General features: G+C 69.8%; 55 protein-coding genes and 1 riboswitch (2 of these 56 cut by a window edge). Of the genes, 24 read left to right on the forward strand and 31 right to left on the reverse strand.

The features are described from left to right. The 4 genes from GKS42_RS20170 to GKS42_RS20185 all read right to left on the reverse strand — a co-directional run. Positions 1-484: the 5' portion of a class I SAM-dependent methyltransferase gene (locus GKS42_RS20170; protein WP_154795453.1), read on the reverse strand. The gene continues 788 nt to the left of window position 1, outside the view; only the first 484 of its 1,272 coding nucleotides appear in the window; the start codon lies at positions 482-484; its stop codon lies off the left edge, out of view. Positions 485-499: 15 nt separating this feature from the next. Further along, complete coding sequence (locus tag GKS42_RS20175) at positions 500-1,558, reverse strand: class I SAM-dependent methyltransferase (protein ID WP_168217913.1); 1,059 nt, start codon at positions 1,556-1,558, stop codon at positions 500-502. Between the two features lie 266 nt (positions 1,559-1,824). Continuing rightward, positions 1,825-3,489 (reverse strand): O-antigen ligase family protein, encoded by a 1,665-nt coding sequence (locus GKS42_RS20180; protein WP_154795455.1) that lies wholly within the window; start codon positions 3,487-3,489, stop codon positions 1,825-1,827. Positions 3,490-3,501: 12 nt separating this feature from the next. Beyond that, positions 3,502-4,290, reverse strand: a complete 789-nt coding sequence (locus tag GKS42_RS20185) for a hypothetical protein (RefSeq protein ID WP_154795456.1) — start codon at positions 4,288-4,290, stop codon at positions 3,502-3,504. A gap of 257 nt (positions 4,291-4,547) precedes the next feature. Between GKS42_RS20185 and GKS42_RS20190 the strand changes: the two genes are divergently transcribed. From GKS42_RS20190 to GKS42_RS20200, 3 genes are read left to right on the forward strand one after another with little or no spacing between them, the layout of a single operon-like run. Continuing rightward, positions 4,548-5,834 carry a polysaccharide pyruvyl transferase family protein gene (locus GKS42_RS20190; protein ID WP_168217914.1) on the forward strand — a complete coding sequence of 429 codons (1,287 nt, stop codon included), beginning with the start codon at positions 4,548-4,550 and terminating at the stop codon, positions 5,832-5,834. Next, on the forward strand, positions 5,831-7,084 hold the full coding sequence (locus GKS42_RS20195; protein ID WP_154795458.1) for a Coenzyme F420 hydrogenase/dehydrogenase, beta subunit C-terminal domain: 1,254 nt from the start codon (positions 5,831-5,833) through the stop codon (positions 7,082-7,084). Before GKS42_RS20190 ends, GKS42_RS20195 begins: the two co-directional genes overlap by 4 nt. Positions 7,085-7,101: 17 nt before the next feature. Next, positions 7,102-7,923, forward strand: coding sequence for a glycosyltransferase (locus tag GKS42_RS20200; protein WP_210769225.1), 822 nt, complete (start codon positions 7,102-7,104; stop codon positions 7,921-7,923). An 84-nt stretch (positions 7,924-8,007) separates the two neighbouring features. Here GKS42_RS20200 and GKS42_RS26280 read toward each other — a convergent pair whose 3' ends face one another. Beyond that, the gene (locus GKS42_RS26280) at positions 8,008-9,366 is read right to left on the reverse strand and encodes a right-handed parallel beta-helix repeat-containing protein (protein WP_210769226.1); all 1,359 of its coding nucleotides are present in this window, start codon (positions 9,364-9,366) and stop codon (positions 8,008-8,010) included. 530 nt (positions 9,367-9,896) lie between these two features. Between GKS42_RS26280 and GKS42_RS20210 the strand changes: the two genes are divergently transcribed. Next, positions 9,897-10,778 (forward strand): glycosyltransferase family 2 protein, encoded by an 882-nt coding sequence (locus GKS42_RS20210; protein WP_168217915.1) that lies wholly within the window; start codon positions 9,897-9,899, stop codon positions 10,776-10,778. A 25-nt stretch (positions 10,779-10,803) separates the two neighbouring features. On the opposite strand, the gene GKS42_RS20215 is transcribed toward GKS42_RS20210, so the two are convergent. The 5 genes from GKS42_RS20215 to GKS42_RS20235 all read right to left on the reverse strand — a co-directional run bounded on the left by GKS42_RS20215 (position 10,804) and on the right by GKS42_RS20235 (position 18,397). Further along, entirely contained in the window at positions 10,804-12,264 is a 1,461-nt protein-coding gene (locus GKS42_RS20215; protein ID WP_168217916.1) for a lipopolysaccharide biosynthesis protein, read from the reverse strand. Between the two features lie 91 nt (positions 12,265-12,355). After that, positions 12,356-14,983, reverse strand: a complete 2,628-nt coding sequence (locus GKS42_RS20220; RefSeq protein ID WP_154795461.1) for a beta-xylosidase family glycoside hydrolase — start codon at positions 14,981-14,983, stop codon at positions 12,356-12,358. Then, positions 14,980-15,921, reverse strand: a complete 942-nt coding sequence (locus GKS42_RS20225; RefSeq protein WP_154795462.1) for a glycosyltransferase family 2 protein — start codon at positions 15,919-15,921, stop codon at positions 14,980-14,982. The genes GKS42_RS20220 and GKS42_RS20225 overlap by 4 nt, the downstream gene beginning before the upstream one ends. After that, entirely contained in the window at positions 15,918-17,093 is a 1,176-nt protein-coding gene (locus GKS42_RS20230) for a class I SAM-dependent methyltransferase (protein ID WP_154795463.1), read from the reverse strand. The genes GKS42_RS20225 and GKS42_RS20230 overlap by 4 nt, the downstream gene beginning before the upstream one ends. Further along, positions 17,090-18,397, reverse strand: coding sequence for a glycosyltransferase family 4 protein (locus GKS42_RS20235; protein WP_168217917.1), 1,308 nt, complete (start codon positions 18,395-18,397; stop codon positions 17,090-17,092). Before GKS42_RS20235 ends, GKS42_RS20230 begins: the two co-directional genes overlap by 4 nt. Before the next feature lie 258 nt (positions 18,398-18,655). On the opposite strand from GKS42_RS20235, the gene GKS42_RS20240 reads away from it, so the two are divergent. The 6 genes from GKS42_RS20240 (at position 18,656) to GKS42_RS20265 (ending at position 22,923) form a co-directional block, all read left to right on the forward strand. Continuing rightward, positions 18,656-19,483, forward strand: coding sequence for a glycosyltransferase family 2 protein (locus tag GKS42_RS20240; protein ID WP_210769227.1), 828 nt, complete (start codon positions 18,656-18,658; stop codon positions 19,481-19,483). Positions 19,484-19,781: 298 nt separating this feature from the next. Beyond that, positions 19,782-20,045, forward strand: a complete 264-nt coding sequence (locus tag GKS42_RS20245) for a PqqD family protein (protein ID WP_154795465.1) — start codon at positions 19,782-19,784, stop codon at positions 20,043-20,045. Positions 20,046-20,116: 71 nt separating this feature from the next. Further along, positions 20,117-20,245, forward strand: a complete 129-nt coding sequence (locus tag GKS42_RS20250; protein ID WP_154795466.1) for a lasso RiPP family leader peptide-containing protein — start codon at positions 20,117-20,119, stop codon at positions 20,243-20,245. A 106-nt stretch (positions 20,246-20,351) separates the two neighbouring features. After that, a complete protein-coding gene (locus GKS42_RS20255) occupies positions 20,352-21,518 on the forward strand; it encodes an asparagine synthase C-terminal domain-containing protein (protein WP_154795467.1) in 1,167 nt (388 codons plus the stop codon). 2 nt (positions 21,519-21,520) lie between these two features. Beyond that, the gene (locus tag GKS42_RS20260) at positions 21,521-21,961 is read left to right on the forward strand and encodes a lasso peptide biosynthesis B2 protein (protein ID WP_232848125.1); all 441 of its coding nucleotides are present in this window, start codon (positions 21,521-21,523) and stop codon (positions 21,959-21,961) included. Beyond that, entirely contained in the window at positions 21,958-22,923 is a 966-nt protein-coding gene (locus GKS42_RS20265) for a phosphoenolpyruvate carboxykinase (ATP) (protein WP_154795469.1), read from the forward strand. Before GKS42_RS20260 ends, GKS42_RS20265 begins: the two co-directional genes overlap by 4 nt. Here the strand turns inward: GKS42_RS20265 and GKS42_RS20270 are convergent. From GKS42_RS20270 to GKS42_RS20315, 10 genes are all read right to left on the reverse strand, one after another. Next, positions 22,887-24,011, reverse strand: coding sequence for a nucleotidyltransferase family protein (locus tag GKS42_RS20270; RefSeq protein WP_168217919.1), 1,125 nt, complete (start codon positions 24,009-24,011; stop codon positions 22,887-22,889). The genes GKS42_RS20265 and GKS42_RS20270 overlap by 37 nt on opposite strands. Positions 24,012-24,295: 284 nt before the next feature. Further along, the gene (locus GKS42_RS20275; protein WP_154795471.1) at positions 24,296-25,291 is read right to left on the reverse strand and encodes a dihydroxyacetone kinase subunit DhaK; all 996 of its coding nucleotides are present in this window, start codon (positions 25,289-25,291) and stop codon (positions 24,296-24,298) included. Then, the gene (gene dhaL, locus GKS42_RS20280) at positions 25,288-25,947 is read right to left on the reverse strand and encodes a dihydroxyacetone kinase subunit DhaL (RefSeq protein ID WP_154795472.1); all 660 of its coding nucleotides are present in this window, start codon (positions 25,945-25,947) and stop codon (positions 25,288-25,290) included. Before dhaL ends, GKS42_RS20275 begins: the two co-directional genes overlap by 4 nt. A gap of 37 nt (positions 25,948-25,984) precedes the next feature. After that, positions 25,985-26,758 carry an HAD-IA family hydrolase gene (locus GKS42_RS20285; protein WP_154795473.1) on the reverse strand — a complete coding sequence of 258 codons (774 nt, stop codon included), beginning with the start codon at positions 26,756-26,758 and terminating at the stop codon, positions 25,985-25,987. Then, complete coding sequence (locus tag GKS42_RS20290) at positions 26,755-27,615, reverse strand: class II fructose-bisphosphate aldolase (protein WP_154795474.1); 861 nt, start codon at positions 27,613-27,615, stop codon at positions 26,755-26,757. The genes GKS42_RS20285 and GKS42_RS20290 overlap by 4 nt, the downstream gene beginning before the upstream one ends. Before the next feature lie 16 nt (positions 27,616-27,631). Further along, positions 27,632-28,609 (reverse strand): sugar-binding transcriptional regulator, encoded by a 978-nt coding sequence (locus GKS42_RS20295; RefSeq protein WP_154795475.1) that lies wholly within the window; start codon positions 28,607-28,609, stop codon positions 27,632-27,634. Between the two features lie 110 nt (positions 28,610-28,719). After that, the gene (locus GKS42_RS20300; RefSeq protein WP_154795476.1) at positions 28,720-30,768 is read right to left on the reverse strand and encodes a patatin-like phospholipase family protein; all 2,049 of its coding nucleotides are present in this window, start codon (positions 30,766-30,768) and stop codon (positions 28,720-28,722) included. A gap of 23 nt (positions 30,769-30,791) precedes the next feature. Next, positions 30,792-31,646, reverse strand: a complete 855-nt coding sequence (locus GKS42_RS20305; RefSeq protein ID WP_154795477.1) for an HNH endonuclease family protein — start codon at positions 31,644-31,646, stop codon at positions 30,792-30,794. Further along, positions 31,643-33,727, reverse strand: a complete 2,085-nt coding sequence (locus GKS42_RS20310; RefSeq protein WP_154795478.1) for an AAA family ATPase — start codon at positions 33,725-33,727, stop codon at positions 31,643-31,645. The genes GKS42_RS20305 and GKS42_RS20310 overlap by 4 nt, the downstream gene beginning before the upstream one ends. Positions 33,728-33,841: 114 nt before the next feature. Continuing rightward, positions 33,842-34,081 carry a hypothetical protein gene (locus GKS42_RS20315; RefSeq protein ID WP_154795479.1) on the reverse strand — a complete coding sequence of 80 codons (240 nt, stop codon included), beginning with the start codon at positions 34,079-34,081 and terminating at the stop codon, positions 33,842-33,844. 224 nt (positions 34,082-34,305) lie between these two features. Here GKS42_RS20315 and lhgO point away from each other — a divergent pair, with 224 nt between their 5' ends. The 3 genes from lhgO to GKS42_RS20330 all read left to right on the forward strand — a co-directional run bounded on the left by lhgO (position 34,306) and on the right by GKS42_RS20330 (position 36,481). Further along, positions 34,306-35,550 (forward strand): L-2-hydroxyglutarate oxidase, encoded by a 1,245-nt coding sequence (gene lhgO, locus GKS42_RS20320; protein WP_232847768.1) that lies wholly within the window; start codon positions 34,306-34,308, stop codon positions 35,548-35,550. A gap of 4 nt (positions 35,551-35,554) precedes the next feature. Beyond that, complete coding sequence (locus GKS42_RS20325) at positions 35,555-35,995, forward strand: VOC family protein (RefSeq protein ID WP_232847769.1); 441 nt, start codon at positions 35,555-35,557, stop codon at positions 35,993-35,995. Between the two features lie 108 nt (positions 35,996-36,103). Continuing rightward, on the forward strand, positions 36,104-36,481 hold the full coding sequence (locus GKS42_RS20330) for a VOC family protein (RefSeq protein ID WP_154795480.1): 378 nt from the start codon (positions 36,104-36,106) through the stop codon (positions 36,479-36,481). Here GKS42_RS20330 and GKS42_RS20335 read toward each other — a convergent pair. The 5 genes from GKS42_RS20335 to GKS42_RS20355 are packed head-to-tail and all read right to left on the reverse strand — an operon-like array spanning position 36,403 to position 42,440. After that, positions 36,403-37,869: an ABC transporter ATP-binding protein gene (locus tag GKS42_RS20335; RefSeq protein WP_168217920.1), complete on the reverse strand. Its 1,467-nt coding sequence runs from the start codon at positions 37,867-37,869 to the stop codon at positions 36,403-36,405. The genes GKS42_RS20330 and GKS42_RS20335 overlap by 79 nt on opposite strands. After that, positions 37,866-38,666 carry an ABC transporter permease gene (locus GKS42_RS20340; RefSeq protein WP_154795482.1) on the reverse strand — a complete coding sequence of 267 codons (801 nt, stop codon included), beginning with the start codon at positions 38,664-38,666 and terminating at the stop codon, positions 37,866-37,868. Before GKS42_RS20340 ends, GKS42_RS20335 begins: the two co-directional genes overlap by 4 nt. Beyond that, a complete protein-coding gene (locus tag GKS42_RS20345; RefSeq protein ID WP_210769228.1) occupies positions 38,663-39,607 on the reverse strand; it encodes an ABC transporter permease in 945 nt (314 codons plus the stop codon). The genes GKS42_RS20340 and GKS42_RS20345 overlap by 4 nt, the downstream gene beginning before the upstream one ends. Then, positions 39,604-41,172, reverse strand: coding sequence for an ABC transporter substrate-binding protein (locus GKS42_RS20350; RefSeq protein WP_154795483.1), 1,569 nt, complete (start codon positions 41,170-41,172; stop codon positions 39,604-39,606). Before GKS42_RS20350 ends, GKS42_RS20345 begins: the two co-directional genes overlap by 4 nt. After that, positions 41,169-42,440, reverse strand: a complete 1,272-nt coding sequence (locus GKS42_RS20355) for an MFS transporter (RefSeq protein ID WP_154795484.1) — start codon at positions 42,438-42,440, stop codon at positions 41,169-41,171. The genes GKS42_RS20350 and GKS42_RS20355 overlap by 4 nt, the downstream gene beginning before the upstream one ends. A gap of 111 nt (positions 42,441-42,551) precedes the next feature. Here GKS42_RS20355 and GKS42_RS20360 point away from each other — a divergent pair, with 111 nt between their 5' ends. Continuing rightward, entirely contained in the window at positions 42,552-43,451 is a 900-nt protein-coding gene (locus GKS42_RS20360) for a LysR family transcriptional regulator (protein WP_154795485.1), read from the forward strand. Here the strand turns inward: GKS42_RS20360 and ribH are convergent. From ribH to ribD, 4 genes are read right to left on the reverse strand one after another with little or no spacing between them, the layout of a single operon-like run. Beyond that, on the reverse strand, positions 43,424-43,897 hold the full coding sequence (ribH, locus tag GKS42_RS20365; protein WP_154795486.1) for a 6,7-dimethyl-8-ribityllumazine synthase: 474 nt from the start codon (positions 43,895-43,897) through the stop codon (positions 43,424-43,426). The two genes, GKS42_RS20360 and ribH, sit on opposite strands and share 28 nt — an antisense overlap. Continuing rightward, positions 43,894-45,165, reverse strand: a complete 1,272-nt coding sequence (locus GKS42_RS20370; protein WP_154795487.1) for a bifunctional 3,4-dihydroxy-2-butanone-4-phosphate synthase/GTP cyclohydrolase II — start codon at positions 45,163-45,165, stop codon at positions 43,894-43,896. Before GKS42_RS20370 ends, ribH begins: the two co-directional genes overlap by 4 nt. Further along, positions 45,162-45,770, reverse strand: a complete 609-nt coding sequence (locus GKS42_RS20375; protein ID WP_154795488.1) for a riboflavin synthase — start codon at positions 45,768-45,770, stop codon at positions 45,162-45,164. Before GKS42_RS20375 ends, GKS42_RS20370 begins: the two co-directional genes overlap by 4 nt. A gap of 20 nt (positions 45,771-45,790) precedes the next feature. Further along, the gene (ribD, locus tag GKS42_RS20380; RefSeq protein WP_232847770.1) at positions 45,791-46,885 is read right to left on the reverse strand and encodes a bifunctional diaminohydroxyphosphoribosylaminopyrimidine deaminase/5-amino-6-(5-phosphoribosylamino)uracil reductase RibD; all 1,095 of its coding nucleotides are present in this window, start codon (positions 46,883-46,885) and stop codon (positions 45,791-45,793) included. A gap of 68 nt (positions 46,886-46,953) precedes the next feature. Continuing rightward, positions 46,954-47,084, reverse strand: a riboswitch (FMN riboswitch). Positions 47,085-47,318: 234 nt separating this feature from the next. On the opposite strand from ribD, the gene GKS42_RS20385 reads away from it, so the two are divergent. From GKS42_RS20385 to GKS42_RS20405, 5 genes are all read left to right on the forward strand, one after another. Further along, positions 47,319-47,999 (forward strand): class E sortase, encoded by a 681-nt coding sequence (locus tag GKS42_RS20385; protein ID WP_168217921.1) that lies wholly within the window; start codon positions 47,319-47,321, stop codon positions 47,997-47,999. Between the two features lie 130 nt (positions 48,000-48,129). Then, positions 48,130-48,819 (forward strand): ferritin-like domain-containing protein, encoded by a 690-nt coding sequence (locus GKS42_RS20390; protein ID WP_154795490.1) that lies wholly within the window; start codon positions 48,130-48,132, stop codon positions 48,817-48,819. A 10-nt stretch (positions 48,820-48,829) separates the two neighbouring features. Continuing rightward, entirely contained in the window at positions 48,830-49,441 is a 612-nt protein-coding gene (locus tag GKS42_RS20395; RefSeq protein ID WP_154795491.1) for a ferritin-like domain-containing protein, read from the forward strand. A gap of 130 nt (positions 49,442-49,571) precedes the next feature. Next, on the forward strand, positions 49,572-50,234 hold the full coding sequence (gene sigK, locus GKS42_RS20400) for an ECF RNA polymerase sigma factor SigK (RefSeq protein WP_232847771.1): 663 nt from the start codon (positions 49,572-49,574) through the stop codon (positions 50,232-50,234). After that, on the forward strand, positions 50,231-50,950 hold the full coding sequence (locus GKS42_RS20405; protein ID WP_168217922.1) for an anti-sigma factor: 720 nt from the start codon (positions 50,231-50,233) through the stop codon (positions 50,948-50,950). Before sigK ends, GKS42_RS20405 begins: the two co-directional genes overlap by 4 nt. Before the next feature lie 37 nt (positions 50,951-50,987). Here GKS42_RS20405 and GKS42_RS20410 read toward each other — a convergent pair whose 3' ends face one another. Beyond that, positions 50,988-51,596 (reverse strand): TetR/AcrR family transcriptional regulator, encoded by a 609-nt coding sequence (locus GKS42_RS20410; protein WP_232847772.1) that lies wholly within the window; start codon positions 51,594-51,596, stop codon positions 50,988-50,990. A gap of 66 nt (positions 51,597-51,662) precedes the next feature. Here GKS42_RS20410 and GKS42_RS20415 point away from each other — a divergent pair, with 66 nt between their 5' ends. The 3 genes from GKS42_RS20415 (at position 51,663) to GKS42_RS20425 (ending at position 55,252) form a co-directional block, all read left to right on the forward strand. Next, positions 51,663-53,057, forward strand: coding sequence for an MFS transporter (locus GKS42_RS20415; RefSeq protein ID WP_154795493.1), 1,395 nt, complete (start codon positions 51,663-51,665; stop codon positions 53,055-53,057). A 78-nt stretch (positions 53,058-53,135) separates the two neighbouring features. Beyond that, positions 53,136-54,095, forward strand: a complete 960-nt coding sequence (locus tag GKS42_RS20420) for an arsenic resistance protein (RefSeq protein WP_154796869.1) — start codon at positions 53,136-53,138, stop codon at positions 54,093-54,095. 308 nt (positions 54,096-54,403) lie between these two features. Beyond that, positions 54,404-55,252: a phosphotransferase family protein gene (locus tag GKS42_RS20425; RefSeq protein ID WP_168217923.1), complete on the forward strand. Its 849-nt coding sequence runs from the start codon at positions 54,404-54,406 to the stop codon at positions 55,250-55,252. Positions 55,253-55,337: 85 nt separating this feature from the next. Here GKS42_RS20425 and GKS42_RS20430 read toward each other — a convergent pair whose 3' ends face one another. Continuing rightward, positions 55,338-55,829, reverse strand: a complete 492-nt coding sequence (locus tag GKS42_RS20430) for a DoxX family protein (RefSeq protein WP_210769229.1) — start codon at positions 55,827-55,829, stop codon at positions 55,338-55,340. A gap of 294 nt (positions 55,830-56,123) precedes the next feature. Here GKS42_RS20430 and GKS42_RS20435 point away from each other — a divergent pair, with 294 nt between their 5' ends. Further along, on the forward strand, positions 56,124-56,549 hold the full coding sequence (locus GKS42_RS20435; protein WP_154795495.1) for a DUF1801 domain-containing protein: 426 nt from the start codon (positions 56,124-56,126) through the stop codon (positions 56,547-56,549). A 40-nt stretch (positions 56,550-56,589) separates the two neighbouring features. Next, positions 56,590-56,717, forward strand: the 5' portion of a protein-coding gene (locus GKS42_RS20440) for a TetR/AcrR family transcriptional regulator (protein ID WP_154795496.1). 457 nt of this gene lie beyond the right edge of the window; 128 of the gene's 585 nt are visible here — the first part of the coding sequence; its start codon is at positions 56,590-56,592; its stop codon lies off the right edge, out of view.

Below are 56,717 nucleotides of genomic sequence, written 5' to 3' on the forward strand. Positions count from 1 at the left end.
GCCGCTGCGCCAGTCGCTCGTCGAAGAACTCCACCAGGGTCGGCACGTTGCGCTCGTCGACGGCGACCTTCGCCACGTTCGCCGCCGGCTCGATCCCGAGGACCGGAACGTCGGCCTGCACGAAGTACTGGAGGAGATAGCCGTCGTTGCTGGCGAGCTCGACGACCAGGCTGTTCGCGCCGAGGTTCCGCTCGGCGATCATCTTCTCGACGTAGGTGCGTGCGTGCTCCAGCCAGGCGTCCGAGTAGGACGAGAAGTACGCGTACTCGGTGAAGATCTCTTCGCGGGTCACGTACTCCTGCAACTGCACCAGGAAGCACTGGTCACACACCCAGGTATGCAACGGGTAGAACGGCTCCATCGCGTTGACCTGGTCCGCCGGCACGAAACTCTCGCACAGCGGGGACATGCCCAGGTCGGCGAACGTGCGGGTCAGGGTGGTCCCGCAGAAGCGGCACGGGCCGCCGGTCAGCTCTTCGGACATCAGTGGTTCTCCGGATCAGACGGTCTGGACGTTGGCGTCGACACCGAGGTCTGCGAGCATCTGCCCGATCTCGGTGGCGTAGTACGGGTTCATCACCAGGACGGTTCCTGGCGGGTCGGTCACGAGGGCGTCGGGCGGCACCACGGCCTGCCCGGTCCCGGCGAGGAAGGTGCCCTGCTTGCGGGGGTTGACGTCGACCACGCGGTCAACGTCGGTGGTCACGCCGAGCACGTTGAAGAAGCCGACGGCCTTAGCTCCGGCGCCCCAGGCGACCACGCGCTCGTCGGCGGCGGCGAGACGATCCAACAGGTCCGCCCACTCCGTCACCCGTGCCCGCGCGCGCTCGCCGAAGGCCTGGATGTCCGCCAGGACGTCCAGGGTGGGAGCCGTCGGCCTCGGCGCCCGCGGTACCTGCGTCGGCCGGGCCTCCACGGCGAGGAACTGTCCGTCGTAGGACTCGCGCATGTCAAGGATCTCGAAGCCCGCCGCCTCCACCGCCGTGCGCAAGGAGGACGCGAGGAAATAGGAGACGTGCTCGTAGATGAGGTCGCCGACGGATAGTCGGCGTAGCGCCAGGAGCCCGTTCGGGACCTCGAGGTACAGCACGGTGTCCGAACGGTCGCCGATGCCCTCGCGCAGGGAGCGCAGCATCCCGGCCGGGTCGTCGACGTGCTCCAGGACGTGCCGGCAGACCACCAGGTCGGCCTTCGCGTCCACATGCTCGCGGGAGAAGTACTCGTTCACCACCTGCACCCGGGCCGGGAGCGGCTCGGCGTGCTCCGCGTCATAACTCGGGTCGAAGCCGGTTCCGCGGTTCTCCCCGAGCGCGCAGACAAGCCCGAGGAAGTGCCCGCTCCCACTGCCGATCTCCACGACGTCCGAGTCGCGGATGTCGTAGGTGTCGATGAGCCGCTTGGCCAGGTCCTGCTCGTAGGCCTGGAACACGGCGGAGAAGTGCAGAGCGTTGTCGTAGCTGTGTCCGTAGGCGTTCAGGCCGGCGTCGAAGCCGGTGTTGTAGACGAACCCGCACGCCGGGCAGTAGCCGAGGTCCAGGTCTCCGCGCGGACAATCCACTGCCTCTTCGCGGGTCGGCCAGAGGATCCCGACGTGTGTCGGAACGCCCATCTGCGCATAGAACGGGCGGAGGTCCGCCGTGTCGCACACCGGGCAGCGCAAACCCGGGTTCCCCGTTGCTTTCACCCTTGAGACCCTAGTGAACGAGCGGGGCGGCCGGAGGGAAAACGGCCGGGCCCGATGGGTGAACCGCACAACTCACCCGGTGACAGATCCGTCTCACCCCGGGGTGAGGGCGCTTCGGGGCACGCCAGAACCGACACCATTCACCGGGCATGACGGGCGCGGCTCACGGCGGCACGTCCGCGACTCTCCACGACCACGCGAGCACTCGGCTCATCCACACCGCCGACCGGAGTCTCGCCTGGCTCCGCAACCTGAGCCGGTCTGCTGAACCGGCCATAGTTTCGAGGGCGCGCAGCGATCCATAGGGCCACGAACCGTTCTCGGAAGTTGGCCCCGATCGGCGTTCCGACGAACTTGTCCGCTGGATCGGCAAGTTGGATCTCATTGGTCGGCGAAGCGTCGTCCAGGCGCCACAAGGCGCCGATCGCACCGATGATGATGCAGATGACCCCGACGAACGTCGCGAATGAGAAGGAGTCGAACGTCGCGCTCGCCATCAGTGCCGCCGGCATCGCAACCGCGAGCGATTGGCCGAGATGCCTCGTCTCCTGGTTGCTGCCGCGTAGCCGGAGACTTCGGCCCATGAAGTATGGGACCAGGAAGAAGAGCGCCAACCCCACCACCCCGATCACACCCCCGGCGAGCAGGGTTACGTAGACCTGATTGTCGAGGAGGATGTACTCCTCCGGAGTCACCATGCCGGCCCCCCGTCCGAACCAGGGCCGCAGTGACCAGAGGTCCAAGACGTATCCGGTACGAGCGATTCGGTCAGTGACGCTCGAATCGTTCTCGGCATTCGTGAAGAGCGCACGGATCGTGCCGAGGACGCCCCGGTTCACCAAGTGGAATACGGCGAGCGACAAGATCCCGATGACAAGCGCGTTGTATCGCTGCCGCCACGGCCAGACCACTGCGAGCAGACCGAGGGTCACGGCAACGGTCAGGATCGCCGAGCGCGAGATCGAGAGCGGGATCCCGAACGCGACGACACCGACGGCCACCCACCGCCAGGCGCGCGTCCGACCCGGCGGCGAGAACAGGGCGTAATGCAACGCGATCGGCAGCACGAGGGCAAGGACCACCCCGAACTCGATGTAATGGTTTGCTGTGGAGGCGACCCTCGGGAAGTTGCCGTCGCCCCGTTCGCCGACGCCGATCAACTCGGAGTTCGCGCGAAGCCCCGGAATGTTGATGTATTGGGTGACATCGATGATCTGCGCGAACTGGAGCATCCCGATGATCGACATGATCGCAGCGAGCAGGATCACCAGCCGGAGCAGTCGGTCAAGATCCCGCCGGGTGCGGATCCCGTCAGCGACGACCAGGGTGACCCCGACGATCGAGACGGTGAAGATGAGCCAACGATCGGCGGAACTCGCCTCCGCTGCAGACGGCAGCCGATCGAAGCCAATGACGTTCCCCAGCAGTTGGAGACCGACGAAGAGGGCCATCAGCCATCGGATCGGCTGCCGCCCCGCCGGTAGGTGGTGCGGCCTGATCGCCGAAAGCGCCCAAAGGAACGCCAGCATGACTCCGATCGCCACCGACGGCCGGCCGACCGCTCCCAACCCCCCGATGACCAGCCGGGCCGGGATCAGAAACTGCAGGCAGAGGAACAGCGCCAGCAGGCCCAGGTTCGTCAAGGTCCAGCGATGGACGAGCGCGGGGATCCAGTGATCGCGGACCCGACGGTACCCGTCCGGGACCCGAAGCAATGTCGGTCGCCACTCGCGAAGCGCATTCTGCGAGACGGTGGTGGGCGCACCCTCCTCGGCACCGATGCGGTCAGGCAGGACCGCGGGCATCCCGACCAACCCTCACTTGCTGGTTCCAGCGTCGGCGACCGCGGTGGCCGGCTCGGCCGAAGCATCCCCGAACAGATCGTCGACGCCCGGTGGCGCCGGGTCGTCCTCGTCAGGACTCGCGTCTTCCTCGGTCCCAGCACTCTCGCCTTCCGTCTCGTCCCTGGACCCTTCTGTGATGTCCTTGGACTCCGCGGCGCGTAGCCGACGTCCTGCCCTCCACTTCTTGATGAGCCCGACGATGTCGTCGAAGAGGACCGCCAGGAGTAGGGAGAGCGCAGCGCCAAGGACACCGACGACCGCCATGTTCCGAGTCTTGCCGTCATGGACCACCGCCGTGACCGCAGGAGCCTGGAGTACTTCGATCCGGTACTGTGCCGACTCCGGCATTCCGGCCGCAGTCTGGCGTTCGGCGAGCCCTTCACTTGCGATCTGGAAGACCAGTTCTCCAGTAGCGACGGCTTCCTCCGGGGTGTCTCCGCGGACTCCGAAGCTCATGACGGCGCTACGGCTCGCGGGTGAGACCGTGTACGAAGAGACGAGCCCTTCCGCGGCGACTCGCGCGCGGGTCTCGGGGCCATTCAGGACGATCCCGAGGATGGAGTTCGCGTCCGCCACACTCCCGTACGGGTTCCCGTAGTCCGCGGAGTCAGGGCCCGGGATGACGATAGCGGCGGCCTCGACTTCGTACTCGGGCTTCACTCCTTGCCCGACGAGGTAGGCCGCGCCGCCGGTCAGCGCCAATAGGGGCAACAGGATGTACCAGCGCCGAAGCGCCGCAACTGTGATCGACCAGACGTCCAAGGCCCCAACTCCCTCCGCGGCTCGCCCAGTTGCGAGCCACGAGATGCATGCTACGAGCGCTGCACGCGGGCTGCAGGTACATGAACAGTCCATCACACGGTGTGCGACAGATCACCCCAATACTCGCGAACCATGCACATCCCACCGCCGCGGGCGGAGGTCAAACAGGCTTGCCCGACGCATGGGCCGAACCCACAGCACGAAGTCGCCGGCCGAACCGGCCACGAAGGCAGCGGACTCCGCCGCATACTGAAACCATGAGCTCCCTGCACCTCGTGCTCGCGGGTGCGCCGCTCGGCAATGGGAACCGTGGTGTTGAAGCCCTCGGTCGTTCCGTTGCCGACGCGGTCGATCGCGAAACTGAAGGAACCGTGCTGAGTGTCCTCGACGACGGCTGGGGGGTTCGGACAGACACAAGTTCGCGATACGCACGATCGGTGGTTGAGCACGTCGGTGTGCGTCATTCGCGGCGCTGGCACCGGCCGGAGAGCTGGGCGCAGATCCACGTTGCCCAACGGCTCGCGCCAGCCCTCAACGGTGTCGCGACTCGGATGGCTCGCGCAGACGCGGTCTTCGACCTCAGTGGCGGCGACAGCTTCACCGACCTGTACGGCCAGAAACGGTTCGATGCCGTTGCCGCGCCCAAGCATGCGGCGATCCGCTCACGTCGGCCCCTGATTCTGCTTCCGCAGACGTACGGGCCGTTCACCAATCAGAAGGCCCGTGCCGAGGCGTCGAAGCTTGTTCGGTCGTCTGCCGTCGCCTACGCCCGGGATCCCCGTAGCTACGAGCTCCTGATGACGCTCGCCGGTCCGGCCGCCGACCCCGAGCGCATCCGATCCGGAGTCGACGTCGCGTTCGGCCTTGAGCCGCGCGCCCCCGGCGAAGACGTCATCGCACTCCTGCACGGCCTCTCTGACGCGCCCCTCGCAGGGGTCAACATCAGCGGACTACTCCTTGGCGATGCGGCACGAGAGATGTTCGGTCTGCGCGGCGACTACATCCAGACGATGACGGATCTGGTTCGTGGACTCCTACGTTCGGGGACGCACGTCGTCCTCGTTCCACATGTTCACGTGCCGGGCGGCGGCGGGGAAAGCGACATCGGCGCCATTCGCGTCGTTCAGGACCAGCTCTCCGAGAGCGAACGAAGCCACACCTCGGTCATGCCCTCCACGATGGATGCAGCCGAACTCAAGTGGGTGATTCGCCAGCTCGACTGGTTCGTCGGGAGCCGCATGCACGCCACGATCGCCGCCTTGTCGTCGGCAGTCCCGACCTTCGGCTACGCCTACAGCGACAAGACCAGGGGCGTGTTCGAGACCTGTGGCGTGGGAGACCAGGTCGGTGACGCGAGGGACCTAGCCGGACCGGAGGCCGTGACCAGGATGCTTGACTCCTTCGAGCACCGTGCCGACCTCAAGGTGCGCCTCGAGATGACCGCCCCGCCGGTTGTCGAGCGCGCGCAGGCACAACTGCGGGAGGTGCTCCTCGAGATCGAGGCTTGGCAGGCGCAGGATGCGAAGGTCGGTTCCATCGGATGAGTCGCGAGCCACTGACAACCATCGATTCCATCGTCGATGCCCACCTCTGTACAGGCTGTGGCGTCTGCGCGTTCCTGCGACCGGATGCCCTTCGCATGGCCGACGTTCCCGAGGCGGGTAGGCGCCCTCTCCCCATCGTCGGCATCACCGGCGGCGCCGTTGCCGGACCGGCGGTCGATGTCTGCCCAGGGCGGAGATTGGAACACAGAGCTGGCGAACTCGACGGAGCTCCCTTCGGTGGCGAATGGGGGCCCGTGCTCGGCCTCTACGAGTGTTGGTCGACCGACCCGGACGTTCGTCATCGGGGCTCGTCCGGGGGCGTCGTCGTGACCTTGGCCGCGCATTCGGTGACCTCCGGAGTAACCGTGGGTGCACTCCAGGTGCAGGCTTCCTCAGAGGATCCTCTGACCAACGAGGTTGTCCTGAACAAGACCTACTCAGACATCGTGGGAGCGGCGGGCTCGCGGTACTCGCCGGCCAGCCCAGGCCAACGCCTGGACCTGGTCGAGGCTGCCGACGGCCGATGCGTCGTCGTTGGAAAGCCGTGTGACATCGCAGGAATCCGCGCCGCCGCGGAGGTCCGGCCGTCACTGGAGCGGAATCTTGGCCTCACCATCGCCATCTTCTGCGCCGGCACTCCCTCGACCGAGGGAGTGAAGGAGACCATCCGAGGAATGGCAGTGGATCCCGAGGAGGTCACCAGCCTCAACTTCCGCGGCGAGGGGTGGCCGGGACGATTCCGGGTCCGCACGCGCAGCGGCCAGGAGGCCTCACTCAGTTACGACGAGTCATGGGGAGGCACTCTCCACAAGCACAGGCAATGGCGATGCATGATCTGTCCCGATCACACCGGCGAGTTCGCGGATCTCTCTGTGGGCGACCCGTGGTACCGCAAGCCCACGAACGGAGACCTCGGCCGCTCGCTGGTCGTCGTTCGAACCGAACGTGGCCGTCAGGCCCTCGAGGCGGCCATCTCGGATGGAGCGCTCGCGGGCGGTCCCCTTCCACTTCAGCGTCTCCGTGACTCGCAGCCAAATCTGGAGAACAGTCGCGGTGCGGTGTGGGCGCGCGTCCGAACCCTGTGGGTAGCCGGAATCGCTGTCCCTCGCTACCGCCGTATGCCGGCCGCGCGACTGTGGTGGAAACTGTCGATTCGCCAGAAGGCCAGTTCGATCGGTGGCACGTTGCGACGCATCGGGGTCCGACGGTTACGCGAGCCGGAGTTCACCAGAGAAGAGCTTTCACGATGACCCGCGCGGATATCATCATGATCACCTACAAGAGCGCCGGCTACCTTCATCTCAGTCTCCCCCACCTCCTCGATACGCTGGATGAGACTGATCGTGTCTGGCTGTGGCACAACGGGGACGACGAGGCCACCATCGAGGCACTCCGCCCCTTCCGATCCGACCCACGGGTGCACAGATACCACCACAGCCGCGAGAACGTGAAACTTCGCGAACCGACCAACTGGTTGTGGGCAGAATCCGATGGGGAGTTCGTGTCCAAAGTGGACGATGATTGCCGGGTGTCACCGGGCTGGGTCGATACCCTCAGTGCCGCGCACGCAGCGAACCCAGATTTCGGCGTCATCGGCAGTTGGCGCCACCCTGACGAGGACTTTCGGCCTGACCAAGCGAAGCGCAAGATACGCGAATTCAACGGCGGCCACAAACTCATGCAGAACCTCTGGGTGCAGGGAAGCGGCTACCTTATGCACCGCCGAGTCGTCGAGAGGAACGGCGGAATTCGACCCGATGAGTCATTCTCTGCGTACTGCATTCGCGCCGCCCGCGCCGGCGCGATCAATGGGTTCTATTTCCCGTTCATTGCCGAGGACCACATGGACGACCCTCGCTCACCCCACTCGCTGATCCGCTCCGACCAGGATCTACTCGATCGAATGCCTCTCTCCGCTCGGGATAATGGCGTCCGCACAGTCGCCGATTGGACGTTGCAACTCGAGCAGAGCGCATTCATTCTGCAGTCGTGCTCGCTCGATCCGCGCCAGTACTCGGGATGGCGCCTGCGCGCAATTGGGATTCGACGGCGGATCGAGAAGGCGTTGAAGCGTCCCGCCCGCTGGTAAGCGGAAGAGCGACAGAGAGGTGGCCGTGCGCCCATCATTAAGGGCGCACGGCCACCTCGCATCACGCAGGTCGTTCAGGCCGAACTAGAGAGCGGGTGCTCCGGTGTCCGCGAAGACGTTGGTACGCTCCCACGTCGTGTTCTGAATCGCCGTCGCAACACCATATCGGAAGTCGCGTCCGAAATGGTTACCAGAATACAGCCCACTATCCACCTCGCCGCGCCCACCACCATTGATGGTGTAGTTTCCGCCATTCATGTAGTTGTTGACGACGCGGAGGTTCGAGATCTGGTCACTACCCACGAGAGATCCGATCTGGATCGCTGCGTTCATAGGGTCTCGAGTGGCGGCGACGTAAGCGTTCAGGGTGTTGCCGCTGACCGTCACGTTGTCTCCGCGGCGAATCTGGATCACGTCGTGGTGCCCACCCGGCTGACGCTGCAGGTCGTGGATGTACGAGGACTCGATCGTGACGTTGTTGGCCTCGATCCGGATGCCGTCCTCGGCTGAGTGGATGTTGGCGTAACGCACCGTGCCACTGCCGCCATTGAAGAAGATCCCGATGCCCGTACTTCCGAGGTTGTCGATCTCGACGTGCTCGATCACGGTACCCGTCACACCGCTCGTGACCCGGATCGGGTAACCGTTCCCGCCACCCTGGATCAGGGTGTTCCGCACGGTGACGTCGTTGGCAGAGATCGTGATCGTGCCGCGGACGTGGAGAGCGTCGATGACGGTGCCCGGCGTGGTCACGGTGATGCTTCCGGAACTTGTAAGTGAGACACCGCTCGGCACGCCGGTGTTCGAGGCGTTCGGGAAGCCGGTGAACTCGGGCTGGGTCGGCTCCGGCGTCGGCGTCGGCGCCGGCGTCGGAGTCGGGGTCGGGGTCGGCGTGGGCTCAGGGGTCGGTACCGGAGTCGGCTCCGGTGTGGGCTCCGGCTCGGGCGTCGGCTCGGGCTCCGGCGTAGGCGTCGGAGTCGGCGTGGGGTTCTTCGTGTCGTCGTCGGCGACGCTCTCGAACGGCTGGCCATCGACCAAGCTGTCGATCACGGTCGCGGGACTCGTGGCCGTGGACAGGAAGTTGTTGCGGCATCCGTTGAGCTCGACGCGCTCGGCAGTGTAGTTGCCGAACACGACACCGTTGGTCTTGGAGTTCAGGCAGTTCACCGTCGTGTCGACGATCTCGGTACCGTTCGCCCCGGGGAAGATGCGGATGCTGTGGTAACCGCCGTAGGCAACGACCGTGTTGATGATCGTCACGTCGTCAGCTCGGACGTTGATGGCGCCGGTCACGTACATCGAGTCGACGACGGTGCCCGGTTCGGTAATGGTCAGAGTGCCGGTCTGCTCCAGACCCGCCGTGGCGGCTGGGCGGGCGACCGCTGGGGCACCCGTGGTGGCATTGGTGGGGGCCGCAGCGCTGGCGGACGCGACGCTACCCACAAGAAGGATGGTTGCTGCCGCGACCGCGGCGTGGAGGCCTCGGTGACGAATTCGGACTTGACTGACCACTTGTCAGGATCTCCCTCGGTGTGTTCAGACCGGCGCCTCTCGGGCCCCGGCCTCGGAATTACCTACGCACCGCGAACCTCAACAGATCATCGCATCCCGGGGGTTCCCGGTGCCAAGGTATCCGTCGACCTCGCTCAGCGTCTGGGTCCCCCGACCCCGAGTGCCCGGGCCAGATACGACCACGACAAGCCACTCGACAACCCACACCATGATCCGGGGAAGTGCCCCGAGCCACGGTCGGTGATAACGAAAACATAACAGCGGTGGCTGGGCAGGGCGCAACTCGACCGAATCACTGCCGGTAGTCACGGCAACCCAAGCGCACGAACCGTCGTCAAATTGCCCCAACCACACGTGAGACGTTTCACCGTTTGCGTCCTTGACGGGCGGTCCAACCGACTGACAGAGCCGGGCTCGCCTGTGACAATCTGGAGGGTCGACCAGGACGAGGAGTCAGCCGCGTGTCCACCAGAGATCTGCCGCTCGTGTCGGTGATCGTGCCGGTCCGCGACGATGACCGGCTGCCGGCCTGCCTGGCTCGCCTGTCACGGCAGACGTACCCGGCCGACCGCACCGAGATCATCGTCGCCGACAACGGCAGCCGCGTGCCGGTGCGAGCAGACGGCGACATCCGGGTGATCCGCGTCCCGACGCCTGGTTCCTACAGCGCCCGGAATGCTGCCGTGGCTCGGAGCGAGGGAAGCATCCTGGCGTTCACGGACTCCGACTGCCTCCCGGCCGACACCTGGCTCGAGGAGTCCGTCGCGGGCATCACCGCCGGCGCCGGCGTTGTCGCGGGGCGGGTCGAGGTGTACGCGAAGGACCCGAGTCGCCCGACCCCGATCGAGGCCTATGAACTCGTGCATGCCTTCCCTCAGGAGCGGTACGTCGCCCGAGGGGGTGCCTGCGTTACTGCCAACATGACGACGACCCGGGCGACGTTCGATGCGGTGGGCGGATTCAGGTCCGAACTCCTGTCCGGTGCCGATATCGAGTGGTCGCAGCGCGCCAACGCCGCCGGACACCTGACGGTGTACCGTCCATCCGCGGTGGTGCACCATCCCGCGCGCCGTACGTTCGCCGCGATGAAGGCCAAGCTCCGACGGGTCATCGCCGGCCGCCATGAGCGCAATGTGCTCGAGGGCAACCCGGGTCTCCCCACGTGGCCGGCACCTCGTTCCGCCATTCCGCCACTTGGCGCACTCCGTCGCGCTCGCGAGTCGGATGCTCTGGTCACGCGCCAGGCACGGGCCGCGTTCGTGGTCGGTGAGTTCTACCATCGTTACGCGAGCCTGTGGGTCGCGGTCGGCTTCGCGCTGCGGGCACGCCGGTCGGCCCCCTGAGCTCGGTTGCCCGACAGCGAGCGACTCAGACCAGATCGGTCGGGGCCTCGGCCCGCGTCCCAGGCTTCTTCGCCGACTTGCGGCGACGCACGAGCTTGAGCAACTCTGTGACCTCCCGGCGCGCCCGCGGCCACAGAAGGAGGACTGCCGCCCAGACCGCAAGACCGGCGCCGACCAGTACCACGAGCTTCGGAAGGGAGGACAGATCATGAGCGAGATACCGCGCACCCTCCGCCGCTGCGAGCACCACGACCGACACCAGGACCGGTCGAACCATCGCCAGGAGCGGGTCTGCCACCCGGACCGCAGTACCGCGCGTCGCGAAGACGAACGCCGGCACGAACATGACGACCTGTCCTATCGCGTACGCGGCCGCAACACCCTCGATGCCCCATCGCACACCGAGGAGGAACGACGCGATCGTGATCAGGCTGGTCACCACAGACCACCGGGCGTACATCGTGGTGTGGCCGGTACTGATGTACAGCCAACCTGATGTCCCCGAGACAAGTTGCGCGAAACTTGCGATCGCGAGGATTTGGAAGACCTGGGCGGCCGCGGTCCATTGCGCACCCAGGAAGACATCGATCAGTTCGTAGGCACCCACGGCCAGGAGCACCACGAACGGCATTCCGAAATGTGCCAGACCACTCACCGTCTTCAGGTAGGTCGAGCGATAGCGCTGGGGATCCTCCTGAAGCGATGACAGGGTCGGAACCATGACCCCGCTGATCGGCGTCTTGAGTTGCCGCAGGGGCAAAGTCAGCAACGAGTAGGCCTTCGAATAGAGGCCGAGGGCACCAGCATCCATGAACCGGCCGATGATGACGTTGTCAGCCTGTCTCGAGAACGTCGAGAAGAGGTTCGCGATGGTGACGTTCGTCCCGAACTTGATCAGGCCGACAGAGTCGCGGAATCCCTTAGGCCGGCTCGGTCGCCATGGGACCGACAACCACAACACCACCGTGCCGAACAGGACCAGGGACACGTTCTGGATCACCAGCGCCCACACACCAAGGCCCGCGAATGCCGCGACGATCGCCGCGACGCACGAGAGGAAGCCCGCGAAGGTGTTCCTCATCGCGATGGTCCGGAACTGCAGTCGCCGATTCAGCAATGCCTCGTGCTGTACCGACACCCCTGAGAACAAGTACCCGGCGCCAAGTACGAGGCAGAGGTACACCAGTTGGGGCTCGCCGTAGAACGCGGCCAGTCCGAACCCGCTGACCGCGACCACGACCCCGAGCAGGAGCCCGACGGCCGCGTTGATCCAGAAGAGGGAGTTGACCTGCGACCAGGTGAGGCTGTCACTCTGGACCACGGCGTGACTGAAGCCCAGATTGCGGAACTGATTCACGATCACGGTCAGCGTGAGCGCCATCGCCATCAGCCCGAACTCCCCGGGCGAAAGGAGCCGTGCGAGGACCATCGTCGTGCCGAGCTGGATCGCGTAACTGGCCCAGACACCGACCAGGGACCAACTCATCCCCCGCACGACCGTGCGTCCCACACCGCCCACGGGCAGACCCCGTTCGAGGCCTTCGTCGGTACCGGACTTAACCTCAACCAACGGAGGCCTATCTCGGTTCGATGACGACATCGCCGAACGTCGCATCCACGTGGTGGGCGATGAGTGCGAATGAGCCTGAGCTCGGCCCGGCACCGGTGTAGGTCACGGTCCATCCCTCAGCCTCCGAGCCGCCGGCGGGATAGATCGTCAGCGTGTAGGTGCTGGTGGTGCTGGTCACGGTGTCCACGGTGGCGTGCATGACGTACTGCGCCCCGACGGTCAGGGGCATGTCGACCTGGCCGCGACGAACATATCCGTTGCCCCAGAGTTCGAGCTTCGGCACATCGTAGAATCGGTACCACGCGTATGCGCCCACCGCTTTGAAGTCCCAATCGGGTTGCGCGGTGCTGGAGGGCAGATGGCCCTGCCACCGCAGCGCCAGTCCGATCATCGCCGCGCCGCTCAGGGGGCTACCGGCACCGGGGCCAATGCTGTTGACCGTGAAGGGAACCGTCACCTCATAGTCGGTCCACGACTGCTCGCCGAAAGCGACCAAGCGGTCGTACCCGGTGGCACCGGGAGCGGTCCGGAGCCCATTCACGTCTGCGACCCAATCGCCGTCGACCACCGTCGCCTGATCGGTCAACGGCGCATTCGACCAGTCGACCGTGTACGGCAGCGTCTGCGTCGGTGCCGCCACGCGGGTGATCGTGACGGTGGTCCGAGTGACGTCCCCGGACCCGTCGGTGGCCGTCAGCACCATGGAGTTGTCACCGACGGCCAGCCCCGCCAACGTCACCTCGGCGTTGAAATCACCCGGGTACTGCAGACGCCGGCTGTCGGGTCCGATCGTCAGCGGCTTCGCCGACGAGCCGTTGAGTGAGTACGTGAGGCTCGTGACCCCGTCCGGGTCGGAGACCGTCCCGAGGACCGGCACTGCCGGTTGGGTGACGCCGTTCGCGCCGAAGGTCTGATGGGTCCCGTACCAGACATCGATCGTCGGTCCGTTGTTGGCCGTGGTCACGAAGGACGTCTCGCCGCTCGTCCGCGCATTTCCGGCGAGGTCGGTCGCGATGACTCGGGCGCGGTAGGACGCTTGCGACTGAAGGCCCGTGACGGACACCGAGTGGATCAGCGCCGGAGCGGAGCTCGTGGCCGAGGTCCAGGTGTTCGTCCCGGTTCGAGCCACCTGAACAACGCCCGTGGTCAACTCATCGGTGTCCCAGGCGACCCGGACGGAACTCGACCCCGGGGTCACACCGGTCACCGTCACGTTCGGGGGCGTGGCGTCAGGCGGCGCACCGCCATCTTCCGGGTCGACCGGAGACGCGGTATTGAAGGCGTAGTCGACCAGGGCCGTGAATGCCGGGTTCGGTCCCTCGACGCCGGCATAGGGACCCGCAGCGGTCACTGCCAACTGCTGGTTGGACGTACCGATCGTCGACCAGCTCGTGCCGTTCGACGAGGTGCGGAATCGCCACGAGTCGCCGGTCCGGGTTACCTCGAGGTAGGCCTCGGTTGTCACCGTGATCTTCTTGCTGAACACCTTGACGGTCTGTGAGTTGGTCGTCGACCCCATGTACGCGTAGATCGAAGCGCCGTCGCTGTAGACGCTGAACCGCAACCATCGCGAGGCGGACTCCTGGACGAGCACCCCCTGGTCCTGGAATCGCGCCGACGGGATCGAGTCGAAGTTCACGACGAGACTGAAGTCCTCGTCGGTTACTGCTTGCAGGACGCGAGTGGACTCGTTCGTGTTCCACGCACCACGGGTCTGGCCGGCGGGCAGCGAGATCGCCAGCCGCGCATCCTGTGTCCCTGTACCGGTGACTCCCACCTGGGCGCCGCCGATCGGGTCGACGACCTGCCACCGCGGATCCAGGGCTGCCGATGAGAAGTCGTCCGAGACGAAGGACCCCCCGGAACCTGGGGTGGGCTCAGGAGTCGGTTCCGGAGTCGGATCGGGTGTCGGAGTCGGGTCCGGAGTGGGCGTCGAGCCGTCCGAAGTCGACGAGAAGTAGTCGACCAGAGCCGTCCATGCCAATGCGGTGCCGGTGGCGGACGAGGCGGTGGAGCCGACGTACGGCCCGACGCTGCTGACCGACAGCGCCGCCGTTGCGGTCGCGACCGTCGACCACGAGGTTCCGTTCGATGACCACTCGAAGGTCCACGACGAGCCCGCACCGGTCGCACGTAGCCAGATCGACGCGCCGCTCGGGCGGATGACCGGGTTCGCAACCGTGGCCGTCTGTCCACCCGTGGTGTTCCCCACGTAGGCGAGCACCTTGCTGCCGTTGCTGTAGACGCTGAAGCGCAACCACCGCCCGTCATCCTGCTGGATCAGGAGTCCTTGGTCCTGATAGCGCTGAGACGGGATCGAGTCGAACTTGGCCTCGACCGTCACGTTGCTACCGCCCACGGGGGTCATCAAGCGCGCGGCCGAGTTGTCGTCGGAGGCGTCGCTGCTGGGCCCGGCGGGCAGGGCGAGACGCAACTGGCCGTTACTGACCGACGCGGTTGCCGTCCCTTGCGGATGCTGCAGCGTCCATCCGGAACCGAGCGTCGTGGAGTTGAAGTCGTCGCGGAGCACGGCGGCCGAGGCCGCAGACGGCGCCACCGCGAGCCCGGACACGGCTAGTGCCAGCGCGGTCAGGGCCAGCAGCACGGTCCTGGCGTTTACCCTGTTCGTCCTCATTGTGCCACCTCGGTTCTGGTCTGGTCCGTGGCCACGGACGCATAGAAGCCGCGCACCGCGCCGCCGCGGAGCCGCCTGCGGGCCCGCCACAACGTGACGCCGACGTGCCGCTTCGTCCACGCAGTACTGAACGCGGCCGCGGTGCGAACGCGTGGTGCGATCGCCCAGTCACGGGTGAGGGCCCACCGGTTGATGTCCAGGAATACCCTCATCATCGGCGGCAGGACGCCAGCCGATCGCTTCGGGTCGAAGAACGCCGCCACGGCGCGGCGGTCGTGGGCGCCGAGGCTCGCGCTCTCGCCGACCACCCGTCGGTAGAAGAGCCGCTCGGGTACCTCCACGATCTTCCCGGCCATGGCCATCTGGGCGAGGAAGGTCACGTCCGACGACCGGTTGGCGGTGATTAGCATGGTCTGTGCCCGCATGACGTCGGTGCGGGCCACGCCGAAGCAGGGATTGCAGAGCCATCGCTTGGCCGCGAACTGCCTCATCCGTTCCCAGGGGGCGGACTGGGTGAGGTCGAGCCCGTCCGCATGATCGCGGATCCGCGAACCACTGTCGTCGATCAACGTGGTCGGGGCGTACGCCAGGACAGCATCCGGGTGCTCGTCGAGAGCAGCGACGCAGGCCGAGAGGAACGTCGGGGCGATCAGGTCATCGGCCGCAGCCCACTTGAAGTAATCGCCTCGGGCTGCGGTCACCAGTCGGTTGTAGTTCCAAGCTGCCCCCCGGTTCACCTCGCTGAGTTCCAGGATGATCCGCGAGTCCCGTGCCGCGAACTCGTGGAGGATCGCTCGGGTGCGGTCGGTCGAGGCGTTGTCACCCACGATCAATTCGAAGTCGGTGAAGTCCTGCGCCAGGAGACTCTCGAGGGTCTCGGCGAGGTGGGCCTCGCCGTTGTAGACAGGCAGGCCGATGGTCAGTCGGGGCTTGCTCACAGCGCCTCCAGGGCCGGCGCGAGTCCCAGGTCAGCCAGTTCGTTGCCGATCTCGGTGCGGTAGGCGGCGTTCATCACGATCACGAGCGTGGGCTCCAGGTCGGTGAGGTCCTTGGGCGCGAGCACCCGGTGCCCGGTGCCAGCCATGTACTGGTTCTGCTTGAACGGGTTGATGTCGACCACGCCGTCCACGAGGGCGGCGTCCGCACCGAGTGCGGCGAGGAACGCGACCCCCTTCGACCCGCCGCCCCAGATGACGGTTCGGCCGCCGCTGGCATTCACGGTCCGGATCCGGTCTCGCCAGTGCTCGACCATCGTCCGGTGCTCGCGAGCGAATCGCGCGGCGGCCTCGGCGAGCGCTGCCGGGTCTTCCTCGATCGGGAGCGCCACTGTTGCGCCACCGGCCGTCGGACGGGCCTCGACAAGCAAGGTCTGGTCGGAGTACGCCCGCTTGATGCTGAGCACGTCGAACCCTGCGGCCCGGAACAGCCGGCCGACCGATCCCGCGGAGAAGTAGGAGCTGTGCTCGTAGTAGACGTCCCAGAACGCGACCTCGTCCAGGACCCGCTGCACGTCGGGTACCTCGAACAGCAGCACCGTGCGCTCGACATCGGTGATCGCGGACCTGATGGACGCCAGGAACTCCCGGACCGGGGCGATGTGTTCGAGCGTGTGACGGCAGATGATGGCGTCCGCGTCCAGCTCGGGCAGGTCCTGCGGGAAGAGTCCCTGGATCCAGGTGACGGGGACGTCGTCGGTGATCCGGGCGGGCCGCACGCCCGGGTCGATGCCGATGCCGGCGCCGATCCCGGCGCGGGCCATCTCCACCAGGAACTCGCCCTTGCCGCAGCCGATCTCGACGACGGTCCCGCCCGTCAACGCATAGCGCTCGACCCAGTCCGTGGCCAGGTCGTGGATGAATGCCTGGAACGTCGGCGAGAAGCCCTGTGTCTCCTCGTAGTCCTGCGAGTACGTGGTCAGCGCCGGGTCGTAGCTGGAGTTCCAGATGAGTCCGCAGGCCGGGCACAACGCCAGCGCCAGGTCACCCTTCGGGAAATCGACGGCGGCGGCCTGGTCCCCGAGAAGGAGGCAACTGTTGACCGGCACCGGTTCGCCGACATGGAAAGGCTCGGGTGCCGCGGCGCCGCATGCGGGGCAGGTGCCGGCGGTCACGGGGCGACTCGTTCCGCGAGGTCACTGCGCTGGGTCTCGTCACTGCGGGGTGCACCCGCGCGCCGTCTGCGACCGAGGAGCCCGTCGAAGACGCCCACGTACGCACGCGCCTGGATCGACCACGCCAACTCGTTCTCGATGCGGCTCCGACCGATCCGTCCCATCTCCGTGCGCCGCTGGGGATCGTCGAGGAGGTCGGCAATCGCCTGCGCGGACTGAGCGGGATCGTCACCGGAGACGTACACCGCCGCGTCACCGGCGCAACGACGGGTCTCTCGCAGGTCCGTCGCGACGACCGGGATCTCGTGGGCCATGTACTCGAGGGTCTTGTTCATCGTCGAGCGGTGGTTGAACTCGTTCTGTGGGTCAGGCGTCACACCGAGGTCGGCGGTGGACAGCCAACGGCCCAGCTCGTCGTGGTCCACCTTGCCGGTGAACGTCACCCACGCATCGAGGCCGCGGGCGGTGGCGTCAGCCTTGAGGTCCTCGAGGCTGTCACCGAAGCCGAGCAGGGCGAACCGGGTGTCCTCCCGACCAAGGTCGTGCACGTAGTGGTCAATGGTCGCCAGGAGTCCGTCAACACCGTCCTGCGGGCCCATGATGCCCACGTAGCAGACCAGGTGCTCGCGTCCGTCACGCAGTTCCGGATGTGGTTCTCTGCGGCGCATCCGGTCCGCGTCCGGGGTGCTCATCACGACGGCGGTCCGGCCGGCCGGCACGCCACCGCGTTCGAGCGCGATGTCTCGATAGGCGGGGTTCGGGGAGATCACGCGGTCCGCGACCCGATAGGTCATGGCCTCCAGGAACAGGAGCGCGCGGTGCAGCACGCCACGCTTGCCGAAGCGGGCCTCGTAGACCTCCGGGCAGAGGTCGTGCTGATCGAACACGTATCGCCGGCCACGCAGTTTCCAGAGCGCCCCGAGGAGCCAGTAGGTGTCCGGCGGGTTGCAGGCTTGAAGCACGTCGAAGCCACGCTCGCGGTTCACCTTGATCGACAGCCGTGCCGTCTGCAGCCAGCACAACGCGAACTCGCGGAAATAGCTGATCAGCCCGGAACTCTCCGGCGGGGCGGCGTAGGAGTACACGTGGACGCCGTCGGCCACATGCCGATCGGCCTCGCCGTCCGTCTCCTTCGGGCAGATGACGCTCACGTCGTAACCGGCACGCACCAGGGCGGCGCACTCGGTCCGGACCCTGCGGTCGATCCGAAGCGGCAGGTTCTGGATCACGATCAGCACGCGTGGCTTCTGCCCGGAGGCCACGCCGGCCGCGACCGACGTCCTTCCGTTCCGGCGATTCCACATGTGTCCGCTCTCCTGTCATTGGTTGCAGGTGGCGGGGGAAACTCATCATCGCGAGTGTGCACGGTCCAACGGCCCGCGACCTCACCTCGCTCGATCCCCCGAACGCAGTGCTGCTCCTTGCAACGTACTGAGGACGCCCAGCCCTCGATAGGTGATGGACGGGTGAACTTCCCCTACCGCTTGCCATCACCCCGGGGTGAGGGGAGGAGGGGGACGCTTTCCCTGACAGGCAGCCCCATGGGCGGGGATACTCAGCGCGTGGTCTCTATCATCATTCCGGCGCACAACGAGGAGCGGGCACTGCCTCGGCTGTTGGATGCGCTCCAGGGCGCCGACGGATACCCGTCCGAGATCGTAGTCGTGGCAAACGGCTGCTCGGACCGGACTGCGGACATCGCCCGCGACCATGAGGTCACCGTGATCGAGACACCGGTGCCGTCGAAGATCCGCGCCCTCGCACTCGGGGACCAGCACGCCACAGCCTTCCCACGGATCTATATCGACGGCGACGTGGTGCTCGGTGCCGACGACGCGCGCGCTCTCTGCGACGCACTCACCGGGAGGATCCAGGCCTCGGGTCCGACCAGGCACGTGCCGATGGACGGGGTGTCAGCACCGGTCCGCTGGTACTACGACGTGTGGCAACGGCTGGACGGCGTCCGGACCGAGTTGTACGGACGCGGTGTGATCGCCGTGAGCGAGCAGGGCCACGCCCGGATCCGGGACTGGCCGGAGACCATGTCCGACGACCTACACCTGGCCATGAGCTTCGCCCCCGAAGAGCGCACCGTGGTCCCCGGAGCCCGGGTCACCATCAGGCCGCCGAAGACCTACGCCGATCTGTTGCGCCGGCGGGTCCGTGCGATGACCGGAAACACCCGCATGTCGGCTGCGCGCGGCGCACCGCCCGTCCGTGGTGCCGGTGCGACCCCGGGGGCTCTCGCCCGGATGGCCATGGCCGAGCCCCGACTGCTGCCGGGCGTGGTCGTCTTCGTGGCCACCGCGGCCGTTTCCAAGCTGTTGGGCCGCCGTGCGGCGCGGCGCGGTGACACCACGTGGCTAAGGGATGAGAGCAGCCGACGCTGACACCCCACAGCCTGTGCTTCGGTCACGGCTGTGCTCATGAAGCGTCACCCGTCAAGGCCCACCCCCGTCCGCGGCCGCTGCCGTCAGCAACAGGCACGCAATAGGACGCTTCGAACCGCATCGGCACGACTCTCAACCAACGCTTCGGTGGCCTCACACCCTCTCACCCCCTGGTGAGCGGAATTCCCGGCAAAGGTCACCCCCCAGTCACCCGACGCTTCCGCACCCGCTCCCCTAGATTCCGGAGTGTTCGAGCAGTAACTACCGGCTGTAGCCATCGGGCATGGGGAGATACGACGTGAAGTTGCGTAGAGACGGCGTCACCTGGCGTGAGATCGACGGCGAGATGGTCATCCTCGACCTGAAGACGTCCAAGTACCTGACCACGAACCGAGCCGGCACCACGTTGGTCAGGTTGCTCGCCGAGGACCGCAGCACCGGTGACCTCACCGACGCGCTGGTCACCGAGTTCGGCATCAGCACCGATCAGGCCGCCGGCGACGTCGCCACGTTCGTGGACTCCCTCGAGCAACGGGGGCTGCTGCAGGACGCTGCGCTTTGACGCGCTCAAGATTTCCGGCACATCCAGGCCGGGGCCACAACCGCTACACCTCGAGAGGGGGTGACACCACTATGTACGAATCTCCGATGATCCAGGAGGTCGGCTCCGTCCGCGACCTCACGCTGGGCCAGGGACTGCGGGGGAGCGACGACAGCCTCGGCTGGTTCTCCTGGGGGACCAACCCGGACCCGTCGTCCTGACCTCAGGTCGAGACCGGACCCGCCGACCATAGGTGGTCGGCGGGTCCGGCTCATTGTGCCGATGGCACCACAATCGTCAGAACACTGATGCGAGGGGACGCAGGAGTTGACGCACGCAATACCGGTACACGACTACATCCGCTCCGATCCCTTTGAGGTAGCGACGTGCTGGCAGCACGGGCTGACCGAACCCACTGCCCTGCCGGCTACGTCCCGCACCCCGCGTGAGGCTCTGGAAGCGGCCATCCTTCCCGCACTCGTAGAGGGACCGTGCTATGTGACCTTCTCGGGTGGTCGTGACTCGTCGGCCGTCCTGGCAGTCGCAACGGACCTGGCCCGACGGAAGGGCCTTCCCGATCCTGTACCCGTGACCCGCGTCTACCCGGACCTGCCCGAATCTGACGAGACCGAGTGGCAGGAACTCGTCGTGAGCCACCTCCGGATCGAGAATTGGCTCCGACTCGAGTTCACCGAGGATGAGACCGACCTGATCGGTCCGGCAGCACGCCTCAGCATCCGCCAGCACGGGATCCTTTGGCCACCCGCTCTGCACAGTCATGGCCTCGTGTACCGGCACCTCTCAGGCGGTGCGATGCTCACCGGGGAGGGTGGCGACGCGGTCCTGGACGCGCGTCGCATCACCCCGCTCACGCTGCTGCGACGTCGTCGCCGAGCCACCCGCAGGCTCTGGTCCGACGCCGCCAAGGCTCTCGCGCCCGCACCGGTACGCCGTCGTCAGATTGCGCGCGATCTCGAGGTGAGTGATCCGCAACTCTGGCTACGGCCCGACGTCGCCCGTCGCCACGAGAGACTGGCCGCGGCCGATGAGGCGAAGCAGCCGCTGCGTTATGACAACGCCACCTGGTGGATCAACAGCCGTCGATTCTGGGCAACGATGACGACCAACCAGTCGCTCATCGCCTCCACGTACGGTGTGCGTACCGCCGATCCGCTCTTGGACGCCGGCTTCCTTGCCGCTCTCGCCCACGCCGGTGGCATCTGGGGCTTCAACGGCCGCACCTCCACGATGAAGGCCCTCTTCTCCGACCTCCTACCCCCCGCCCTGTTGGCTCGCCGGACGAAGGCCAGCTTCAACAATGCATATTCAGGGCGATACACCCGGGAGTTCGCTACCGCCTGGGACGGTACCGGGGTCGACACCGAACTGGTGGACCCGGAAGCTCTCCGCGCCATGTGGCTCTCGGACACACCGACCATGTCGACTGCGATGCTGTTGCACCAGGCGTGGCTGGCCTCGCAGAGCGAGTCGTGAGCATGCGCCTCCCGCCGACGGACGAGTGGCCCTGGATCGCCGCGGCGCTTGCAACCGCACTGGTGACCGAGATCGGCTTGCGTACGGCCGGCCTGCCCCGCCTCTCCCAGAGCCTCGGCACGCCCCTACGCACCATCGACGCCGGGCCGGTCCGCCACCCGCACGTGCGACCCACGTTGGACGATCGGGACCGCCGCAAGGTGCGAGCCACGCGGCGCGTGATGCGGCACTGGCCCTTCGGCGACACCTGCCTACGGCAAGCGCTCGTCAGCGGAGCCCTGCTTCGACGACTCGGTCCGGAACTCATCGTGGGCGTCGCGAAGATCGACGGCGAGATCCGAGCCCACGCATGGCTCGAGATCGACGGCGCGATCCTGGACCCGCTTCGAGCCGCGTCCTCCTACACTCCCCTGACAGCACTCAAGCCTTCGGAGACAGCGTGAGCACCACCCGCCTGTACGGCCTGAATCTCGCATCCGACCTGCCGCTCCATCAGAACCGGCAGGGACAGGGTGACGCCGACGTCACGATCCGGCTCGGCGCGCCGATGGAGGCGACTGAGCAGGTTCCTCCCGGCCGCGTGCTCCTCCATCTCGACGGCGACAAGCAGTACTACTCCGCCACCGACACGGGATCCGGGTATCTGCTCCGGTTCTACCGCACCTGCGACTTCGAGCTCGACCAGGACCTGACCACGGTGACGGTCCGACTCGTGCATGGCGCGGACCCCGAACGTGCCGGCGTCCTCGCCGCGGGGACGATGCTCTCGTTCCTGCTCGCAATGCGTGGGCGTCCGGTGCTGCACGCGAGCGCGGTGCAGGTGGGCGACGCCGCTCTCGCGTTCGTGGGCCGTTCCGGCATGGGCAAGTCCACGATGGCGACGCTTATGTGCGCCGACGGCGCCCGCCTCATCACCGACGACGTGCTCCACCTCGACCTCGATACGGCGCCACCCCGGTGTCACCTCGGGGCGACCGAACTCCGCCTCCGCAAGGCCGCGGGCGACCTCGCCGCCCGGTTCACTGTTCCGCCGGTGCACCGAGTCACCGGCGACGACCGGGACGCGCTCGCCACGGCTCGGGCCGAGACCGACCGACTGCCTCTGCACGCGATCGTGATTCCGGCGCCCGACCACTCGGACCAGGATCGCGAGCCCGAGTTCACCCGCCTGTCCCAGCGAGACGCGCTGCTGCACCTGCTGATGTTCCCCCGCATCGTCGGCTGGGAGGATCCAGCCGCCGTGGACCAGCAGTTCCAGCACCTCAGCGATCTCGTCGAGACGGTTCCGGTCTACGTCGCCCGGCTGCCCTGGGGGCCGCCCTTCCCGCCGTTCATCGCCACACAGGTACGCGCCGCGGTTGCGCTGGATCAGCCGGTCGCCTCGGTCTCGACACCAGCCAGGTAGACCTCCAACGCGGCCTCATCCGCTTTGAGCCTGGTGGTCTTCGGGGCCGCGGGCGCCCGGCGGACGCGTTCTCGCACGCCGAGCAGCGCGTTGTGGCCGGCCACGGTGACCGTGCGTGCTGCGCTCGGTTGCGCGGCGCGCGCCACCAGCCGCGCCAGGCCCGGCTCCTGGCGTGCGTCCGGTACGGGGGCGACTCGATCCACGACCGCCGTGAGCGCACCGAAGGCATCGGACAGGCCCAGCCGCCGGTTCAGGTCATCGGGCGCCGACGTGGTGCCGAAGACATGCCGGGCACGTGCCAGGACCAGAGCGACGTGTGGCTCGGCGCGCCAGGTCCTGGCCCGGCGGCCCACCTCGTCCCAGTCCTCGATCTGGGCTGCCAACCGGTCCGCGTCCACGAGGAGGAGTAGTCGGTTCGCGCCGGTCAGCGCCGCGTGCAGGCAGACGTGCACCAGGGCGTCCGCGCGTGACAGGGCCCAGGCGCGGTTCAGGCCGAGTGCCACGGGGGTCCTGCGATCCAGGAGCTCACGCGTCGGCACCGCGAACCGCGCTCGCCGCACCGCCATGTTGATCATGGACCAGTGAAGGTCCATCAGGAGCCCGGACGGACTGACCCAGTGCATCTCCCCCGGCGTGCGGGGGTTGCGGAGCATGTCGTCGTAGTCGGCGATAGTCCAGCCGGCCGCGAGGAGCCGGCGCGCGACCTCACGCAGGTCGTGGGGATCGACCAGGGTGTCGACGTCGTGATAGGTCCGCAGCCCCTGCGCGGGATGGGCCGTCTCGGAGAGGAACGGGCCCTTGAAGGTCACCCAGTCGATGTCCTCGAGGATGCCGCCGAACTCGTCGAGCATGATCGTCGCCCGGATGTGCACCCCCATGGCGTGGTCCCGGTCCGGCCGCAGCAGCGCGGCATCCTCCGGGGCACGGTCCCTGAGCGCGAGGTGCACGAGTGGCGCCACCCGGTGGTACCGGGCGGCCTTGATCAGGTCCGGCCGTGCGTCCTCCCCTGGCACGGCGAGGCCACGATCGCCGCGAGCAACGGCCACCAGCAGGTCCGACACCGCCTGCTTCGTGCGGCGATCGACCACTAGAACTCCCGGCGTCTTCGGGCGGTCCCCGGCAGCGGGACGGCAATGATCGGTGGCCCTGCGCGCATCCGGCAGGTGACGAAAGGCTAGCGTGGGCAGCCGTCCCACGAGGGCGGAATGGCGGGGATCCGCGAACGTCGACGCTGTCCAAGCCACCCGCCGATCGGGACGGCGGAACGGCATGAACGCCAATACCGACTTTGGCCGCGTGTCGCCCGACGTGCGACTGAAAGCCAAAATCCTGCCGAGGCCGATCGGCCCCGGCAGGAAGGCTCTGCTGCCGCTCAGAAGATCCGGTTCGACACCTCCGCCGGCGCGAGCAGCAACTCCTTGAGCTCGTCGTCGACCTTCAGCAGGGTCAGCGAGGCGCCGGCCATGTCCAGGGAGGTGCAGTACTCCCCCACGTAGCTGCGGAACACCGAGATGCCCTGGTCGGCGAGCTTGCGGTGGGCGATCCCGTAGAGCAGGTACTGCTCGCTGATCGGGGTGCCGCCGAGACCGTTGATCATCAGGGCGACCTCGTCGCCGGAGGAGTACGGCAGGTCGCCAACGACCGCGTCGAGCAGGATGTCGACGATCTCGTCGGCACTGGCGAGCTTGACGCGTTCGCGGCCCGGTTCACCGTGGATGCCGATCCCGACCTCCATCTCGTCGTCACCGATCTCGAACAGGGGTGTGCCGCGTTCGGGCGGGGTGCACGAGGTGAGCGCGATGCCCATGCTGCGCACGGACGCGATCACCTTCTCCCCGATCCGGACGAGCTCCTCCAGCTCGGCCCCGTTCTCCGACGCGGCCCCGGTGGCCTTGATGACGAAGAAGTTGCCCGCCACGCCGCGGCGCCCGACGGTCCAGGTGGAGTCCTTGACCGCGACGTCGTCATCGACGAGCAGGGCGCCGACCTTCATGCCGTCGGCCTCGCACATCTCCTTGGCCATCTCCCACGCGGTGCGGTCGCCGGTGTAGTTGTTGACCAGGTGCAGGATGCCCTTCGGGGAGTAGAGCAGCTTGGACGTCTCGTAGACGAACTCCACGGGAGGCCCCGCGAACACGTCGCCCGGGCACGCGCCGTCGAGCATGCCCTTCCCGACGATCATCGTGTGCGCGGGCTCGTGACCGGAACCGGAGCCCTGGATGATGCTGACCTTGTTGTCGTTGGGCGCGTCGGCTCGGTAGATGAGGTTGTAGCGCGGGTCGTAGTCGAGTGCCCCGCCGCTGGCGAGCTGGATGCCGGTGAGCATCTCGGGGACGAACTGACGTGGGTCGTTGACGAACTTCTTCACTGTCCGGCTCCTTGCCGTGAGTCGCGCCACGCGGCGCTGATGTCCTGCAGGATCACCCCGATGGCGGTCGCCCCCGCGTCCACCGATGCGCGGCTGCGTTCGCCCGTGTAGGCGGCGCGGCCCCGTTTCGCGAGCATGCCCAGCGTCGCCTCCGCGGCGGAGACGGCCACGTCGGCTGCCTTCTGCACGGCGGCGACGCCGCCGTCGTCGAACCCCTCGGCGATGCTGGCCTCCAGCGAGTCGACCGCCGGCACCAGGGCATCGAGCAGGGTCTTGTCCCCGAGTTCCGCCTGGCCGCGCTGGGAGATCCCGGTGATCGAGGCCCGCAGGACCTCGATCAGCTCCGGCCCGGTGAGGCTGGTGCGCTCCCCCGCGGCGGCCGCCGCACGCATGAACGCCGTGCCCCAGATCGGCCCGCTGACCCCGCCGACCTTGCCGGCGATGACGAACCCGACCTTCTTCAGCAGTGCCCCCACGCTGGTGTGGTCGAAGGAGTCGAGGTCGGTCCCGACCACCTCGAACCCGTTGCGCAGCGAGAACCCGAAGTCGCCGTCCCCCGCCACGGCGTCCAGCTGCGCGAACTCCTCGGCGTTGTCCACGATGGTCCGCGCCATCGTGCGCAGGACGAGGTCGACGTCGTCGTTCGTATCCGTCATGCCTACCCTCCTTGGTCGGTGCGGTGTTGGGTGCGAGTCACTCCAGGCAGCAGAGCAGGTCGGTCAGTCCGATCACGGTGTCCGGCCGTGCGGCGCCCCGGTTGGCCAGGACGAGGGCTGGCTCCCCGCCGGGGTCACCGAGCGAGGTGACCACCAGGACCGCCTCGTCGTTCGGTTCGGTTCGTGTGTACCCGTTCACCGTCAGCACGCACCGCAGGCCCGCGCGGGTGGCGGCGAGCAGCCCGTTGCGAGAGTCCTCGATGACCAGGGTCCTGCTCGGGTCCGCCCCGAGCCGCTCGAGCGCGAGCAGGTAGATGTCCGGTGCCGGCTTCTTCGCCGGCACCACGTCACCGGCGAGGATCGCGTCGAACGCCTCGGCCCGCCGCTGCCCGACCGCCTGGGTCAGGATGGCGCGCACGGACGCCTCCGCGGAGGTGGAGGCGACGGCGAGCTGCCAGCCGGCGTCCTGGGCGGCGGTGATGATCCGGGTGACGCCGGGCCGGGGCGGCAACGCGCCGTCGGCGACCATTGCCGTGTACCGAGCGGTCTTGTCCTTGTGCCAGGCCGCGATCATCGCCGCCTGCTCGTCGGGGTCGGTGGGCAGGTTGTTCGCGGCGACGAACTCGGGGGTGAGCTCACTCGCCATCCGCTCCTTGCCGCCCGCGATCTGCAGCTTGGTGGCGTAGTCGGCCTCGCTCCAGTGCAGTGGCACCCCGAAGTGTTCGAACGTGGCGTTGAAGGCGACCCGGTGCCCGTCCCGTTCGGTGTCCGCGAGCACGCCGTCGCAGTCGAAGATCAGGGTGGCGCTCACGAGACGGCCCAGGCCTTCCCGGCACTGCCGAACATCCGGATGTGCTCCGCGGCCATCTCCTCGACCGCCTCGGTCTGCGCCCGGAACAGCGACGGCGGGTCGTACTTGCCCGGGTTGGCGCTCATGTAGTCGTAGCCCGCGGCCATGAACCGGATCTTCAGGGCCGTGGAGATGTTCACCTTCGCGCAGCCCCGGGCGATCAGGTCGCTGAACTGCTCCGCGCTCATCCCGGTCCCGCCGTGCAGCGCCACCGGGATCCCGGCCGCCTCGACGATGTCGGTGACCCGCTTGTTGTCCAGGGTGGGCGCGGCCCGGTACATGCCGTGGGCGTTGCCGATGGCGGGCGCGAACACGTCCACACCGGTGGCCTCGATGAAGGCCAGCGCGGTCTCCAGGCTGAGCTCGGGCGGCGGGGCGTCCCCGGCCAGATCCTCCACCCGGGCGAACGGCTCGATCTCACCCTCGACCAGCGCGCCGTACTCCCGGGCCTGCTCGACCACCTCGACGCACTGCCGCTGGTTCTCCTCGACGCTCAGCTTCGAGCCGTCGAAGAGCACCGAGTTCCACCCGGCCTCCAGGCACGCGGTGATCAGGTCCCGGTCCGGGCAATGGTCCAGGTGCAGCGCGACCGGCACGCTCACCTCCTCGGCGAGCTCGGCCCAGAGCGCGTACAGCACGTTCACGCCCATCGCCTCGACGGTCTTCACCGAGGTCTGCACGATGAGTGGCGCTCGTAGTTCCTGCGCCGCGGCGAGCACGGCCGCCATCGTCAGGTCGTTCACCACATTGATCGCGGCGACCCCGTACCGGTCCTCGAATGCCCGGTCCACGATGTCCTGCGTGGGCACGATCGGCATCATCCACCTCCGATTCTCATGACCCCTCCGCCCGGTCTGTCACCACCAGCTCGAGGACGGCCCGGGCGTTCGGCTCGTCCACCACGAGCGCGTCGACGATGCCGGCGCGCAACACCCCGAGAATGGCGAGCGGCTTCTCCGGCCCGCACGCGACGGCCACGACGGCGGGGATCCGCCGCAGCTGCTCCAGCGACAACGCCATCACCCGCTCCAGGTGCGGCGCCGTGATCGCCCTACCCGAGGCGTCGACGTACGTGCCGAGCACGTCCCCGACCGCGCCGCGCGCCCGCAGCCGCGCGATCTCGGCGGCTGACAGGCACCCGGACCGCACCATGGTGCACTCGTCGTCGGTCCCGCCGATCCCCACCAGCGCCAGCGCCGCTCCCGCGGCGAGATCGAAGACCCCGCCGACGGCGTCCTGCTCGCGCAGTCTGTCCCGCACCTGCCCGTCGGCCACGTAGGCGGGCGCGTAGAGGCTGTGCGCGGTGCCGTCGGAGGCGACCGCGAGCGCCCGGGCGATCTCGTTCGGGTTGGTGGGCGCGTCCACGAGCGGCGATCCGCCCATGGCACTGACGAACACGCATCCGGTCGCGGCCGGTCCCCGGAACGCCCCGGCGAGCGCGGCCAGGTCCCGGCCGTGTCCGACGGCCACCCGGACCCCGTCGGTGAGCCTGCGCTCCAGGTACCGGGCGGCGCTGCGGCCCACGAGCGTGCGTTGCTCGGCTGCTCCCTCGGCGGCCGGTGCCACGATCGCGTGCCGGAGCCCGAAGGCCTCCGCGAGGCGGTCCTCGAGGTCGAGGTCGAGGCCCCGCGGGGTGTCGATGTGGATGTCCACCACGCCGGTGGCGCGGGCACGCTCGAGCAGCCGGCCGACCTTGGGCCGGGACAGTGCGAACTCCTCGGCGATCTGCTCCTGCGTACGGGCGTCGACGTAGGACCGGTACGCGATCCGGGCGAGCAACTCGTGCTCGTCAGGGTTCAGCCCCACGGGCATGGCCGCCTCCGACACCTGAGCATCCGCTCACCACTGAGCGGATGCTCGTCAAGGTAGCACCGCTCCAACGCCAAGCGGAAGGGTTCGGCGACGTGAGAAGACAGCGGCCGTCAGTACGGGAGACGACCCCCGCCCGAGCCGCCGCCAGGACCCAGCCCGGCACCGCCGTCGGGCATCATCTCGGTCTCGGCGTCGGCGGCGAACGCGGCGTCCAGATCGGCGACCGTGGGCGCCTCGAACGTCGCCACGCCCTCCTCGGGGACCAGCCGCAGCCGCGGCGTGGGCCGTGGCGAGCCCTTCGTGACGGCGTCGTCGGCACCCCAGTCGACGCCCAGGTCCAACAGCTCATCGATCAGGTGGTTGACCCGGGCCCGCTGCGCCTTGCCGAGCGGGTACGAGGGCAACTCCGCTGCTGCGCCCGATCCGGCGAGGTCGGCGTAGTCGGTGGCCCCAGCGACCGGGGTGCGGTAGCCGGCGCCCCACGCCCCGAGCCAGGTGTGCAAGCCAGTGGCCGACGTCCGCATCCGGATCCATCGGTGGTTCTCGAACCCCGCGGCCGGGGTGCCGCCGGGGTCAGTCCCGGCGTACCGATCGACCAGCTTCACCGCGCCGGCCCGCCCCCGGGCGGCGAGGTCGTCCACGATCGGCTTCGGCATCGACAGGTTCATCCCACCCTCGTTCGCCGAGTGGTAGATCGTGACCACCCGCTCCCGGTAGCCGGGGAGCACCAGTTGCGCGTTGTCGACCCAGGTCTGGGCGGTCGTGACCAGCGCCATCGCGAACCCGAGCAGCCCACCGAGCCCGTCCGGCCTGAGCCCGTGCCAGCTCCGCAGCACCCCGGCCTGGTTGACGTTGGGCAGGTACGTCTTCTCGTCCTCGGGCATTGTCTCCGCTCCTTGACCCAAGTTGATCGCGAACGTGGGCCGGCTCGGCAGCGGGCTGTCGAAGAAGTGCACGGGCAGGTTCGCGCAGAGCCCGCCGTCGGAGAACCAGTTCGGTTCGAACTCGGGGGACGCCCCGATCGCTGCCAGTGCCTGCTCGGTACTGCCCTCCGGGTGCTCGGTCAACCACGCCTCTGCCGCCGCCTTGTAGTCCTGGTTCGTCTTCCGCCCGTAGTCGATGGCCTCCAGCGGCACCGCGGAGATCAGCACCGGGAAACTCAGGCTCATCCGGGTGGCGACCACGATCGGCACGTCCCGGGGCGCCGGGAACGGCACGAGTCCGCGCCGGCGGGCGTGCGCCCGGACGAGGTCCGCGTACCTGGCCTTCACGGTGGTCCCCGCCCGGGCCGAGGTGGGCGGGTGCTCCTCGATCCACGCGACCACGTCCTCCGGGAAGTACCGGCGCCACAGGGCCGCGTCCAGGTAGTAGCCACGGGCCTCCCAGGGCATCGCCATCGGCTGGTAGCGGGTCACGTTCGTGGTCATCATCCGCAGCGTGATGCCGGCATCGGCAAGTTGCCCGAACGTCACGGGGTCCTCGCCGGAGCCCGGCGGACGCGTCCGTCCGGCCATCGTCTGGATCCGCTTGTGCAACCACGGGGTCAGCGCGGGGGCGCCCTTACCGCCGTGGCCCGCCATCCCGGTGCACATCCCCCACCCCTGCAGCCGGCCGAGCAGGCCCGCGGCGGAGACCGCCAGGCCGAACACGGCGCCGAGCAGCGCCAGGACCACCCCGGCCGCGACCCCGGCCCACCGGCCGCCGCCACCACCCGAGACCCCGGCGAGCACCGCCAGGATCACGCCCGGCAGGGCGCCGAGCACCAGCGCCCACCAGAACCAGCGCAACGTCGCGAGCACCATGGCACGCACCGCCGTCGACCCCTTCGACCCCATCCCCGCGGTGGCGACCCCGAACAGTGGGGCCGCCGCCCGGGTCGGCTGGAACAGCCGGAACAGGGTGGACCCGCCGGCCGGTGAGGGCGCGGTGATGTCGTCCGGCATGCGCTCCAGCTCGGCGAACCCGCCGGTGCCGCGCCCGAGCTCGGCGGCTGCGGCCGCGGCGGCGGCGATGGCCCCGGCGGACGCGCCGCCCACCGACCGGAGCCGGTAGGTGCGGGCCAGCTCGGTGACGGCTCGCGGGTAGATCACCCCGGAGGTGATCCCGCCCTTCATGACCAGGTCACACTCCAGGGTGGGGTCGGACCAGTCCGTGCTCATGACGACCTCCTCGGGTGGGCGTCTCAGTCCGGCGGGAACAGCCGGTCGTAGTACGCGGCGACGACCTGCCTGGTCATCGCGGTGTAGGGCGCGTCGTCGGCGACGAAGGTGGCCACGTCGGCGACGCCCCGTTCGAACTGCTCACGCAGGCCCTGGTCCTGCGGGTGCCGGCCGATGGCCGCCTTCAGCGCAGCCAGCGACTCGAGGTGACCGACGAGCTGTCGCACCACCCGCCGTCGGGCCTCGACCAGTCCACGGCGTTGTAGCGCGCACACCTTGATCGTGGTCTGCCCCTTGCGGCTCTCCCGGCCGGAGTCGTTGCGGCTCGCCCGCACCCAGCCTTCGTCGATGCCGGTGGTCTGCCACACGAACTCGAAATGCTTCTCCGGGTGGTCGAGGTAGGGGTGCAGCAGCAGCCGGTCCTCGCGGTCCTCCTGCCCCGGCCGGGTGGCGCGGCGGGACTCGGAGCCGATCGGGAACGCGTTCGCCTTGCCGGCCGTCTCCTTGATGCCCGGCAGCTCCTGCGCCCGCGGGCTGTTGCAGTCGGTGCAGGAGGGCAGCAGGTTGTCCCAGTCCGAGGCGAGCCAGTAGTAGCCGGGCGGGGTGCGCACCCCGTTGATCGTCACCTCGCCCTTGGGCCGGTAGTGCTCGACGGCGAAGGGCTGGGTCGCCCCGTACGTCGACTCGCAGTAGGCGCACTTGTTCGCGAAGGCCTGCTCGAGCGCCTCCTTCACGTCCGGCGCCTTGTAGACGGAGTACTTGCCGTACTTGGCCGCGCCGTCCCAGGTCGCGTAGAACGTGGCGGCGGCCGCGCGCTCGCGCTCGGCCTTCGCCGAGGACAGGGTCGGCGGCGGGGCCGGGCGCGGCACCCGCCTCATCGCGGTGCCCCCGGCGCACCCGGCAGCCGGGCCGTCCACAGTGCCGCGAGCTCGGCGGTGACCGCCGCGGAGGTGCGCGTCCCCTCGTCACCGACCTGACGCCGTCGGGCGATGAACTCGTCCGCGGACGCGAGCAGCAGCCGGTCCCGTTCGGTGCTGCCGAGCACCCCGATCGCGTCCAGCCGGGCGCGCACGTGCGCCAGCTGCGCCTCCTGCTCGGCGCCTCGCTCGGACAGGCCCTGGAGTTGGTAGTACTGCGCCCAGAGGTCGTCGAGCTCCGGGTCGTCGGTGCTGCCGAGGCCGAAGTGCTCGGAGGTGAGCAGTTGGTCCACACGCATGCCCTGCACCGACGGCAGGTCGGTGATCGCGATGACGTCGGCCCGGGCGTTGCGGCGGATCACCGTGATCTCGCCGTCGAGCAGGCCGCGCAGGCAGAGCGGGTCGTGGGTGGACACGATGAACTGCACCCGCGGCATCAGGGTGCGCAGCGCGGTCACGATCCGCATCCGCCAGCGCGGGTGCAGGTGGGCGCCGAGCTCGTCGATGAGCACGATCCCCTCCGCCAGGCCCACCTGGTCCCAACGGGTCAGGACGGTGCGCAGCACGTCGCAGGCGAGCACCAGCATGGACTGGTAGCCGTCGCTGAGTTCGGTCAGCTCGGCCACGGAGGCGTGCTGGTGGATCCGGACGACCTTGCGGCGCCGGTCCGCCTCGATCTCGGCCGTGTCCTCAAGGGCGAGCAGGTCCGCGAGGCCCTCGGCGACGTCGGTGAACACCGGCTCCGGCAGGGACAGCAGCCAGGTGGTGGGGTCGGTGAGCGGTCGGCACGGGTCGAACAGGTTGTCCACCCAGGCGCCGGCGCGGTCCGGGCGCTGCGGCGCCGGGCCGCGGGGCAGCAGCCGGGTGGCGCCGTACCCGAGGAGCAGCACCGGCGCGGCCTCGGGGCCGGTGAAGTCGGTGTCACCCGTGCCCCAGGTCAGCTCGAACGGCTGCGGGTCACCGGTCAGGTAGACCTGCACCCGGCCGATGCGGGCGCGGTGGCGCAGGTACGCGCCGGCGTCCATCGCGAGTTCGCGCCGGTAGGCGCCGCCGATCAGGGTGAGCGCGATCGCGTGCAGGATCGAGGACTTGCCGCACCCGTTCTCGCCGAGCAGCACCGTCCACGGCCCGTGCTCGCTCGTGGACGTCGAGAAGTCCAGGTCGAGGTCCCGGATCGGCCGGAAGTTGCCGATGACCACCCGGTCGATCCATTTCGTCGCGCCGTAGTAGCTCGTCGCCTGGGTCGGTGCGAGCGGGAGGTTCAGGTCGTAGCTCGGGCGGGGCAGCGCCATGGCGGGCGTGTGCCCGACGCCGCGCTCTGCCATCGAGGGGAACGCGTCCGGGGTGAGGTTCGCGGTGGGGTCGCCGGTTCCGGGGCCGGCGGGTCCGGAGGCGCCGCCGTGGACCGGTGCGCCCGGGCCGCCCGGTCGCGCGCCGGGGCGCCCACCGGTGTGTGGCCGGCTCGCGGGCCGTTCGGGCTCGATCGACCTGGCCCGGCGCGCCACCAGGGAGGACCGGTTCAGCGCGAGCACCTCGATGGTGACCCGACCCCGTTCGGTGGTCCCGGCGACCGTCCCGTCCACCTGGTAGAGCAAGTGGGCGGCGAGGTCCTCCCGGCCGGGATCGAGGATCAGCGCGTCCTCGTCGGTCCACGGCTCGGGCGCGTCGGAGCGGACACCGCGCACCGGGAACCTGCTGCCCTTGGCCCGCACGCAGTCCGCGCACGCGGGGAGCAGGTTCGCCCAGGTGTGCTCCAGCCACCGGTAGTGGTCCGGGCTGACCGTGCCGTCCTCACCGACGGCGTTCCCGGGCGGGCGGTGGTGCGTCACCACCGCGGTGTCGGAGTCGATCGGGGTCTCACAGTAGGCGCACCGCTCGCCCGTCATCTCCAGCAGCGCCGCGACCACCGCGGGTGGGCGCGAGTCCTCGTCGCGGGCGCTCTTGACCAGGGCGCTGTGCTTGCTGGCCGTCTCGGGCGAGGTCGGGTGCTCCGAGCGCGCGCGGGCGAACTCCTCTGGCTCTGCTGGGCGCACCAGTCTCATGGGACCTCCGCCGACCGTTGGGCGACATCATCCCACCGGGCCAACTCCCCCGGTGGGCGTTCGCTCAGCGAAGAGGTGCTTGCGGCGGCCGTGATACCGGCCGCGCAGGACCGGTCAGGACCGGCTGATGTTCGGCAGCGCGGCGAGCGCGGTGTCACCGGCCGCGTCGCGCTGGAGCATCGGTACGATCACCCATCCGGTGCCGGAGCGGCCCGGGCTGACCACGTGCGCGGACGTGCCGTCCGGCGCGGTCCAGTCGGAGCGGCGCCATTCGGCGACGACCGAGTCGGCGACGTCACCCAGCTTCATCACGTGGTCGAGATCGCAGACCCACGCACACGATGTCTCACCCATGTGCTCACTCCCCGGTTCGGTCCAATTCGTTCCCTTGAGCGCTCTTCACGCTAGTCCGGGATGTGATACAGGGCACTAGCCGGATCGGGTGATCTTGGGGCCGCGGCGTGCTCACCCCGGGGTGAGCACGGGGTGAGGCCTCACCCCCACCCGGATCGGCCTCGCCGGTCCGGCCACCCGCCGCCGTCATCCCTGGCACGATCACCGGAGGCGGACACGAGGTCATGACTGAGGGAGCAACGATGGTGAAGGTCCTGGTGGTGGGCGCAGGGATCCTCGGGCTGGCGACGGCGGCGCGGCTGGTCCGCCGCGGCGACGAGGTGATCGTGCTGGACAAGGAGCTCTCGGTGGCCCGGCACCAGACGGGTCGCAACTCCGGGGTGATCCATTCCGGCCTGTACTACGCGCCCGGCAGCCTCAAGGCGCGCCTGGGCACCGCCGGCGCGGCGAGCATGACGGCGTTCGCGCAGGACCACGGCGTGGCGGTGCGCACCTGCGGAAAGCTCGTGGTCGCCGTCGACGACACGGAGCTGCCGGGCCTGGCCGAACTGGCCCGCCGGGCGGAGGCGAACGGGGTGCCGGCGCGGCTCATCGACACCGCCGAGGCCCGCGAGTACGAGCCGAACGTCGCGTGCGTGCGTGCGCTGCGGGTGGAGAGCACCGGCATCGTCGACTACGTCGGCGTGTGCGAGGTGCTGGCGCGCCAGATCGCCGACGGCGGTGGGCAGCTCCGCTTCGGCCGCACCTTCCACGGTGCGCGCACCGTGGGCGGGCGCGTGCGCGCCCGGGTGGACGTGACCGGCGCCGACGGCGGAACGGAGCGGGAGGACATCGTCGCCGATGCCCTCGTGGTCTGCGGCGGCCTGCACGCGGACCGGTTGGCCGACGCCTGCAACGTGGTCCCGCAGGCACGGATCGTGCCGTTTCGTGGCGAATACTTCGAGTTGGTGCCGGACAAGGCGGATCTGGTCCGGACGCTCATCTACCCGGTGCCGGACCCGCGGTTCCCGTTCCTGGGGGTGCACCTGACCACGATGATCCACGGCGGTGTGCACGCCGGCCCGAACGCGGTGCTGGCCCTGGCCCGGGAGGGCTACACCTGGCGGGACGTGAACCTGGCGGACCTGCGCGGCTCCCTGTCCTGGCCGGGGCTGTGGCGCCTCGGCCGCCGCAACATCGTGCCCGGCGCCGGGGAGATCATCCGGTCGCTGTCCCGCGCGCGGTTCGCGGCCAGCCTGTCCCGGCTGGTACCCGGGATCACGGCGGCGGACCTGGTGCCGGCCCCGGCCGGGGTGCGCGCGCAGGCGCTGCGGCGCGACGGGTCCCTGGTGGATGACTTCCTCGTCCAGCGCGCGGACCGGCAGCTGCACGTGCTGAACGCACCGTCGCCGGCGGCGACGGCGTCCCTGGAGATCGCCGCGCACCTGGAGTCGGAACTGGACGGGGTGCTCGCGGACGCGTCAGTCTGAGCGGATGACCCACATGAACCAGCAGGTGCATTTCATCACCCTCGCCACCGCTGACCTGGACGCGGCCCGCCGGTTCTACGCCGAGGCCCTCGGCTGGACGCCCACCCTGGACGTGCCGGGCGAGATCCTGTTCTTCCAGGTGGCGCCGGGCCAGATGCTCGGGCTCTTCGACGCCGTGAAGTTCAACGAGGACCTCGGCGCCCCGGCCGGCCCGGCCTCGGTCTCCGGGGTGACGCTGGCCCACAACGTGGCCGGGCCGGACCAGGTCCGCGACCTGGTCGAGGCGATGGCCGCCGCCGGTGGCACCGTACTCACGGCGCCGCAGCCCGGGGCGTTCGGCGGGATCTTCCACGCGCACGTCCAGGACCCGAACGGGGTCATCTGGGAGATCGCACACAACCCGGGCTGGGCGATCGAGGCCGACGGAACGGTGCGGTTCGGCTAGGTCCTGACCCGCCCGAACGCATCGCTTCAGTGCCGGGGCTCAGCGCGCAAGGGCGGATCTGCCACCGTTCGATGGCGACTGTCGGTGGGGCGTGTCATCGTCGCTGCCATGACCACTCACACCCACAGCATTCCGTTCTCCATCGACTACATCGAGATCTCGGTCACCGATCTGCAGGCCGCCAAGGACTTCTACGGGCGGGCCTTCGGCTGGGAGTTCACCGCCTACGGCGACGAGTACGCAGGCATCCGCACGCCCGCCGAGGCCGGTGGTGAGGAGGCCGGCGGCCTCGCCCTGGTGCCGGAGCCGAAGCCGGCGGGCGGTCCGCTCGTGCTGCTCTACAGCGACGACCTCGACGCCTCCGTGACGGCCGTGACGCGGGCCGGCGGCACCGTCGTCAACGGCCCCTACGAGTTTCCCGGCGGCCGACGGTTCCACTTCACGGACCCGAGCGGCAACGAACTGGGCGTCTGGGCCGCGGCGTAGGCCGGTCCGGGCGGTTCGAGCGAGAGCACGCGGTCGGCGAAGCGACGTGCGACCCGATCCTCGTGCGTGATGATGACGAGCGCCATGCCGCCGTCGACCATGCGCTCGAGCAGGTCCAGCACGGCCTCTCGCGTCACGGCGTCCAGGCCGGTGGTGATCTCGTCGCAGATCAGCACGTCCGGGCGGGCGAGCAGTGCGCGGGCCAGTGCCGCGCGCTGCAACTCGCCACCGGACAGCTGGCTCACCCGCCGGGCGAGGTGGTCCGGCTCGAGACCGACCTGCCCGGCGACGTCCGCGAGCGCCGCTGCGACCTCCGCACGGCCGTCGCCGCGCAGGTTCACGACCGGGCGGATCACCTGCGCGCCGATCGGGCGGAACGGGTCGAACGCGGCACGCGCGTCCTGGAACACGTACTGCACCAGCGCGCGATCGGCGCCCGTCCGCGCGCGCACCGCCCACGGCGTCACCCGGCCGGCCAGGCGCAACTCGCCACCGTGCGGCTGATGCAGGCCCGCGAGGCACCGTGCCAAGGTCGACTTGCCGGCGCCCGACGGGCCGCGCACCGTCAGGGTGCTGCCGCGCTCGAGCCGGAGCTCGACCTCGTCCAGCACTGGGTCGCCCCGACGCCCGTATCCCGCCGTCAGCCGGTCGACCCGTAGCACCGGCGATGACGTCGGCGCCGAGGCCGTCCTGCCGGCCGGCGGCTCGCCGATGCCGGCTTCGATCAGCTGCCTCGTGTACGGCTCGCGTGGATGGGCCCACAGGTCCCGGCCGTGCTCGACGACCGCCCCGCGGCGCAGCACGAGGGTGTCGTCGGCGAGGCGGCGCACGAGGGCGAGGTCGTGGCTGAGCAGGATGATCGCGGTGCCCTCCTCGCGCAGGGACTCCAGCTCGGCCGCGAGCGCATCGCGGTGGCCGGGATCCTGACCGGTCGTGGGTTCGTCCACGACCAGGCAGTCCGGGTCACCGATCAGGGCCAGCGCGAATACCGCGCGCTGCTGCTGACCGCCCGAGAGCTGGTGCGGGAACCGTCTCAGCAGGGCGGGGTCCAGGTGGGCGCGTGCCACCGCACGGGCGACCGACTCGGTGCCCGCGCGTCCTCGCACCCGTGCCACCTCCCGCAGCAGCGACCCCACCCGCCGGCTCGGCGTGAGGACCGCGCCGGGGTGCTGTGGCACGTATCCGATGCGGCGCGGATCGCTGCGCACCACGCCGGCGACCCTCGCGCCACTGGGGAACTCGCCCATCACGGCGAGGCCGGTCGTGGTCTTGCCGCTGCCGGACTCCCCCACGAGCGCGATGACCTCGCCGGGTCCCGCTGTGAACGAGATCGGACCCACCACGGTCCGGTGGTCGAGCTGGACGGTCAGGTCCTCGACACCGATCACCGGGTGGCGCCTTCCCTGTGGGCGCGCAGTCGCCACTCGTCCATCGCGAGGTTCAGCCCCACGGCCAGGGCCGTGATCAGGCACGCCGGCAGCAGGGTCGCCAGCGGCTGCAGCAGCAGCCCGTCGCGGTTCTGCTCGACCATGACGCCCCAGTTGCTCCGATCGGGGTCGACCCCGACCCCGAGGAAGCTCGCCGAGGCGACCAGGTAGAGCGCGCCCACGAACCGCACGCCGGCGTCCGCCACGATCATGCCCATCGCCGACCTGCCGAGGAACCAGCCCACGCGCCGCCATCGTGGCTCGCCGGCGAGCAGCATGGCCTCCGCGGCTGCACCGTTCGCCGGCCCCAGGGCGGCGGCGCGGATGACCCGCGTCGCGTCGGGCGCGAGCACCACCACGACGATCCCGATCAGGACCAGGTCGTGCTGTGGCGCGATCGAGGCGAGCAGGATCAGCACCAGCAGCGATGGCATCGCGAGCACGACGTCGAACGGCCGCATGATCAGCTCGTCCAGCCACCGGCGGCGCGTGGCCGCCGCCGTCAGCGCGAGCGGTACCGCCAGCACGTAACAGAGCACCGTGGCTCCGACGGAGGTGATCACGATCGGCGCACCGCCGAGGAGCAGTTCGTCCAGCACGTCGCGCCCGGCGAAGTCGGAGCCGAACGGTCCGGCCGCCGGGTCGAACGCCGTCGACCGGGAGCCACCGGAGGTGGCGAACAGGGGCCCGACGAGCGCGAGCGCGCCCGGGATCGCGAGGAGTGCGATGACGACGCCGTGGCGCACGAGCCGCCTCACGACGTGACCGCCGCAGGATTCATCCGGTAGCTGACGGCGTCGGCGACGACGTTCACCGCGACTGTGACCAGCCCGAAGAACACGGCGAGGCCCTGCACGACCGGGACGTCCCGCGTGCCGACCGCGTCCACCAGGGTGGTGCCGAGGCCCGGGATCACGAACACCGCCTCCACCACGATCACGCCGCCCAGCAGCCAGTCCACGGCCCGCGCCAACTGCTGCACCGCGGGCGCCCCGGACGTCGGCAGCGCGTGTGCCCAGGTGATCCGGCGCTCGCTCAGCCCGATCCTGCGCAGGTGGCGCGTGTAGTCGCTCTCCCGTGCATCGACCAGTCCGGCGCGCACCAGGCGGGACACCGAGCAGAGCGGCCGGATCAGAAGCACCACCACCGGCAGCACCAGCACGAACGGCTGCGCGAGCAGATCGGCGACCCCGAGTGCGTTCGCCGGCAGCAGACCGAGCTGCAGTGCGAAGAGCGTGATGAGCACGATGGCCGACGCGAACTCCGGAACGGAGTAGAACCCGAGGCTGACGCTGCTGATCACGCGATCGACCACCGAGCCCGGTTTGCGGGCCGCGGCCACGCCGAGCACGGTCGCCAGCGGCGGCAGGAGCAGGAACGTGATGCCGGCGAGCAGCGCGGTCGGTGCCAGGCCGGCGCGCAGGGTGTCGGCCACCGGTCGCCCGGAGATCAGGGACCTGCCCAGGTCCCCGCGCAGGAGCTCACCCCACCATCCGAGGTAACGCCGCCCCCACGGCTCGTCCAGTCGCAGCGCGGCGCGCAGCTGCGCGATCCGCTCCGGATCGGGGGCGTCGCCGGCGATCACGACCGCCGCATCGCCCGGCAACGCCTCGGTGAGCAGGAACACGATCGTGACGACGCCGAACACCTGGACCACGCCGACGGCGATGCGACGGGCGAGCAGACCGGTCAGGCTCACGCGAGCCAGACGCGGTCGAACCGCGCCCAGTCGAGCGAGTTCGCCGGGGCCTCGACGATGCCCCCGACGTTCGCGCTCGTCGCGACGATCCAGTCCGCGAAACCCCAGATCAGGAAACCGCCCCGGTCGTGGAGCGTGGCCTGCATGTCGTGGTAGATCCCGGCCCGTACGGCGGGATCCGCCGTGGCGATCGCGTCGGCGTAGAGCGCGTCGAACGCCGGATCGCGCCAGGCGGTCGCGTTCGTGCTGGAGTCGCTCAGCAGTCGCTGGGAGACATGTGACTCGATGGGCATGCCACCCGAGCGGTAGGCGCACAGGATGCCCTCGTCGAGGATCTCGGACCAGTAGGTGCCGGCGTCGCGCTGCCGCACGGACGCGGTGAGGCCGGCGGCGCGCAACTGGTCCGCGAACACGTTCGCACTGGCGATCAGGCCGGAGCCCGCGTCGGCGGTGTCGATCACGATCTCGTGATCGCCCAACCCACTGGAGGCGATGAGCCGGCGGGCGAGGTCGAGGTCCTGCTCGCGCTGCGGAAGGTCGTCGGCGTAGTACTCGTACCCCTTGCCGAACAGGTCGTTGCCGATGTCGCCCGCACCCCCCAGTGCGGCGTCGACCAACTCCTGGCGGTCCGCGAGGGCGAACAGTGCGCGCCGCGCGTCAGGGTGGTCGAACGGCGCGCGGTCGGTCTTCATCGCGAAGCCGTTCATGCCGCTGTTCGGCAGGCGGATGAACGCGAGGTCGTCGCGCGCCGCGTACGTCTGTGCGGTCGAACCGGACACGTCGTGCGCGTACTGGACGGTTCCGCTCACCAGTGCGTTGATGCGGGCGGACTCCTCGTTCGCGATCAGGTACTCGAGACGGTCGAGGTACGGGCGTCCCTCCCAGTACTCGTCGAACGCGTCCAGGGTCAGCGACCGCCCGGGATCCCAACCGGCGAAGCGGAACGGCCCCGATCCGATCGGCTCGTCGAAGTTCGTCGTGTCCTCGGGCACGATGAACGCACCGAACGCGGCCAGGGAGTTCGGGAATTCGGCGTAGGACCGGGTCAGGTGCAGGCGCAGCGTGCGTTCGTCCAGGACCTCGGAGGCGTCCAGGTCGAGCATGGCGAAGTTGCTGCGTGCCCGGAAGCCTTCGGCCGGGTCCTTGATGCGTCGGTAGCTGTACAGGACGTCCTCCGGGCGGACCGGTCGCCCGTCGTGGAAGACGGCCTCGCGCAGCCGAATGGTCCACTGGGTCAGGTCGGCGCTCGGCTCCCACTCCTGCGCCAGCCGTGGCACCGCCGACATGTCCTCGCCGAGGTCGGCGAGCTTCTCGAAGATCATCTTCGAGCGTGATCCCTCCAGGAACAGGTTCGCCCGGTGTGGGTCGAGTGTCTCCTGGGCGCCTCCGCCCGCGAAGGCCGCGCGCAGCACCCCACCTGGCACCGGTTCGGCGCCGGTGTCGGGGGCCGAGCCCGTGGCGGGTGAGCGTGGCGTGCAGGCCGCCAGGCCCGTCGTCACGGCGGCGAGCGACGCGCCGATCAGCAGGGTTCTGCGGGATGGGCGCAGCTCGGGGGATGTGGTCATCGGGGGATGCTCCTCTCGGAGGGCTTCGAAGGGCCCTGGTTCCGGTCTGTGGTGTGGCTGGCGGGGGTCGGGTCGCTGGGGTGGGGAGCGCGCGGGGCCGTGGACGGCGAGAGCGAGAGCGCGGCGGCGGCGAGCGCGGCGATGCCGCAGGCGAGCCAGGACAGCGGCGCCGACCGTTCGAGCAGTGCGCCGATTCCCGCCCCCGATGCCGCGGCGATCACGCCGGAGAGCAGATAGAAGGCGCCGTAATAGGTGCCGGTCATCCCGGGCGAGGCGTGCTGGGCGATCCGCTCAAGCATGAACGGCTGCGCGATCACCACGCCGAGGCCGAGGACGGCCGCGGCGAGGAGGATCACGGTGAGCCGCACGGCGGGACCTGCGGCGGCGGTCGCCGCCGGCGCGAGCATACCGATCCCCATCACGGCATAGCCGACGGCGATCGAGCGGCGGGCCTGCCATCTGGCCATCGCATAGCGGGTGAGCGGGCGCTGGCAGGCCACGGCCACGACGGTCGAGACGACGAACACCGAGACGGTGCCGGCATTCCCGCCGAGCAGCGGGTCGGCCTCCCTCGGGAACATCAGGTACAGCTGGTTCTGGAGGGCGAAGAGGGCGCTCCCGGCGAGCGCGAACAGCCAGAACCGGCCGTTGCGGAGCAGCCCGACCATGCCGCCACGCTCCGGGACAGGCCGGTCCCCCGACTGCGCCGGGAGCCAGATCGCCTGCGCGATCGTGAGGACCGCGAAGACCCCGGCCGCGACGCCGGCGACCATGCGGAAGTCGACGAGCAGAAGCAGCGCCCCGAGCACCGGCCCGACGAACATGCCGGCGTTGCCGGCGAGCGCGAACCAGGCGAACGCCTCCGCGGTACGCCCCTGCGACGCGGTGGCGACATAGGAGCGGACGGCCGGGTTGAACAGCGCGCCGGCGACGCCGCTGAGCACAGCGGCCGCGAGTAGCCCCCAGAGGTCCTCGGTCAGGGCGAACATCCCGAAGCCGACGACGCGCAGGAGGCAACCCACCAGGATCATCGGGCGGCTGCCGATCCGGTCCGCGCAGACCCCGCCGACCAGGAACAAGCCTTGCTGGGCCAGGTTGCGGGCACCGAGGACGAGGCCGACGGCGGCCAGGGTCAGTCCGATGGAGTCGGTCAGGTACGCCGCGAGGAACGGCAGGAGCAGGTAGAAGCCGAGGTTCACTCCGAACTGGTTCAGCACCAGTACCTGCACCGGACGTGAGAAGGAACGCAGGCTCGAGCGGTCGGTCATGCCGGACTGCGAGCGGGGGCGGAGGAGGTCATCATGCTGGGCACCAGTGTTCGCGAGAACCCTGGCTATTGGTAGTGCTTTTCATTATCGTCTGGGTTATAGGCTGGGCCTATGGCGAATCACGCAGACGCAGTGAGTTCGGTCGACGAGCTGCGCCTCGCGGTCGCGCTCGCCGACCACGGCTCGATGCTCGCCGCGGCCGCGAGCCTCCACATCGCGCAACCCTCCGCGTCCCAGCGGTTGCGCCGCCTGGAGTCACGGGTCGGCCTCGCCCTGTTCGACCGGGACACGCGCGGGACCCGCCCGACGTCCGCCGGCCTGGAGTACGTGCGCCTCGCTCGCCGCGCCCTGGAGACCATCGAGTCGGTGACCGATGGCGCACGCCGCGCAGCCGGCCGTCCCCGGTCCAGGACCGGGACCTTCACGAGCCTGTCGGTGCCGGTCTTCACGGCGGTGCAGCGACTCCTACCACCACCGGCCACCGTGGAGCAGCGGATCGGGAACGGCCGTCGGCTGCTGCGGATGATCGACGGCGGCGAACTCGACGCGGCGGTCATCATCGCGCCGCACGCGACGTGGGCGCCGACCACGGCCGAGGTGACGCGGCTCGGGAGCGATCCGCTGTTGCTCGTCACACCGCCCGAGGTGGAGGCCATTGACCCGGCGCGCGAGCGGCGACGGGGGTGGGCCCTTCCGGTCTGGGTCGCGACCTACAGCTCGCAGCCGGACGACGTGGCTCAGGATTTCGCCGCGATGGGGGCACAGGTGCGCCTGGCCGGCTCCGCGCCGGTCGCCCTCGCGATCGCACGCGAACGCGGTGAGCTCGCGGCGGTTCCCCGGTCGGCCTGGTCCGCCGATCGCCATCAGGGCGAGCACGCTCAGGCGCTGCCTGGCGCGTTCTCGATGCCGCTCGCCCTCGTCACCGTCCGCACGAGCCCGCTGTCCGGCCGCGGTGGCGAGCTCGCCACCGAACTCGGGCTGGCTCAGGCCGACACGGCCATGAGGACCTGAGCGGTCACGAGCGCCGCGGCCGCGGCCTCGTAGCCCTTGTCCTCCCGGGACCCGGGTAGGCCCGCCCGGTCGAGCGCCTGGGTCTCGTCGTCGCACGTCAACAGGCCGAAGCCGACGGGAACACCGTGGTCGAGGGCCACTCGGGCGAGCCCGTCGGTGGCCGCCGCGCACACGTACTCGAAGTGCGGTGTGCCGCCGCGGATGACCACGCCGAGTGCGACCACGGCGTCATGGCTGCGGGCCAGACGATCGGCGGCCACGGGCAGCTCGAACGATCCGGGCACCCGCAGCACCGTCGGCTCGGCGATGCCGGCCTTACTGCAGGCGCGCAGCGCGCCGGCGAGCAGGCCGTCCATGACCTGCTCGTGCCAGGACGCGGCGACGACGGCGACCCGCGCCTGCGGCAGGTGGGGAATTGTCTGGTCGGGGCTTCCGTGTCCGCTCATGCACTCTCTCCGGTCTGGTGGTGGGGCAGGCCGACGAGGTGGTGACCCAGTCGGTCCCGCTTGGTGGTCAGGTAGGCCAGGTTCTCCGGCGTCGGGTGGGTGGTCAGGTCGACGGTGCCGGTCACGTCGACGCCGCCGGCCCGCAGCGCCTGGGCCTTGGCCGGATTGTGGGTGAGCAGCCGGACCGAGCGGACACCGAGGTGGTCGAGGATCCGTGGGACCACGGCGAACGACCGCGCATCGACCGGCAGCCCCAGGTCGAGATTGGCGTCGACGGTGTCGCGGCCGGTCTCCTGCAGCGCATACGCACGCAGTTTCTCGATGAGGCCGATGCCACGGCCCTCGTGCCCGCGCAGCAGCACCAGGACACCGCGCCCCTCGCGATCGATCCGGGCCAGGGACTCCTCCAGCTGAGGTCCGCAGTCGCAGCGTCGGCTGCCCAGGACGTCACCGGTCACGCACTCGGAGTGCACCCGGACCAGGACTGGTTCGGGACCGGTGACGTCGCCACGGACCAGCACCAGGTGCTCGGCTCCCGACCCCGGCGCCGGCACCGGATCGGGACGGGTGTCGGCCTCCCGCACGGCGAGCGCGGTGAACTCCCCGTGTCTGGTGGGCAGCCGTACCGGCTCGGTGATCTCCAGTGGGGTGGCCATGGCCAGGCGGTGGGTGGCGAGGTCCTCGATGGAGATCATCGCCAGGTCGTGGCGGTCGGCGAACTCCCGCAGGGCCGGGCCGCGCATCATGGTGCCGTCGTCGTGGACCAGCTCGACGAGCACGCCTACGTCCGGTTGGCCGGCGAGCGCCATCAGGTCGACCGCGGCCTCGGTGTGCCCGCGACGTTCGAGCACCCCGCCCGCGCGGGCCCGCAGCGGGAAGACGTGACCGGGACGGGTGAGGTCGCCGGCGGTGGTGTCGCCTCCCGCGAGCAGGCGCAGGGTGCGGGCGCGGTCGGCCGCGCTGATTCCGGTGCCGACGCCGTCGCGGGCGTCGACGCTCACCGTGAAGGCCGTGCGTAGCGGGTCCTCGGTGCGTTCGACCATCAGCGGCAGGCCGAGCCGGTCGGCGTGCGCGCCGGGCATCGGGGCGCAGACGATACCGCTGGAGTACCGCACCGTCATGGCCAGGAGTTCGGGCGTGGCGGCGGCCGCGGAGAAGATCAGGTCTCCCTCGTTCTCGCGGTCCTCGTCATCGACCACGACCACGGGCCGGCCGGCGGCGATCTCGGCGACGGCGCGGGAGACGGCGTCGAGGCGGATTGTGCTCATCGTCGCGCCACGGCCTCGAGGCCGGGCAGGAGGTTCTCGACGTACTTGGCCAGGACGTCCACCTCGATGTTCACGCGCGATCCGACGCCGCGCAGGCCGAGGGTGGTGCGGGCGAGCGTCTCCGGGATCAGGCCGATGGTCGTCACGCCGTCCGCCACGGACGCAACGGTCAGGCTCACGCCGTCCACGGCGATCGACCCACGGTCGACCACGTAGCGAGTGACGCCGTCGGGCAGTGCGATACGGATCAGGTGCCCGCCCTCGCCGGGCCCGGCCGCGATCACCTCGCCGACGCCGTCGACGTGGCCCTGCACGATGTGACCGCCGAGGCGGGCGTCCGCGCGCAGGGACCGCTCGAGGTTCACTCGGTCGCCGGCCGCGAGGGTGCCGAGCGAGGTGGCCGCGAGGGTGGTCCGGATGACGTCGGCGCTCCACACCTGACCGTCGTGCTCGGTGACGGTCAGGCAGCAGCCGTTGACGGTGATCGAGTCGCCCGGCGCGGCGTCGGAGAGGACGAGCGGCGCGCGGAGGTGCAGGCGGGTGGAGTCCTTCGAGGAGTCGATGCCCTCGACGGTGCCGAGTTCCTCGACGATTCCGGTGAACATGGTGGTCCCTTCTGTTGGGGTCAGACGGCGGGTGGCCGCAGGGTCAGCTGGAGGTCGATGTGCCCGTCGGGCGAGGTGAGCAGGGCGGTGTCGATCAGGTCGAGCGCCAGGGCGTCGGCGATGGTTCCGATGCCGAGCGGCCCGATCGCCGCCGGCCCGGCTCCGAGGACCTTCGGGGCGAGGTGGACGATCAGTTCGTCGACCAGCCCCGCGGTGAGGAAAGCGGCAGCGAGGGTCGGTCCGCCCTCGAGCAGCACGTGTCGCCGGCCGCGAGCGTGGAGGACTGCAAGTGCTTCGGACGGGTCATGGGTGCGCAGCCGCAGGGCGGGAACCGCGGGCTCTTGGGTGGGCAGGTCTGGGATCTGGCCGAGCCCCATCACGGCGCGAAGCGGCTGCCTCGGCCGCAGGGTGCCATCGGTGCGGCGCGCGGTCAGCGCGGGCAGGTCCGCGCGGGCGGTCCCGGCGCCGACCAGGATCACGTCGCACCGTGCACGCAGGAGGTGGACCTGCTCGCGGGCCGCACTGCCGGTGATCCACCGGCTGGAGCCGTCGGCCGCGGCCACCCGGCCGTCCAGGGTGAGCGCCAACTTCGCGGTGACCAGGGGGCGCGCGTGCCGGAGCCCGTGCTCCCAGCCGCGGTTCAGCGCCGCCGCGTCGGCCGCGAGCTCGGCGGGGAGGTCGGTCTCGACCTCGATCCCCGCCCCGCGCAGGATCTCGACCCCGCCGGCCGCGGCGGGGTTCGGGTCGCGGCGGCCGATCACCACACGGCGGATCCCGGCCTCGGTCAGGGCCCGAGTGCACGGGCCGGTACGGCCGGTGTGGGCGCAGGGTTGGAGGGTGACGACCGCCGTCGCACCCACCGCGTCAGCCGACCCGGCCCGGGTCAGGGCGTCGACCTCGGCATGCGCGGTACCGGCGCCGCGGTGGTAGCCCTCGGCGATGACCCGGCCGTCCGGGCCGAGCAGGACGCAGCCGACGCGCGGGTTCGGTCCGAAGGGGACCGCGGGGTGCGCCGCGATCTCGAGGGCACGGCGCAGCGCGCCGTGTTCAGCCTGGTCGATCATCCCGCTCCCGGTGTCCGCGATGCTCGCGGTCCGGAGTGAGGAAGGGGTCACGGAGGCGTCGTCCACCAGGGGAGTCCACGGCTGCACGGGTGCGCCCTGGGATCCGTCCGGAGACGTCGTCGCGTGCGCTTCCCATCCGGACTCTGACCGTCGGTCCAGGAGTTCCACCTGGTCAACCGGTGACCTTGCGGTCATCGGGTCGCGGACTATGACCGCCGGCTCGGAATTTCACCGACCCCAGTGCACGCGAGCTTTCCAGCTCGTCGCCGCCATGCTAACAGCGCCGCCACCGGCGATCGGGTGGGCCGGTCGGGTGACCGATCCGTGAGACGGGCGGACCTGCAGCGTCATCGTCATCGTCATCGACGGCGGCACCCATCCGGATCGTCCGTGGCTCCGAATGGTTGGTATGGGACCGCTGGAACGGATGCGACGAGGCCCGGGCCCGGGCGGGGACGGTGCGGGTGAGCGAGGACACCCACGCATGCCCGTGATCGGACGACGGGTCGTCGCGGGGGTCGTGGTCGCCGTCGGCGCCGCGGCGCTCGTCGTGCTCCCGGGCCTGGGCAATGAGCCGGTGCCGTCCGGGCCGAGCACCTCACTGGAGCGTCTGCTGGACTCGGACGAGCGCGCCGAGGCCGGGCGGCCCACGCTGGAGACCGTCCAGGGTCTGGCGGCTGAGCTCAGCGACACCTCGGGCGACCAGCCGATCGACCCGGACCGGGTCTCGGCCGTGGTGACGAGCCCCGGTCCGTACGAGGTCCTGGGGCAGTTGCAGATCCCCGCCATCGGGCTCGATGCCGAGGTCGGCAACGGGGTCGACCCGGACACTCTTGTCCTCGGTCCGGGCCACTGGCCGGGCACTCCGGTGCCGGGTCAGGTCGGCAACGCGGTGCTCTCCGGCCACCGCACCACGCACACCGCGCCGTTCCGGGATCTCGACGAGTTGACCGAGGGCGACGAGATCACGGTGTCGACGCGAGCCGGCGTGACTACGACGTACGTGGTCACCGAGGTGCTCGTGGTCCCCGTCGAGGAGTACACGGGCGAGGTCCTCGCCCAGCCGGAGGACCCGTCGACGCGAGAGCTCACCCTCTTCGCCTGCCATCCCGAGGGCAGCCTCACCCACCGCATCATCGTGCACGCGCAAGCGCCGCCCGCCTGAACCTCCCTGACCGCTGTGCCGACGGAAGGAGATGTCTCGATCGGACGCAGGATCGTCGCGAACTGCCGGCACACGTCGGAGCCGCGTCGCGGACATGAGCAGATCACCAACGAAAGCAGGTGTGAATTCCATGCATGAGACCAACGATCCCATCGGGACAGACCCCGGCTGGGCGGCGCGAGTGCGTCGGTCCAGGCAGATGTTCGGCGGCAAGCCGGTGCTGCGGTTCCAGACCGAGGCGACGCGCCGCACCTTCATCGCGGGCGCCGGACTGGTCGGGGTGGGTGCGACCTTCGTCGCGTTCAACCGGAACGACCCGGTCGCCTTCGCCGACACCACCGGCGACATCGACATCCTCAACTACGCGCTCACCCTCGAGTACCTCGAGGCGGAGTTCTACACGCAGGGAATCGCCGGCAACGTCATCACCGACGAGCGCGAACTCGAACTCGTGAGCCCGATCCGGGACCACGAGCAGGCACACGTGGACGGCATCACGCAACTGATCACGGACCTCGGCGGTACGCCCGTGGAGTCGCCGACATTCATGTTCCCGGACGGCACCTTCACCGACCGTGACATGTTCCTCGAGACGGCCTCGATGTTCGAGGAGCTGGGCGTGCAGGCCTACCACGGCCAGGTCGCGCTGATCAGCGATGCCGAGATCCTTGGCACCGCGGCCGCGATCGCGGGCGTCGAGTCCCGGCACGCGGCCGTCGTCGCCCACCTCATGGGCGGCGAGCCATTCCCCGCACCGTTCGAGGCGAACCTCCCCATGGAGGACGTCCTCGCCGCGGCCGGCCAGTTCATCGAAGGTTAGGAGAAACACCGTGTACACCCGAAAGAACTTCATCCGTGATGCCGGTCTGGTGATCCCGGGCGCGATCGCCTTGACGATGCTCGGCTCGAAATTCGCTTTCGCCGACGACGGTGACTTCGATGGTCCGCTCGACGTGCTGAACTACGCGCTGACCCTTGAGTACCTCGAGGCCGAGTTCTACCGACAGGGCAACGCGGCCGGTCTGGTGAGTGGCCAGGCCGCCGAGTACCTCGCCACGATCCAGACCGACGAGGAGACCCACGTCATGACCCTGCAGGACACCATCGCGTCGCTCGGCGGCGCGGCGGTGCCGGCGCCGATGGTCGACTTCGGCGAGGCGTTCGCGAGCGAGGCGAACTATCTCGAGACGGCCTTCACGTTCGAGAACCTCGGCGTGCAGGCCTACCTCGGTGCGGCACCGTCGCTGTTCCAGGAGAAGGAGTTACTGACGGCGGCGGCGAGCATCTTCGGGGTCGAGGCACGCCACGCCGCGATCCTCGGCGTGCTGCAGAACAAGCCCGCCGAGGGCGGCGTCTACCAGGGCGCGCTCGAGACGGCGCTGAGCCGTGCCGACGTGCTGGAGGCAGCGTCGCCGTTCATCGTCAGCGCGGAGACGCTCTGACCGCAGCGGCTCCGGCACCGGTCGCTGCGGGGTCCCCCGAACCCCAGCCGGTGGCGCGCGACGGGCCGCCGCCGGCTGGGCCCGGGCGGGCAAGCGCGCCCCGCGGCGGCACCTGCGCGATACTGGCACCGTGAGCAGCCACGGACCGCGCCTTCCCGGCACGATCCCGGACAACACGACCGGTTCGCGTGACGACCTCAGCGAACTGATGCAGCGCGCAGCGCTGGGAGACCAGGACGCGTTCGCCGCGATCTACGACGCGACCGCACCGGTGGTCCACGGCGTGGCCCGACGGGTGCTGCGCGACCCGGATCTGGCAGCCGAGGTGACGCAGGAGGTCATGCTCGAGGCGTGGCGCACGGCGCCCCGGTTCGACGGCGCGCGCGGCTCGGTCCTGGCCTGGCTCACGACGATGACTCGACGAAGGGCGGTGGACCGGGTGCGATCGGAGCAGTCACATCGGGACCGGGGCGAACGCGTCGCCACCGGGGACTTCCGCCGGCCCTTCGACGAGGTCGCCGAGACCGTGGAGCGCCGGTCCGAGTTCCTCGAGGTGCGACGCTGCCTCGGCTCGCTGACGGACCTGCAGCGCGACGCCGTCGTGACGGCCTTCTACGGCGGTCAGACCTACCGTGAAGTGGCGCAGTCACGCGGGGCCAGCCTGCCTACGGTGAAGTCGCGGATCCGCGACGGTCTGAACCGACTGCGGCGCTGCCTGGACGGGACGCAGCCACAGGACCCAGACGACGTGTTCCACGACGCACACAATCCAGCAAGGGAGGGACCGCAGTGACCGACGATGACGTGCGTGATCTGCTCGGTGCCTGGGCGTTGGATGCCGTGGACGACGTCGAGCGCAAGGCGGTGGAGCGACTCATCCGGGACGACCCCGAAGCCGCCGCGGAGGCCCGAGCCCTGCGGGAAACGGTGACGCGGCTCGCCGAGAGCGACGCGGCCGCCCCGCCGGCGGCGCTGCGCGCCCAGGTGCTCGACGCGGTCGGGTCCACTCGGCAACTCACACCTTCGGCCAGTGACACGCACCCCCCGGAGCGCCCACCGGCACGTCGGCGCAGCACCGCATGGCGGCTGCTCGCCGCGGCCGTGATCCTGATCGCAATCGCCGTGCCATCGGGCATCGCGGTGCTCCAGGCCCAGCGGGCCGAGCGGGCCGAGCAGCAGGTCGAAATGGTGGCAGAAGCACTCAGTGAACCCGGAGCCAGCCTGGTCCGGGCGGACGTGTCCGGGGGCGGGAAGGCGGCCATGGTCACCGGCGGAGACACCGTCCTGCTGGCGCTCAGCGGCCTGCCGGAGCTGAGCGATCAGGACTACCAGCTCTGGGTCGTCCAGGACGACGTCCCGGTCTCGGCCGGGGTGCTTCGTCCCAGGGACGGCCTCCTCACCAGGGAGTTGGCCGACGTCCCGCCCACGGCGGCGCTGGCCCTCACCGTCGAACCCGCCGGCGGCTCCGATCAGCCCACGACGGACCCACTGGTGGTCCTCAGCCCCTGAGCGCGATCGCTACCGCCCTGATCGTGGCCGACCCGCCTCAGCGGGTCTCGAGCAGAGCGGACACGGTCCTGGTCACCAGTTCCGGCGCGTGCGTGGGGTCGAGTCGCCCAGCCGAGACCTCGATCCCGGCGCCGTGCAGGATCTGGTGCAGCATCGCCACCTGCCATGAGACCGGCATGTCGGTCCGGAAGTCCCCACGTTCTCGGCCGCGTTCGATCAACGACTGCACGCGGGCGGCTGGGCCTTCGTGGAGCTGGCGGATGCGCTCGGCGGTGAGTTCGTCCTGAGCCGCGACCACCACCGCCCGCGACTGGTCCACGAGGTGCCAACTGCTCTGGATCAGCCGGTTCAGCGTCGCGCGCGGGTCGCCGTCGACGTCAACCTCGGCGAGGGCCAGCTCACCTTGCTCGATGACCCGTGCCACGACCGCATCGACCAGCGCCGGGCGTGAGGCGAAATGACCGTAGAGCGTCACACGGCCGAGCCCGGCCTCCTTGGCGATGTCAGCCATGGTCGCGTTGGGGTCCCGGGCGAGACAGGTGATCGCCGCCCCGATGATGCTCTCGACGTTACGCACCGCATCGGCGCGCCGTGCCGTCTCGCCTGGTGCCCTGTGCACCATCCACTGCCCCCTCTTCTCGAACACGCGTGTATGGGTTAGAGTACCAACCCGATAACTCAGACACCAATGTTCGACTTAGGAGTGGTCCACATGTCCGACACTCGAGCCCCGGCGCACGCGGACGCCGGCCTCCACCCCAAGCGCTGGGTCGCGTTGGCGCTGCTGGGCACGGCGCAGTTCATGCTGATCCTGGACGTCACTGTGGTGGCGATCGCACTCCCCCAGATGGGCGCCGACCTGGGCCTCTCGCGGGACGTCCTGACCTGGGTCGTCGCGGCCTACACGGTGACCTTCGGCAGCCTGATGCTGCTCGGGGGCCGCAGCGCCGACCTGTTCGGGGCAAGGCCGATCGTCTACGGCGGTCTGGTCACCTTCGTGCTCGGATCACTGGCAGCGGGCCTGGCCCAGAGCGCTCCGATGCTGCTCACCGGCCGGGTGGGGCAGGGCCTCGGGGCGGCGATGCTCTCGCCCGCGGCACTCTCCGTGGTTGTGCGGCTCTTCTCCGAAGCCGAACGCAACCGCGCGCTGGGGATCTGGTCAGCGCTCGGTGGTGGCGGTGCCGCGGTCGGCGTGCTGCTCGGCGGGTTGATCACCGCCGGGCCGGGATGGCCCTGGGTGTTCTTCATCAATGTGCCGGTGGGCGCGGTCGTCCTGGTGGGGCTCGTGCGGGTGCTGCCACCGCTACGGCCCGTGGAGCAGGCCGCAGCGGGCCTCGACGTGCCGGGTGCGCTCCTGGTGGCCGGGGCGACCGGCCTGGCGATCTACTCCCTGACCGCCGCCGGCGAACTCGGGTGGGCCACGGCGCAGACCATCGTCCCCGCCGCCGCGGCGGCCGGGCTGTATGTGCTCTTCGGCTGGCGGCAGAGGACAGCCGCCTCCCCGCTCATGGACCTCGAGCTGCTCGGGCGACGTCCCGTCACCGCAGGCGTGTTCGTCATCCTGATCGCCACCGCACTCATGGTCGCGGTGTTCTTCCTCGGCACCTTCTACTTCCAGCAGTCGGCCGGGCACGGTCCCCTGGCCACCGGGCTGTTGTTCCTGCCGGTCGCTCTGGCCACGATGGCCGGCGCCAACCTGGGTGGGCGCCTGATCGCCCGGGTCGGGGCGCGCCAGCTCGGCGCCGGCGGCATGCTCATCGCGGCAGGAGGGCTGCTCGTCCCGGCGCTCTGGACGACGACCGCCGCCACCACGATCGGGGTCACGTTCGGTGCGTTCGGAATCGGCGCACTGTTCGTGGTCGCGTCGGCCACCGCCCTCGGGCAGGTCGGTCCGCAGGAGGCCGGTGTCGCCTCCGCGCTGCTGAGCACGTTCCACGAGTTCGGTGCCTCGCTGGGGGTGGCGACCGTCTCCAGCATCGCGGCCCTGAGCCTCGCCGGAGGTGGGGACGCCGGGTTCCGGCAAGCATTCATCGCCGCGGCGATCGCGGCAGTGGTCGCGGCCGTCATCTCCGCGGTGGTCATCCCGGCGCGGCGGGCCGCCCGGTGACCCGCCCGCCCTGAGCCCGAGTGAGGGTCCGGCCGCTCCGATCCGTAGTCTTGCCGCGTGAGTTCAGCGGTCGCATGGATGCAGCGGTGGCAGGTCCCGCTGTATCTGGGCGCGATCGTGCTGGCCGGGATCGTCGGACTCGCCGTCCCATCGGCCGGCCCGCCGTCGGCTCGCGCGATCAGCCCGGTGCTCGCCCTCCTGCTCTACGCGACCTTCCTGGGCGTCCCGTTCGCAGCGATCGGCGCTGCGGTGCGCGATCTCCGGTTCCTCACGACCGTGCTCGTGCTGAACTTCGTGATCGTCCCGGTGCTCGTGTTAGGGCTCTCGCGGTTCGTGTCCGCAGACGCGGCGGTGCTGCTCGGAGTGCTGCTGGTGCTGCTGACGCCATGCGTCGACTACGTGATCGTGTTCTCCGGGCTTGCCGGCGGCGCCAGCGCACGACTGCTGGCCGCCGCGCCGCTGCTGATGCTCGGGCAGATCCTGCTGCTGCCGGTGTACCTGTGGCTGTTCGTCGGCCCCGGGACGGTGGGGCCGATCGAGCTCGCCCCGTTCGGCGAGGCGTTCGGGTTCCTGATCGTGATCCCGCTCGCGGCCGCCGGCCTCACCCAGTGGTGGGCACGCCACCGGCAGGCAGGGCGCGTCCTGAACGACACGGCGCTCGGCCTGATGGTGCCGTTGATGATGCTCACGCTCGCCGTGGTGGTCGCGTCCCAGGTGGCCGGCATCGGGTCACAACTGAGCACCCTGCTGCTCGTCGTGCCGATCTACGTCGCGTTCCTGGTGGTGATGGTGCCGCTCGGCATCCTCGCCGCTCGGGTCGCGCGGCTCGACGTCCCGGCGGCGCGAGCCGTCGTGTTCAGCGGCGCGACTCGCAACTCGCTCGTGGTGCTGCCGCTGGCGCTGGCACTCCCGGAGCCGCTCGAGATCGCCGCCCTCGTGGTCGTCACCCAGACCCTCGTCGAACTGGTGGGGATGGTGGTGTACGTGCGACTCATCCCCCGACTCATGCCGGCGACCCTCTCCCGGGTGCGTGCCTGAGGCACGGCCGATCAGCACCACCGCTCGCGAGGTCGGCGAGGGTGAAGCCGAGGCGTTGCGCGGGCTTGATGACCCGCCGCAGCGCAGGCGTCGGGGTTCTCGCGAGCCTTGAGACCACGGCGAATCCGTACCTGGGTTCGGATTGCAAGCCGCCGTACACTCGGAGCAACCATGCGCCATGGACCACGTCCGACCCGCTCGCCACGCACCGCTGCCGCGGACGGCGCGGCGCTCGCGCGTCAACCCCGACGGCGTGGCGCGGCTCGGGTGGTCGGCTCGCCATGACGCTCCAACCGGTTGGTGCCGCGGTGACCGCGTCCGAGCGGGCGATGCTCGCCGAACTCGGGAGCCGCCACCACCTGTGGACGGTCGCGGACCGGCCCACGGCCCTGGCGCGCGGCAGTGAGAACACCACGTTCGCCGTCGACGGCTTCATCGTCCGACGCACGGCGGACGTCGGGTCCCTCGCTCGTGAGGTCGCCCTGCTGGACGCGCTCGCGGGCGCGACCTCCGTGCCGGTGCCCCTGCCCCTGGTGCACCGACCCGACCTGGGAATCCTCGTGTACCGGAGGCTGCCCGGGTCGCCGTTGCTGCGCCGACCGGGGCGATTCGGCGCCCGCCTTGAGGCGATCCTGATCGACGTGCTCTGTGCGCTCCGGCGGGTCCGGCCCGATCCGCCGCTGGAGGTGGACGAGCACTCCAACGAGGCGTGGCTCGCCGAGGCTCGCGCGAACCTCGAGGCAACCGCGTCCTACCTCGGCACCGAGCGGGCGGCGATCGTCGGCGCATTCCTCGACGAGGCGCCGCCGCCGACCCGATCGCTGCGGGTCGCCCAGCACAACGACCTCGGCGCCGAGCACATCCTCGTCGACGAACGCGGGCAGGTGACCGGCATCATCGACTGGACCGACGCCGCGCTCACCGACCCGGCCCGAGACACGGGGCTGTTGCTACGGGACCTGGGCTCCGCCGTCGCCCTCGCGGTCAGTGCTGGGCTCGACGGGCCGACGACGGCCGACGAACGGGCGCGGATCTACTTCCATGCCCGGTGCAAGTGGCTCGAGGACCTTGCGTACGGCCTCGAGGACCCGGCCGGGCGGGCGGCATACCTCGAGAGCTCCGGCCGCACCTTCGAGCACGCGTTCGGCGGCACCTGAGCACCGGTGCATCCCGAAGGCCGCCACGCCCGCCTGGGTCGGCGGGTGCGGCGGCCTTCGGGAGGAAGGGCTTGGGGAGCTCGCGTCATCGAGCGTACGAGGCGGCCCGGCCCCGCAGAGCCTTGGACGCGATCACCAACGCGGCGGTGACGAGGACGATGTCCTTGATGATGTACTGCGCCTCGAGGGTGAGACCGCCGCCGACGAGGTCGCCGGCGAACAGCACGATGGGCGCGAAGAACCCGACCATCGCGCCGCCCATCGCGAGCAGCCCGAGGCGCAGGAACTTGCCGGTGACGAGGGTGAGGCCGATGAAGGTCTCGAGCAGTGCGACCGCGATCATCGCGGCGTGCCCCGAGACCAGCCCGAGGGAGAGCGCCTCGACGGTGTCGGTCACCAGGGCCTCGACGGGACTCGCGCCCGGGATGTACTTCGGGATGCCGAACGCCAGGAAGATCAGGCCGATGCTGACGCGCAGCAGGGTGACGCCGTGCCGTTCGGCCCAGTCGGCGAACCGGGTGGAGATGGTGGCCGGCGGCGTGGTCGGCGCCGGACGATACGTGGTCGTGCTGGACATGAGAACCTCCGGGATGGGTGCGTTTTCGGACGTTCTCAGCGTCGCCGTCACCGGCCCGGGGCGGATCCACCGGGGAGCGGGTTCCGGGCTGCGTCATCGGGCGCATCGGCGTGCGCACCGTGACGACCCGTGGGGTCGCCCGGATACGACAGCGGGCGCAGTGGACCCTGATGGGCCGGTGGGGGTTTCCCCTGATCGCGTGGCCCCATCGATCAGGATCGAGGAGAGCGGCCAAACTGCGAGCGCTGCCTAGCATGGGTGTCATGGCAACCATCGAACTCGTCACCAGAACCCGTGAGTGACCGCGGCCGGGGCGACGGCCCGAGACTGCTCTCCGGCGGCAACCCGCAGATCCCGAAGGGCGAGGGGAGCGGTCCGGTGCGTGACTACATCGCCGCCATGCCGGACTGGAAGCGCGACGTCGGGCGACACCTCGACGACCTCATCGTCGCCACCGTGCCGGACGTCCACAAGGCGGTGCGGTGGAACCAGCCGCACTACGGGCACGAGGGCGACGGCTGGTTCATGTCCTTCCGGTGCTACACCGACTACGTCCAGGTGCAGTTCCTCCGCGGGACGTCGCTCGAGCCGATGCCGCCGAAGGCGTCCAAGCACGACGAGGTGCGCTACCTCGACATCCACCAGGACGACGACCTGGACGAGACGCAGCTCCGATCCTGGATCGAGCAGTCCAGCGAGCTGCCCGACGAGACGCTGTGACCCGAGCCGACCGGGCCATACCGGATGGTACGGTCGGCCCATGAGCGCAGCACGCGACCGTTGGCTCGACGAGGGCATCCGGGTCCTGGCCCAGGAGGGGGCGACCGGTGTCCGCATCGACCGGATCGCGGCACGTCTTGGCTTGTCGAAGGGGTCGTTCCATCACCA

This window comes from Occultella kanbiaonis (assembly GCF_009708215.1).
GTDB classification, from domain to species: Bacteria; Actinomycetota; Actinomycetes; order Actinomycetales; family Beutenbergiaceae; genus Occultella; species Occultella kanbiaonis.

Coding starts and splice junctions, on each gene's coding strand:
- GKS42_RS20290 (WP_154795474.1), bottom strand. CDS start 27,615: ATGCCGATCGTGCCCACGCAGGACATCGTGGACCGGGCATTCGAGGAC.
- GKS42_RS20330 (WP_154795480.1), top strand. CDS start 36,104: ATGACCACTCACACCCACAGCATTCCGTTCTCCATCGACTACATCGAG.
- GKS42_RS20325 (WP_232847769.1), top strand. CDS start 35,555: ATGACCCACATGAACCAGCAGGTGCATTTCATCACCCTCGCCACCGCT.
- GKS42_RS20415 (WP_154795493.1), top strand. CDS start 51,663: ATGTCCGACACTCGAGCCCCGGCGCACGCGGACGCCGGCCTCCACCCC.
- GKS42_RS20390 (WP_154795490.1), top strand. CDS start 48,130: ATGCATGAGACCAACGATCCCATCGGGACAGACCCCGGCTGGGCGGCG.
- GKS42_RS20420 (WP_154796869.1), top strand. CDS start 53,136: ATGCAGCGGTGGCAGGTCCCGCTGTATCTGGGCGCGATCGTGCTGGCC.
- dhaL (WP_154795472.1), bottom strand. CDS start 25,947: ATGACGGATACGAACGACGACGTCGACCTCGTCCTGCGCACGATGGCG.
- GKS42_RS20220 (WP_154795461.1), bottom strand. CDS start 14,983: ATGAGGACGAACAGGGTAAACGCCAGGACCGTGCTGCTGGCCCTGACC.
- GKS42_RS20200 (WP_210769225.1), top strand. CDS start 7,102: ATGATCACCTACAAGAGCGCCGGCTACCTTCATCTCAGTCTCCCCCAC.
- GKS42_RS20350 (WP_154795483.1), bottom strand. CDS start 41,172: ATGACCACATCCCCCGAGCTGCGCCCATCCCGCAGAACCCTGCTGATC.
- GKS42_RS20360 (WP_154795485.1), top strand. CDS start 42,552: ATGGCGAATCACGCAGACGCAGTGAGTTCGGTCGACGAGCTGCGCCTC.
- GKS42_RS20260 (WP_232848125.1), top strand. CDS start 21,521: ATGCGCCTCCCGCCGACGGACGAGTGGCCCTGGATCGCCGCGGCGCTT.
- GKS42_RS20300 (WP_154795476.1), bottom strand. CDS start 30,768: ATGAGCACGGACTGGTCCGACCCCACCCTGGAGTGTGACCTGGTCATG.
- GKS42_RS20295 (WP_154795475.1), bottom strand. CDS start 28,609: ATGCCCGTGGGGCTGAACCCTGACGAGCACGAGTTGCTCGCCCGGATC.
- GKS42_RS20305 (WP_154795477.1), bottom strand. CDS start 31,646: ATGAGGCGGGTGCCGCGCCCGGCCCCGCCGCCGACCCTGTCCTCGGCG.
- GKS42_RS20195 (WP_154795458.1), top strand. CDS start 5,831: ATGAGTCGCGAGCCACTGACAACCATCGATTCCATCGTCGATGCCCAC.
- GKS42_RS20235 (WP_168217917.1), bottom strand. CDS start 18,397: ATGTGGAATCGCCGGAACGGAAGGACGTCGGTCGCGGCCGGCGTGGCC.
- GKS42_RS20215 (WP_168217916.1), bottom strand. CDS start 12,264: ATGAGTTGGTCCCTGGTCGGTGTCTGGGCCAGTTACGCGATCCAGCTC.
- GKS42_RS20430 (WP_210769229.1), bottom strand. CDS start 55,829: ATGTCCAGCACGACCACGTATCGTCCGGCGCCGACCACGCCGCCGGCC.
- GKS42_RS20315 (WP_154795479.1), bottom strand. CDS start 34,081: ATGGGTGAGACATCGTGTGCGTGGGTCTGCGATCTCGACCACGTGATG.
- GKS42_RS20370 (WP_154795487.1), bottom strand. CDS start 45,165: ATGAGCACAATCCGCCTCGACGCCGTCTCCCGCGCCGTCGCCGAGATC.
- GKS42_RS20385 (WP_168217921.1), top strand. CDS start 47,319: ATGCCCGTGATCGGACGACGGGTCGTCGCGGGGGTCGTGGTCGCCGTC.
- lhgO (WP_232847768.1), top strand. CDS start 34,306: ATGACTGAGGGAGCAACGATGGTGAAGGTCCTGGTGGTGGGCGCAGGG.
- GKS42_RS20310 (WP_154795478.1), bottom strand. CDS start 33,727: ATGAGACTGGTGCGCCCAGCAGAGCCAGAGGAGTTCGCCCGCGCGCGC.
- ribH (WP_154795486.1), bottom strand. CDS start 43,897: ATGAGCGGACACGGAAGCCCCGACCAGACAATTCCCCACCTGCCGCAG.
- GKS42_RS20355 (WP_154795484.1), bottom strand. CDS start 42,440: ATGACCGACCGCTCGAGCCTGCGTTCCTTCTCACGTCCGGTGCAGGTA.
- GKS42_RS20250 (WP_154795466.1), top strand. CDS start 20,117: ATGTACGAATCTCCGATGATCCAGGAGGTCGGCTCCGTCCGCGACCTC.
- GKS42_RS20375 (WP_154795488.1), bottom strand. CDS start 45,770: ATGTTCACCGGAATCGTCGAGGAACTCGGCACCGTCGAGGGCATCGAC.
- GKS42_RS20180 (WP_154795455.1), bottom strand. CDS start 3,489: ATGCCCGCGGTCCTGCCTGACCGCATCGGTGCCGAGGAGGGTGCGCCC.
- GKS42_RS20190 (WP_168217914.1), top strand. CDS start 4,548: ATGAGCTCCCTGCACCTCGTGCTCGCGGGTGCGCCGCTCGGCAATGGG.